Source organism: Pseudomonas sp. FSL R10-1350 (genome assembly GCF_009600525.1).
GTDB classification, from domain to species: domain Bacteria; phylum Pseudomonadota; class Gammaproteobacteria; order Pseudomonadales; family Pseudomonadaceae; genus Aquipseudomonas; species Aquipseudomonas helleri.
In genome coordinates this window covers 1-57671 of sequence record NZ_WIVR01000019.1, presented here as the reverse complement: position 1 = coordinate 57671, position 57671 = coordinate 1, and the positions used below count along the sequence as shown (strand labels likewise).

Annotated in this window: 54 protein-coding genes and 1 pseudogene (1 of these 55 running past the window's edge); 45 read left to right on the top strand and 10 right to left on the bottom strand. The window is 58.1% G+C overall.

What is annotated here, in order from left to right; all coding sequences use genetic code 11:
- From yidC to glmS, 19 genes are all read left to right on the top strand, one after another.
- A protein-coding gene (yidC, locus tag GHO25_RS11315; protein ID WP_153390805.1) for a membrane protein insertase YidC crosses the window boundary here: on the top strand, positions 1-751 show its 3' end. 935 nt of this gene lie to the left of the window's left edge; the window shows 751 of its 1686 coding nt (coding positions 936-1686); the start codon falls outside the window, past its left edge; its stop codon occupies positions 749-751.
- 82 nt (positions 752-833) lie between these two features.
- Positions 834-2201 carry a tRNA uridine-5-carboxymethylaminomethyl(34) synthesis GTPase MnmE gene (gene mnmE / locus GHO25_RS11310; protein ID WP_048388197.1) on the top strand — a complete coding sequence of 456 codons (1368 nt, stop codon included), beginning with the start codon at positions 834-836 and terminating at the stop codon, positions 2199-2201.
- Positions 2202-2457: 256 nt separating this feature from the next.
- The gene (locus GHO25_RS11305; protein ID WP_153390804.1) at positions 2458-4074 is read left to right on the top strand and encodes an ABC-F family ATP-binding cassette domain-containing protein; all 1617 of its coding nucleotides are present in this window, start codon (positions 2458-2460) and stop codon (positions 4072-4074) included.
- A 505-nt stretch (positions 4075-4579) separates the two neighbouring features.
- Positions 4580-6472 carry a tRNA uridine-5-carboxymethylaminomethyl(34) synthesis enzyme MnmG gene (gene mnmG, locus GHO25_RS11300; protein ID WP_178110063.1) on the top strand — a complete coding sequence of 631 codons (1893 nt, stop codon included), beginning with the start codon at positions 4580-4582 and terminating at the stop codon, positions 6470-6472.
- Positions 6469-7113: a 16S rRNA (guanine(527)-N(7))-methyltransferase RsmG gene (rsmG, locus tag GHO25_RS11295; protein WP_153390803.1), complete on the top strand. Its 645-nt coding sequence runs from the start codon at positions 6469-6471 to the stop codon at positions 7111-7113. The genes mnmG and rsmG overlap by 4 nt, the downstream gene beginning before the upstream one ends.
- Positions 7114-7131: 18 nt before the next feature.
- Positions 7132-7923 (top strand): ParA family protein, encoded by a 792-nt coding sequence (locus tag GHO25_RS11290; protein ID WP_048373569.1) that lies wholly within the window; start codon positions 7132-7134, stop codon positions 7921-7923.
- Positions 7924-7932: 9 nt separating this feature from the next.
- Complete coding sequence (locus tag GHO25_RS11285; RefSeq protein ID WP_048373567.1) at positions 7933-8805, top strand: ParB/RepB/Spo0J family partition protein; 873 nt, start codon at positions 7933-7935, stop codon at positions 8803-8805.
- 146 nt (positions 8806-8951) lie between these two features.
- The gene (locus GHO25_RS11280; protein ID WP_048373565.1) at positions 8952-9359 is read left to right on the top strand and encodes a F0F1 ATP synthase subunit I; all 408 of its coding nucleotides are present in this window, start codon (positions 8952-8954) and stop codon (positions 9357-9359) included.
- 16 nt (positions 9360-9375) lie between these two features.
- The gene (gene atpB / locus GHO25_RS11275; protein ID WP_048373563.1) at positions 9376-10245 is read left to right on the top strand and encodes a F0F1 ATP synthase subunit A; all 870 of its coding nucleotides are present in this window, start codon (positions 9376-9378) and stop codon (positions 10243-10245) included.
- A 120-nt stretch (positions 10246-10365) separates the two neighbouring features.
- Positions 10366-10623, top strand: coding sequence for a F0F1 ATP synthase subunit C (gene atpE, locus GHO25_RS11270; RefSeq protein ID WP_002555987.1), 258 nt, complete (start codon positions 10366-10368; stop codon positions 10621-10623).
- Between the two features lie 57 nt (positions 10624-10680).
- Complete coding sequence (locus tag GHO25_RS11265) at positions 10681-11151, top strand: F0F1 ATP synthase subunit B (protein WP_048373561.1); 471 nt, start codon at positions 10681-10683, stop codon at positions 11149-11151.
- Between the two features lie 12 nt (positions 11152-11163).
- Positions 11164-11700, top strand: coding sequence for a F0F1 ATP synthase subunit delta (locus GHO25_RS11260; RefSeq protein ID WP_048373558.1), 537 nt, complete (start codon positions 11164-11166; stop codon positions 11698-11700).
- Between the two features lie 21 nt (positions 11701-11721).
- Positions 11722-13266: a F0F1 ATP synthase subunit alpha gene (gene atpA, locus GHO25_RS11255; RefSeq protein WP_048373556.1), complete on the top strand. Its 1545-nt coding sequence runs from the start codon at positions 11722-11724 to the stop codon at positions 13264-13266.
- A 50-nt stretch (positions 13267-13316) separates the two neighbouring features.
- Complete coding sequence (gene atpG, locus GHO25_RS11250; RefSeq protein ID WP_048373555.1) at positions 13317-14177, top strand: F0F1 ATP synthase subunit gamma; 861 nt, start codon at positions 13317-13319, stop codon at positions 14175-14177.
- Positions 14178-14204: 27 nt separating this feature from the next.
- On the top strand, positions 14205-15581 hold the full coding sequence (gene atpD / locus GHO25_RS11245) for a F0F1 ATP synthase subunit beta (protein WP_017135118.1): 1377 nt from the start codon (positions 14205-14207) through the stop codon (positions 15579-15581).
- Between the two features lie 53 nt (positions 15582-15634).
- Complete coding sequence (locus GHO25_RS11240; protein WP_371924508.1) at positions 15635-16054, top strand: F0F1 ATP synthase subunit epsilon; 420 nt, start codon at positions 15635-15637, stop codon at positions 16052-16054.
- Between the two features lie 112 nt (positions 16055-16166).
- Positions 16167-17534, top strand: a complete 1368-nt coding sequence (glmU, locus tag GHO25_RS11235; RefSeq protein ID WP_153390802.1) for a bifunctional UDP-N-acetylglucosamine diphosphorylase/glucosamine-1-phosphate N-acetyltransferase GlmU — start codon at positions 16167-16169, stop codon at positions 17532-17534.
- Between the two features lie 348 nt (positions 17535-17882).
- Positions 17883-18650: a DeoR/GlpR family DNA-binding transcription regulator gene (locus GHO25_RS11230; RefSeq protein WP_153328710.1), complete on the top strand. Its 768-nt coding sequence runs from the start codon at positions 17883-17885 to the stop codon at positions 18648-18650.
- 9 nt (positions 18651-18659) lie between these two features.
- Entirely contained in the window at positions 18660-20495 is a 1836-nt protein-coding gene (gene glmS / locus GHO25_RS11225) for a glutamine--fructose-6-phosphate transaminase (isomerizing) (protein WP_153328712.1), read from the top strand.
- 143 nt (positions 20496-20638) lie between these two features.
- On the opposite strand, the gene GHO25_RS11220 is transcribed toward glmS, so the two are convergent.
- The gene (locus tag GHO25_RS11220; protein ID WP_153328714.1) at positions 20639-21550 is read right to left on the bottom strand and encodes a bifunctional GNAT family N-acetyltransferase/nucleoside diphosphate kinase regulator; all 912 of its coding nucleotides are present in this window, start codon (positions 21548-21550) and stop codon (positions 20639-20641) included.
- Positions 21551-21771: 221 nt separating this feature from the next.
- Here GHO25_RS11220 and GHO25_RS11215 point away from each other — a divergent pair, with 221 nt between their 5' ends.
- The 14 genes from GHO25_RS11215 to GHO25_RS11150 all read left to right on the top strand — a co-directional run bounded on the left by GHO25_RS11215 (position 21772) and on the right by GHO25_RS11150 (position 36812).
- Positions 21772-22137, top strand: a complete 366-nt coding sequence (locus GHO25_RS11215) for a hypothetical protein (protein ID WP_153328716.1) — start codon at positions 21772-21774, stop codon at positions 22135-22137.
- A 225-nt stretch (positions 22138-22362) separates the two neighbouring features.
- Positions 22363-22806: an RNA polymerase sigma factor gene (locus GHO25_RS11210; RefSeq protein ID WP_178110062.1), complete on the top strand. Its 444-nt coding sequence runs from the start codon at positions 22363-22365 to the stop codon at positions 22804-22806.
- A gap of 68 nt (positions 22807-22874) precedes the next feature.
- On the top strand, positions 22875-23855 hold the full coding sequence (locus tag GHO25_RS11205; protein WP_178110061.1) for a FecR family protein: 981 nt from the start codon (positions 22875-22877) through the stop codon (positions 23853-23855).
- Positions 23856-24147: 292 nt separating this feature from the next.
- Complete coding sequence (locus GHO25_RS11200; protein WP_153390799.1) at positions 24148-24828, top strand: class II aldolase/adducin family protein; 681 nt, start codon at positions 24148-24150, stop codon at positions 24826-24828.
- Between the two features lie 120 nt (positions 24829-24948).
- Entirely contained in the window at positions 24949-27714 is a 2766-nt protein-coding gene (locus GHO25_RS11195) for a TonB-dependent receptor (protein ID WP_153390798.1), read from the top strand.
- A gap of 59 nt (positions 27715-27773) precedes the next feature.
- On the top strand, positions 27774-28652 hold the full coding sequence (locus GHO25_RS11190) for a hypothetical protein (protein WP_153390797.1): 879 nt from the start codon (positions 27774-27776) through the stop codon (positions 28650-28652).
- 46 nt (positions 28653-28698) lie between these two features.
- Complete coding sequence (locus tag GHO25_RS11185; RefSeq protein ID WP_048388217.1) at positions 28699-29574, top strand: transporter substrate-binding domain-containing protein; 876 nt, start codon at positions 28699-28701, stop codon at positions 29572-29574.
- Positions 29571-30314 (top strand): amino acid ABC transporter permease, encoded by a 744-nt coding sequence (locus GHO25_RS11180; RefSeq protein WP_048373535.1) that lies wholly within the window; start codon positions 29571-29573, stop codon positions 30312-30314. The genes GHO25_RS11185 and GHO25_RS11180 overlap by 4 nt, the downstream gene beginning before the upstream one ends.
- Positions 30311-31114 (top strand): amino acid ABC transporter permease, encoded by an 804-nt coding sequence (locus GHO25_RS11175; RefSeq protein ID WP_153390795.1) that lies wholly within the window; start codon positions 30311-30313, stop codon positions 31112-31114. Before GHO25_RS11180 ends, GHO25_RS11175 begins: the two co-directional genes overlap by 4 nt.
- A complete protein-coding gene (locus GHO25_RS11170) occupies positions 31111-31848 on the top strand; it encodes an amino acid ABC transporter ATP-binding protein (RefSeq protein WP_153328756.1) in 738 nt (245 codons plus the stop codon). The genes GHO25_RS11175 and GHO25_RS11170 overlap by 4 nt, the downstream gene beginning before the upstream one ends.
- A 2-nt stretch (positions 31849-31850) precedes the next feature.
- A complete protein-coding gene (metC, locus tag GHO25_RS11165; protein ID WP_048373530.1) occupies positions 31851-33065 on the top strand; it encodes a cystathionine beta-lyase in 1215 nt (404 codons plus the stop codon).
- A 3-nt stretch (positions 33066-33068) separates the two neighbouring features.
- A complete protein-coding gene (locus GHO25_RS11160; RefSeq protein WP_153390794.1) occupies positions 33069-34127 on the top strand; it encodes an amidohydrolase family protein in 1059 nt (352 codons plus the stop codon).
- A 30-nt stretch (positions 34128-34157) separates the two neighbouring features.
- Complete coding sequence (locus GHO25_RS11155) at positions 34158-35231, top strand: ABC transporter substrate-binding protein (protein ID WP_153328732.1); 1074 nt, start codon at positions 34158-34160, stop codon at positions 35229-35231.
- A 243-nt stretch (positions 35232-35474) separates the two neighbouring features.
- The gene (locus tag GHO25_RS11150) at positions 35475-36812 is read left to right on the top strand and encodes a serine hydrolase (RefSeq protein WP_153390793.1); all 1338 of its coding nucleotides are present in this window, start codon (positions 35475-35477) and stop codon (positions 36810-36812) included.
- Between the two features lie 9 nt (positions 36813-36821).
- On the opposite strand, the gene GHO25_RS11145 is transcribed toward GHO25_RS11150, so the two are convergent.
- A complete protein-coding gene (locus GHO25_RS11145) occupies positions 36822-37442 on the bottom strand; it encodes a LysE family translocator (RefSeq protein ID WP_178110066.1) in 621 nt (206 codons plus the stop codon).
- Positions 37443-37588: 146 nt separating this feature from the next.
- On the opposite strand from GHO25_RS11145, the gene GHO25_RS11140 reads away from it, so the two are divergent.
- The 6 genes from GHO25_RS11140 (at position 37589) to cfaB (ending at position 45438) form a co-directional block, all read left to right on the top strand.
- On the top strand, positions 37589-38062 hold the full coding sequence (locus GHO25_RS11140) for an Lrp/AsnC family transcriptional regulator (protein WP_048388257.1): 474 nt from the start codon (positions 37589-37591) through the stop codon (positions 38060-38062).
- A 134-nt stretch (positions 38063-38196) separates the two neighbouring features.
- Positions 38197-40134, top strand: coding sequence for a protease modulator HflK (gene hflK, locus GHO25_RS11135; protein ID WP_153390791.1), 1938 nt, complete (start codon positions 38197-38199; stop codon positions 40132-40134).
- An 11-nt stretch (positions 40135-40145) separates the two neighbouring features.
- The gene (gene hflC / locus GHO25_RS11130; RefSeq protein WP_153390790.1) at positions 40146-41174 is read left to right on the top strand and encodes a protease modulator HflC; all 1029 of its coding nucleotides are present in this window, start codon (positions 40146-40148) and stop codon (positions 41172-41174) included.
- Positions 41171-42229 (top strand): protease modulator HflK, encoded by a 1059-nt coding sequence (gene hflK / locus GHO25_RS11125; RefSeq protein WP_048373514.1) that lies wholly within the window; start codon positions 41171-41173, stop codon positions 42227-42229. The genes hflC and hflK (GHO25_RS11125) overlap by 4 nt, the downstream gene beginning before the upstream one ends.
- A complete protein-coding gene (locus GHO25_RS11120) occupies positions 42226-44139 on the top strand; it encodes a cation-translocating P-type ATPase (protein WP_048388234.1) in 1914 nt (637 codons plus the stop codon). Before hflK (GHO25_RS11125) ends, GHO25_RS11120 begins: the two co-directional genes overlap by 4 nt.
- Positions 44140-44256: 117 nt before the next feature.
- Positions 44257-45438, top strand: a complete 1182-nt coding sequence (gene cfaB, locus GHO25_RS11115) for a C17 cyclopropane fatty acid synthase CfaB (RefSeq protein ID WP_153390789.1) — start codon at positions 44257-44259, stop codon at positions 45436-45438.
- Here the strand turns inward: cfaB and GHO25_RS11110 are convergent.
- The 3 genes and pseudogenes from GHO25_RS11110 to GHO25_RS26905 form a co-directional block, all read right to left on the bottom strand.
- Positions 45429-45911: a hypothetical protein gene (locus GHO25_RS11110; protein WP_053225445.1), complete on the bottom strand. Its 483-nt coding sequence runs from the start codon at positions 45909-45911 to the stop codon at positions 45429-45431. The two genes, cfaB and GHO25_RS11110, sit on opposite strands and share 10 nt — an antisense overlap.
- A gap of 135 nt (positions 45912-46046) precedes the next feature.
- Positions 46047-47426 (bottom strand): cardiolipin synthase, encoded by a 1380-nt coding sequence (gene cls / locus GHO25_RS11105; protein WP_372240936.1) that lies wholly within the window; start codon positions 47424-47426, stop codon positions 46047-46049.
- Between the two features lies 1 nt (position 47427).
- A pseudogene (locus GHO25_RS26905) lies at positions 47428-47505 on the bottom strand (hypothetical protein); the annotation flags it as partial.
- A gap of 115 nt (positions 47506-47620) precedes the next feature.
- Between GHO25_RS26905 and GHO25_RS11100 the strand changes: the two are divergent.
- Positions 47621-48139: a DUF3617 domain-containing protein gene (locus tag GHO25_RS11100; RefSeq protein WP_153390787.1), complete on the top strand. Its 519-nt coding sequence runs from the start codon at positions 47621-47623 to the stop codon at positions 48137-48139.
- Positions 48140-48189: 50 nt separating this feature from the next.
- Here the strand turns inward: GHO25_RS11100 and folE2 are convergent, their stop codons facing one another.
- Entirely contained in the window at positions 48190-49086 is an 897-nt protein-coding gene (gene folE2 / locus GHO25_RS11095) for a GTP cyclohydrolase FolE2 (RefSeq protein ID WP_153390786.1), read from the bottom strand.
- A 149-nt stretch (positions 49087-49235) separates the two neighbouring features.
- Here folE2 and zigA point away from each other — a divergent pair, with 149 nt between their 5' ends.
- From zigA to GHO25_RS11080, 3 genes are read left to right on the top strand one after another with little or no spacing between them, the layout of a single operon-like run.
- Positions 49236-50444, top strand: a complete 1209-nt coding sequence (gene zigA / locus GHO25_RS11090) for a zinc metallochaperone GTPase ZigA (RefSeq protein WP_153328747.1) — start codon at positions 49236-49238, stop codon at positions 50442-50444.
- Positions 50441-51091, top strand: a complete 651-nt coding sequence (locus GHO25_RS11085; protein WP_048373498.1) for a DUF1826 domain-containing protein — start codon at positions 50441-50443, stop codon at positions 51089-51091. Before zigA ends, GHO25_RS11085 begins: the two co-directional genes overlap by 4 nt.
- Positions 51092-51131: 40 nt before the next feature.
- Complete coding sequence (locus GHO25_RS11080) at positions 51132-52106, top strand: GTP-binding protein (RefSeq protein ID WP_153390812.1); 975 nt, start codon at positions 51132-51134, stop codon at positions 52104-52106.
- Positions 52107-52329: 223 nt separating this feature from the next.
- Here the strand turns inward: GHO25_RS11080 and GHO25_RS11075 are convergent, their stop codons facing one another.
- Positions 52330-52737 carry a DUF3301 domain-containing protein gene (locus GHO25_RS11075; RefSeq protein WP_048373496.1) on the bottom strand — a complete coding sequence of 136 codons (408 nt, stop codon included), beginning with the start codon at positions 52735-52737 and terminating at the stop codon, positions 52330-52332.
- 113 nt (positions 52738-52850) lie between these two features.
- Here GHO25_RS11075 and pdxY point away from each other — a divergent pair, with 113 nt between their 5' ends.
- A complete protein-coding gene (gene pdxY, locus GHO25_RS11070; protein ID WP_048373495.1) occupies positions 52851-53723 on the top strand; it encodes a pyridoxal kinase PdxY in 873 nt (290 codons plus the stop codon).
- Positions 53724-53832: 109 nt separating this feature from the next.
- On the opposite strand, the gene GHO25_RS11065 is transcribed toward pdxY, so the two are convergent.
- Positions 53833-54318, bottom strand: coding sequence for an acyl-CoA thioesterase (locus GHO25_RS11065; RefSeq protein ID WP_048373808.1), 486 nt, complete (start codon positions 54316-54318; stop codon positions 53833-53835).
- Between the two features lie 287 nt (positions 54319-54605).
- On the opposite strand from GHO25_RS11065, the gene GHO25_RS11060 reads away from it, so the two are divergent.
- Entirely contained in the window at positions 54606-56366 is a 1761-nt protein-coding gene (locus tag GHO25_RS11060) for a cation:proton antiporter (protein WP_048388241.1), read from the top strand.
- 83 nt (positions 56367-56449) lie between these two features.
- Here GHO25_RS11060 and GHO25_RS11055 read toward each other — a convergent pair whose 3' ends face one another.
- Positions 56450-56857, bottom strand: a complete 408-nt coding sequence (locus tag GHO25_RS11055) for an SMI1/KNR4 family protein (protein WP_048373723.1) — start codon at positions 56855-56857, stop codon at positions 56450-56452.
- A 136-nt stretch (positions 56858-56993) separates the two neighbouring features.
- On the bottom strand, positions 56994-57671 hold a 678-nt coding region (locus GHO25_RS11050; protein WP_153332416.1), incomplete at its 5' end, for a Tim44 domain-containing protein.

The following is a 57671-nucleotide window of genomic DNA, read 5'->3' as shown; positions in this document are numbered from 1 at the left end:
GGTTGAGCCGGGCAAAACAGGTGAAACCAGCGCTACCTTGTACGCAGGTCCAAAGAGCCAGGGTGTACTCAAAGAGTTGTCCCCAGGCCTGGAGCTGACTGTCGACTACGGCATTCTGTGGTTCATTGCCCAGCCAATCTTCTGGTTGCTGCAACATATCCACAGCCTGGTGGGTAACTGGGGCTGGTCGATTATCTTCCTGACCATGCTGATCAAAGGGATCTTCTTCCCGCTGTCGGCCGCCAGCTACAAATCGATGGCTCGCATGCGCGCTGTGGCACCAAAACTGGCCGCTCTGAAAGAGCAGTTCGGTGATGATCGCCAGAAAATGTCGCAAGCGATGATGGAGCTGTACAAGAAAGAGAAGATCAATCCACTGGGCGGCTGCTTGCCGATCCTGGTGCAGATGCCGGTGTTCCTGTCCTTGTACTGGGTACTTCTGGAAAGTGTTGAAATGCGTCAAGCGCCTTTCATGCTCTGGATTACCGACTTGTCGATTAAAGACCCGTTCTTCATTCTGCCGATCATCATGGGCGCAACCATGTTCATCCAGCAGCGTCTGAACCCGACACCTCCGGATCCGATGCAGGCCAAGGTGATGAAGCTGATGCCAATCATCTTCACCTTCTTCTTCCTGTGGTTCCCGGCTGGTCTGGTGCTGTACTGGGTTGTGAACAACTGCCTGTCCATCGCTCAACAGTGGTACATCACACGTAAGATCGAAGCCGCTACCAAAAAAGCAGCTGCTTAACTTACTCTGTTGATCACCACTCAAAACGCCCCCTAGTGGGGCGTTTTGCTATCTGTCACTTTTGTTTTTGAGGCCTGTTTTTATGAGTGTTCCGGCACAAACCATTGCTGCTGTGGCAACCGCCCAAGGCCGAGGTGGTGTGGGGATCGTGCGTGTTTCCGGGCCACTCGCCCGTGCGGCGGCGCAAGCGTTCACTGAGCGCGAACTGAAACCGCGCTACGCCCATTACGGACCGTTTTATGGTGAAAACGGTGAAGTCCTGGATGAAGGCATTGCGCTGTATTTCCCGGGCCCGAACTCGTTCACCGGCGAAGATGTGCTGGAGTTGCAAGGTCACGGCGGGCCGATCGTGCTCGACATGCTGCTGCAACGCTGCATCGAGCTGGGTTGCCGTCTGGCACGACCAGGCGAATTCAGTGAGCGCGCGTTTTTAAACGACAAGCTCGATCTGGCACAGGCCGAGGCCATTGCCGACCTCATTGAAGCAAGTTCTGCACAGGCTGCGCGCAACGCATTACGGTCTTTGCAGGGGGCTTTCTCACACCGTGTGCATAACTTGACTGAGCAGCTCATCAGTTTGCGCATCTACGTCGAGGCAGCGATTGACTTCCCGGAGGAAGAAATCGACTTTCTGGCCGATGGCCACGTATTGCGCATGCTCGATAAAGTCCGCGAAGAGTTATCCACCGTTAAGCGCGAAGCCGGCCAGGGCGCCTTGCTGCGCGATGGCATGACGGTGGTGATTGCCGGTCGACCCAATGCGGGCAAGTCCAGTTTGCTCAACGCGCTGGCCGGCCGTGAAGCGGCCATTGTGACGGAGATCGCCGGTACGACCCGCGACGTGCTGCGTGAACATATCCACATCGACGGCATGCCCCTGCATGTGGTGGATACAGCAGGACTACGGGATACCGAAGATCAGGTCGAGAAAATCGGCGTGCAGCGAGCCCTCAAAGCCATTGGTGAGGCGGATCGCGTGTTGCTGGTGGTGGATGCGACGGCACCGGAAGCGGATGACCCCTTCGCGTTATGGCCCGAGTTTTTGGAGCAGCGCCCGGACCCGGCCAAAGTCACCTTGATTCGTAACAAGGCGGACCTAAGCGGTGAAGCGGTGAGCCTTGAAGTGAGCGCCGATGGCCATGTCACGATCAGCCTCAGCGCCCGATCGACGGACGGTCTGGATTTGCTGCGTGAGCACCTCAAGGCCTGCATGGGCTACGAGCAAACCTCTGAAAGCAGCTTCAGCGCACGTCGTCGTCACCTGGAGGCGTTGCAGCACGCCAGCGATGCCCTTGAGCATGGCCGGGCACAGCTGACGCTGGCGGGCGCCGGTGAGTTGCTGGCCGAAGATTTGCGCATGGCGCAGCAATCGCTGGGCGAGATTACCGGGGCATTCAGCTCGGATGATCTGCTGGGGCGGATCTTCTCCAGCTTCTGTATTGGGAAATAATTTAGCTCTGTAGCCGCTGAGGAGCGTAGCGAGGCTGCGAAAAGGACCGAAGGGCCTTTAGATTGCCGGGGCTGCTTCGCAACCCATCGCAGCCTCGTACCTCGTCAGCGGCTACACAGATCAATCATTTTGCTACAGTTAGTCGCATTCCCTCCGAGGTATTAGTCCAATGCGCCATTGATGCCGCCGCGAATAGTGCGGCCAGTTCTTGATTCCCCTGCAACAGGGGGTAGATCTGTGCATCTCTGGAGTGCGTATGACCCACGCGACCTGTGTAACGCTGGAAGGCGTTTCTTATCAGCTGCCCGATGGCAGCCCGCTGTTTTCTGATCTCAACCTGCATCTCGATCAACGCCACACCGGCCTGGTGGGGCGTAATGGTGTGGGTAAAAGTGTATTGGCCCGTCTGATTGCCGGGGATATTGCTCCTACCACTGGGCGCTGCCTGCGCACCGCAAAGGTGTATTACCTGGCGCAGCACATCACCCATGCCCCCGGGCAGACGGTCGCTGATCTGGCCGGTGTGCAACTCATCATCAACGCGCTGGAACGCATCGAGCAGGGCAGTACCGCACCAGCCGACTTTGACGCGGTGGGCGAGCAGTGGAACATTCGCCAGCAGTTACTCGACCAACTGGCCCACAACAACCTCGGGCACCTCACGCCTTTAACCCCGACCTCGCAGCTCAGTGGCGGCGAAGCCATGCGTGCCGCGCTGATGGGGGCGTTTATGTCAGAAGCCGAGCTGCTGATTCTGGATGAGCCGACCAATCATCTGGACCGTGAGCAACGTTGGGCACTGCAGGCGCAACTCAGCCATTGGCCCAAGGCGTTGCTGGTGATCAGCCATGACCGCGAGTTGCTGGAGACGATGACGCGCATCCTCGAACTCTCAGCCCTGGGGCTGGCCAGCTACGGCGGGGGTTATTCGTTTTATGCACAGGCCAAAGCCCAGCAGCAATCGGCCGCCGAACAGCAACTGGCCCACGCCAAACTGGAACGAAACAGACAAGAACAACGGTTGCGCGAGCAGGCTGAACAGCTTGAACGCAGGCAGGCGCGGGGTAACAAGTCTGCCAGCACCCGTAATCAGGCGAAGATTTTGCTGGGCCGCCAAAAGGAGCGCAGCCAAAACAGCAGCGGCAAATTCCAGCAACATCAGCAAACCGCGCGCGAGGCGTTGTCGGTGCGCGTCAGTCAAACTGCCAGCCAGGTTGAAAAGCAGCAGGCCGTGTTTGTCTATGCCCCCAAAACAAGCCAGCACAGCGCTGCCCACATCGCCGAGCTGGTCGATGCACGCTTGCCGTATGGCTTCGAACCGTTGCGCACACTCAGCCTTACGCTCAGTCGGGGCCAGCGGGTGGCCTTGCTTGGCCCCAATGGCTGCGGTAAATCAACGGTACTTAAGGTGTTGGCTGGCCAAGTGCAGACTCTGGCTGGGCAGGCGGATGTCCATGTGAAAACAGCTTATCTTGATCAACACCTGGCGTTGCTTAACCTTGAATGTTCGGTGCTGGAGCAATTGCAGGCACTCAATCGGCAACTCACAGAGAGTGAATTGCGTACCCGGCTGGCGCAATTAGGGCTCGGCGCCGAGCAGGTGAATCGCCCTTGTGGACAACTCAGTGGGGGTGAACGGCTGAAGGCGGCAATGGCCTGTGTGTTCTATGCCGAGCAACCTGCGCAGCTGTTGTTGCTCGATGAGCCCGCCAATCACCTCGATCTGGTGTCCTTGCTGGCGCTGGAAAGCATGCTCAATCAGTACACCGGCACGTTGGTTGTGACCTCACACGACCAAAGGTTTCTCGACGCTATTGGAATAACCCACAGGCTCATCGCGAGTGCCAACGGCTGGTTGAGCACCCCTGTTTGAATAGCCGATAAGCCGCCGTTCATCACCTTTATCCCTGTTGAATCTGCTGGCCGCTGGATGACGTGTTCATCCAGACGGCTTTCGGCCGCCTTTTTGTTGGCCTTGAAGGGGGAATTTCGTCGGATAAGCTCTGTGTATAACTGGCCCTTAGCTCAGTGGGTAAGTGGGCTCGAAAACTGAAGATAAACCCCCCTGTGGATAACGTTATCATTTACCCACAGGCTTAACGCACTTATTCACGCCCCTCATGGCCACATGACCACAGACTTTTGAATCTCTGTACAGTACGTAAAATAAGGCTATTAGCTATCTATCCACAGAAAGGTGCCGCTATAGAAATAAACATAAAAACAAAGCTTTAATAAATTTCTTCTTTATTTATTTTTCTATCTTGCCTTATCCACAAGCTGGTTAAATTTTGTGCAAAGGGTTCTTTAAGGAAGGCGAAGTCCCTATACTTCGCGGTCTATCCAAAAAACCCCTAGTAACAGGCACGAGGTGCGTGGTGAATTTCCCTTCCCGTTTTGCAGTGATCGTCATCGGTGGCGGTCACGCCGGAACCGAGGCTGCACTTGCTTCAGCACGCATGGGTGTAAAAACCCTGCTGTTGACCCACAACGTGGAAACCCTCGGGCATATGAGCTGCAACCCTGCGATCGGCGGGATTGGTAAAAGCCATCTGGTTAAAGAAATCGATGCCCTCGGCGGCGCGATGGCGACCGCAACGGATAAAAGCGGTATCCAGTTCCGCGTACTCAATGGCCGTAAAGGCCCGGCCGTGCGGGCAACCCGCGCACAGGCCGACCGCGCTATTTACAAGTCGGTGGTACGCGAAATTCTGGAAAACCAACCGAACCTGTGGATATTTCAACAAGCGGCGGATGACCTGATTGTTGAAAACGATCAAGTACGCGGTGTTGTGACCCAGATGGGCCTGCGTTTTCTGGCCGACTCGGTGGTTTTGACCACCGGTACGTTCCTGGGTGGACTTATCCACATCGGTTTGCAGAATTACTCGGGCGGACGCGCCGGTGATCCACCTTCGATTGCCCTGGCACACCGTCTGCGTGAACTGCCTTTGCGTGTCGGTCGCCTGAAAACCGGCACCCCGCCACGCATTGATGGCCGTTCGGTTGATTTCTCGGTGATGACGGAACAACCGGGTGATACGCCGATCCCGGTCATGTCGTTCATGGGCAACAAAGAACAGCACCCGACTCAAGTCAGCTGCTGGATCACCCATACCAATGCGCGCACCCACGAAATCATTGCGTCCAACCTTGATCGTTCGCCGATGTACTCAGGTGTGATTGAAGGGATTGGCCCGCGTTACTGCCCGTCGATTGAAGACAAGATTCATCGTTTTGCTGACAAGGAAAGCCATCAGGTGTTTATCGAACCGGAAGGTTTGAACACCCATGAGCTGTATCCGAACGGCATTTCGACCTCGTTGCCTTTTGATGTTCAGTTGCAACTCGTGCAGTCGATCCGCGGTATGGAAAATGCCCACATCGTGCGACCTGGCTATGCCATCGAATACGATTATTTCGACCCGCGCGACCTGAAATACAGCCTCGAAACCAAGGTGATCGGCGGTTTGTTCTTTGCCGGGCAAATCAACGGCACCACCGGTTACGAAGAAGCGGGGGCACAAGGTTTGCTCGCCGGAACCAACGCAGCCTTGCTCGCACAGGGCAAAGAGACCTGGTGCCCGCGTCGCGATGAAGCCTACATCGGTGTATTGGTTGATGACCTGATTACCCTGGGGACTCAAGAACCGTACCGAATGTTTACTTCCCGCGCCGAATACCGCCTCATCCTGCGTGAAGACAACGCCGATATGCGCCTGACCGAAAAAGGTCGCGAGCTCGGTTTGGTCGATGACGCCCGTTGGGCGGCGTTCTGCACCAAGCGCGAAAGCATTGCCCTGGAAGAACAACGCCTGAAAAGCACCTGGGTACGCCCGGGGACTGAGCAAGGTGAAGCGATTGCGGCCAAATTTGGCACACCGTTGACCCATGAATACAATTTGCTCAGTTTGCTGACACGTCCGGAAATCGATTACGCCGGTCTGGTCGAAGTGACCGGTGAAGGGGCTAGCGACCCGCTGGTCGCTGAACAGGTTGAGATCAAAACCAAATACGCGGGCTACATCGACCGTCAACAGGACGAGATTGCGCGTCTTCGCGCCAGTGAAAATATCAAACTGCCTGTGGATATCGATTACACGACCATTTCCGGGTTGTCCAAAGAGATCCAGAGCAAGCTCGGTGCAACACGCCCCGAGACGCTGGGCCAGGCATCGCGGATACCCGGTGTGACGCCGGCGGCGATTTCCCTGTTGATGATTCACCTGAAAAAACGCGGCGCTGGCCGCAAGTTGGAGCAAAACGCTTGAGTTCGCTGGTTAACGCACAACACGCTGAAGAGTTATCAACAGGTGCACGCCAACTGGGCGTCGCTTTGACCCAAACCCAGCACGAGCTGCTGCTGGGCTATTTGGCCCTGTTGATAAAATGGAACAAGGCCTACAACCTCACGGCTGTGCGTAACCCCGACGAGATGGTTTCGCGTCATTTGCTCGACAGCCTGAGCGTGATGCCGTTTATCGAAAACGGCCGTTGGCTGGACGTGGGCAGCGGCGGCGGCATGCCGGGTATCCCATTGGCGATCCTGTTTCCTGAGTCGCAAGTAACCTGCCTGGACAGCAACGGCAAGAAAACCCGCTTTCTGACCCAGGTCAAACTGGAGCTCAAGCTGGACAACCTGCAAGTTATCCACAGCCGTGTTGAAGAGTTCAAGCCTGAGCAGGCGTTCAATGGAATTGTTTCCAGGGCTTTCAGCAGCATGGAGAACTTCACCAACTGGACGCGGCACCTGGGCAACAGCGAAACACGCTGGTTGGCAATGAAGGGCGTTCATCCGGCCGATGAGCTGGTAGCATTGCCGTCTGATTTTCGTCTAGATAGCGAACACGCCTTGACCGTACCGGGTTGCCAAGGCCAACGCCATCTGCTGATACTGCGCCGAACGGCATGATTGGGAACGCAAGCAAGAATGGCTAAGGTATTCGCAATAGCGAACCAAAAAGGTGGTGTGGGTAAAACCACCACCTGTATCAACCTCGCAGCATCGCTGGTCGCGACCAAGCGGCGCGTCCTGTTGATCGATCTAGATCCACAAGGCAACGCCACCATGGGCAGCGGTGTGGATAAACATGGTCTTGAGAATTCGGTCTACGACCTGTTGATCGGTGAATGCGACCTGGCCCAGGCCATGCACATCTCCGAACACGGTGGTTACCAGCTGTTGCCGGCCAACCGTGACCTGACGGCTGCCGAAGTCGTGCTGCTCGAAATGCAGATGAAAGAAAGCCGTCTGCGTACAGCGCTGGCGCCGGTGCGTGAAAGCTACGATTACATCCTGATCGACTGCCCGCCGTCGTTGTCGATGCTGACCTTGAACGCCCTGGTGGCTGCCGACGGGGTAATTATCCCCATGCAGTGCGAGTACTTCGCCCTCGAAGGCTTGAGCGACCTTGTGGATAACATCAAGCGCATCGCCGAGTTGCTCAACCCGAACCTGAAAATCGAAGGCCTGCTGCGGACCATGTACGACCCGCGCCTGAGCCTGATGAACGATGTGTCGGCCCAGCTCAAGGAACACTTCGGCGAGCAGTTGTACGACACGGTGATTCCGCGAAACATTCGTCTGGCCGAGGCGCCGAGTTACGGCATGCCTGCATTGGCCTATGATAAAAACTCCCGTGGCGCGATTGCTTACCTTGCCTTGGCCGGCGAGCTGGTTCGTCGTCAACGTCGCACCTCCCGCACTGCTCAGCCAACTTAAGGATATTCCATGGCCGTCAAGAAACGAGGTCTAGGACGTGGACTGGATGCACTCCTGAGTGGTCCTACGGTCAGCTCGCTGGAAGAGCAGGCCGTCAAGGTCGATCAAAGCGAACTGCAGCATTTGCCCCTGGACCTGATCCAGCGCGGCAAATATCAGCCTCGTCGCGACATGGACCCGCAAGCGCTCGAAGAACTGGCGAACTCGATCAAGACCCAGGGCGTGATGCAGCCGATCGTGGTGCGTCCGATCGCCGGCGACCGTTTTGAGATCATTGCCGGTGAACGTCGCTGGCGCGCCAGCCAACAGGCCGGTAAAGACACCATTCCGGCGATGGTGCGTGATGTGCCGGATGAAACCGCTATCGCGATGGCGCTGATTGAAAACATTCAGCGTGAAGACCTGAATCCGATCGAAGAAGCGATTGCCTTGCAACGCTTGCAGCAAGAGTTTCAGCTGACTCAACAACAAGTGGCCGACGCTGTGGGTAAGTCCCGCGTGTCTGTGGCTAACTTGTTGCGGTTGATTTCATTGCCCGAAGTGATCAAAACCATGCTGTCCCACGGTGACCTCGAAATGGGTCATGCGCGGGCATTGCTCGGTTTGCCGGACAACAAGCAGGTTGAGGGGGCGCGACACGTTGTCGCACGTGGTCTGACCGTACGCCAGACCGAAGCCTTGGTTCGTCAGTGGTTGAGCGGTAAACAAGAGCCTGCTGAACCGGTTAAAGCCGATCCCGATATCACTCGTCTCGAGCAGCGTCTGGCCGAGCGCCTAGGCTCTGCGGTGCAGATCCGCCACGGAAAGAAGGGAAAAGGCCAATTAGTGATTGGTTACAACTCCCTTGATGAGCTTCAAGGAGTGCTTGCTCACATCCGCTGAAACATTTCCTTTGTAGCGCGCAGTCGGAAATCACTACCTGACAGTTGAATAGGGGCTTCAGCGCCCCTATACTCTGCGCGCATTTTGTCGGCACAAATTATGCCAAGTTTTAGCTTTTGGCAGCCGACCATTGAGGAGCAGTTGTGATGGAGACACGCACGCCAAACCGCTTGCCATTCCATCGCTTGGCGGTTTTTCCGGTTTTGCTGGCTCAATTTGTCGTTTTATTGCTGGCTGCTCTGGGGCTCTGGCAATGGCATGGAGTTGTAGCCGGATACTCAGGACTCTGCGGAGGCCTGATCGCTTTGCTACCCAATGTGTACTTTGCTCACAGAGCTTTCCGGTTTACCGGCGCTCGAGCAGCGCAAGCCATCGTCCGGTCGTTTTACGCTGGCGAGGCGGGCAAATTAATTTTGACGGCAGTGCTGTTCGCGCTGACGTTTGCAGGTGTGAAGCCATTGGCGCCGCTAGCTGTATTCGGCGTCTTCGTGTTGACCCAATTGGTCAGCTGGTTCGCTCCCCTGCTAATGAGAACAACACTTTCGAGACCTTAGGGCGTTTGAGGCAACCATGGCAGAAACAACCGCTTCGGGCTATATCCAGCACCACTTACAGAACCTGACCTTCGGGCAGCTACCTGATGGCGGCTGGGGCTTTGCTCACACCGTTGCAGAAGCTAAAGCAATGGGCTTTTGGTCATTCCACGTCGATACCCTCGGCTGGTCTGTATTCGTAGGCTTGCTGTTTATCTTCATTTTCCGCATGGCGGCCAAGAAGGCAACTTCCGGTCAACCAGGCGCACTGCAGAACTTCGTTGAAGTGCTGGTGGAATTCGTTGATGGCAGCGTAAAAGACAGCTTCCATGGCCGTAGCGCCGTGATTGCTCCGCTGGCGCTGACAATTTTCGTCTGGGTATTCCTGATGAACGTCATCGACCTGATCCCGGTTGACTGGATTCCACAGTTGGCCATCCTGATCACTGGCGATGAGCACTTCCCGTTCCGTGCCGTACCGACGACCGATCCTAACGCTACCCTGGGCATGGCCCTGTCGGTATTCGCGTTGATCATCTTCTACAGCATCAAAATCAAGGGCATCGGCGGTTTTATCGGCGAACTGACCCTGCACCCGTTCGGCAGCAAGAACATCCTGGTTCAAGCGCTGCTGATTCCGGTGAACTTCCTGCTCGAATTCGTGACGCTGGTTGCCAAGCCAATCTCGCTGGCACTGCGTCTGTTCGGCAACATGTACGCTGGCGAACTGGTATTTATCCTGATCGCCGTAATGTTCGGCAGCGGCCTGCTTTGGCTTAGCGGTCTGGGCGTGGTGCTGCAATGGGCGTGGGCTGTATTCCACATCCTGATCATCACCTTGCAAGCGTTCATCTTCATGATGTTGACCATCGTTTACTTGTCGATGGCGCACGAAGAGAACCACTAAGACCCGTTTCGGCGAGTCTGGTGCCCCTCCCGTTCCGGCGGGAGGGTGTAGCAAATTGATTTTGTTTTACCGCTTTAATCTAAAAACCTAAACCATACGACGTAAAAGTCGGGAGGAAAGATGGAAACTGTAGTTGGTCTAACCGCTATCGCTGTTGCACTGTTGATCGGCCTGGGTGCACTGGGTACCGCAATTGGTTTCGGCCTGTTGGGCGGCAAGTTCCTGGAAGGCGCTGCGCGTCAACCAGAAATGGTTCCAATGCTGCAAGTTAAAATGTTCATCGTTGCCGGTCTGCTCGACGCCGTAACCATGATCGGTGTTGGTATCGCACTGTTCTTCACTTTCGCGAACCCTTTCGTTGGTCAACTCGCTGGCTAATCACTCGAATTTTCGAGTTGATTAGAGTGATGGACAACGAACGAGCGAGGTGTTGGCGTGAACATTAATGCAACCCTGATTGGCCAGTCCGTTGCGTTCTTCATTTTTGTACTGTTTTGCATGAAGTTCGTGTGGCCTCCGGTCATCGCGGCATTGCAAGAACGTCAGAAGAAGATTGCGGCTGGACTGGACGCTGCTAACCGAGCAGCTCGTGACCTGGAGTTGGCCCAAGATAAAGCGGGTCAACAACTGCGCGAAGCTAAGGCTCAAGCAGCTGAAATCATTGAGCAAGCCAAGAAACGCGGTACTCAGATCGTAGACGAAGCCCGTGAACAGGCTCGCGTTGAAGCTGACCGTGTGAAGGCTCAGGCTCAGGCCGAGATCGAACAGGAACTGAACAGCGTTAAAGACGCCCTGCGCGCCCAATTGGGTGGCTTGGCTGTTGAAGGCGCAGAGAAGATCCTGGGTGCCACAATCGATCAAAACGCGCACGCGGAGCTGGTTAATAAACTGGCTGCTGAAATTTAAGCGAGGGCGATCATGGCAGAATTGACCACGTTGGCCCGACCTTACGCTAAGGCAGCCTTCGAGCACGCCCAGGCCCACCAGCAACTGGCCTCTTGGTCAGCCATGCTCGGCCTGGCTGCAGCGGTGTCGCAAGACGACACGATGCAGCGCGTGCTCAAGGCCCCGCGACTGACGAGCGCAGAAAAGGCCGCCACGTTTATTGACGTGTGCGGCGACAAGTTTGATGTGAAAGTGCAGAACTTCATCCATGTCGTTGCAGAAAACGACCGTCTCCTGCTTTTGCCGGAGATCGCCGCTCTGTTTGACCTGTACAAGGCCGAGCAAGAGAAGTCGGTAGATGTTGAAGTGACCAGTGCTTTCGCATTGAACCAAGAACAGCAAGACAAACTCGCCAAGGTTCTCAGTGCACGACTCGACCGGGAAGTGCGCCTGCAAGTTGCGGAAGACAAGTCCCTCATTGGGGGCATTGTCATTCGCGCCGGCGACCTGGTTATCGATGGCTCGATTCGCGGCAAACTCGCGAATCTTGCCGAAGCATTGAAATCTTGAGTTTGAAGGGGCAGCAGAGCAATGCAGCAACTCAATCCTTCCGAAATAAGTGAAATTATCAAGGGCCGCATCGACAAGCTCGATGTGACCTCCCAAGCCCGTAACGAAGGCACTGTCGTCAGCGTATCTGACGGTATCGTGCGGATTCACGGTCTGGCCGACGTAATGTCCGGCGAGATGATCGAGTTTCCGGGCGGCGTCTTCGGTATGGCCCTCAACCTGGAGCAAGACTCCGTAGGTGCCGTAATTTTGGGCGCTTACCAGTCTCTGGCTGAAGGCATGAGCGCCAAGTGCACCGGCCGCATCCTGGAAGTTCCTGTTGGTAAGGAACTGCTGGGTCGCGTAGTCGACGCACTGGGTAACCCAGTTGACGGCAAAGGTCCTCTGGGCAACACCGAGACCGACGCGGTCGAGAAAGTTGCTCCAGGCGTGATCTGGCGTAAGTCGGTAGACCAGCCTGTACAGACTGGCTACAAGGCTGTCGATGCCATGATCCCTGTCGGCCGTGGCCAGCGTGAGCTGATCATCGGTGACCGTCAGATCGGTAAAACCGCTCTGGCGATCGACGCGATCATCAACCAGAAAGACAGCGGCATTTTCTGTGTCTACGTAGCCATCGGTCAGAAGCAATCGACCATCGCTAACGTGGTTCGCAAGCTGGAAGAAAACGGCGCACTGAAAAACACGATCATCGTGGCTGCCAGTGCTTCTGAATCGCCTGCGCTGCAATACCTGGCTCCTTACGCCGGTTGCACCATGGGTGAGTTCTTCCGCGACCGCGGTGAAGACGCGCTGATCGTTTATGACGATCTGTCCAAGCAAGCAGTGGCTTACCGCCAGATTTCCCTGCTGCTGCGCCGTCCACCAGGCCGTGAAGCTTACCCAGGCGACGTGTTCTATCTCCACTCCCGTCTGCTGGAGCGCGCATCCCGCGTTTCGGAAGATTACGTAGAGAAGTTCACCAATGGCGCAGTGACCGGCAAAACCGGTTCCCTGACCGCATTGCCGATCATCGAAACTCAAGCTGGCGACGTTTCCGCGTTCGTTCCGACCAACGTGATTTCCATCACCGACGGTCAGATCTTCCTGGAATCGGCCATGTTCAACTCGGGCATCCGCCCTGCAGTGAACGCCGGTGTTTCGGTATCCCGTGTGGGTGGTGCCGCTCAGACCAAGATCATCAAGAAGCTCTCCGGTGGTATCCGTACCGCTCTGGCTCAGTACCGTGAACTGGCAGCATTCGCCCAGTTCGCTTCTGACCTGGACGAAGCGACCCGTAAGCAACTTGAGCATGGTCAGCGCGTTACCGAGCTGATGAAGCAGAAGCAATACGCCCCAATGTCGATCGCTGACATGGCGTTGTCGCTGTATGCCGCTGAGCGTGGGTTCCTGACTGACGTCGAAATCGCCAAGGTCGGCAGCTTTGAACAAGCGCTGATTGCTTACTTCAACCGCGATCATGCCGACTTGTTGGCCAAGATCAACGTGAAGGGTGACTTCAATGACGAAATCGACGCTGGCCTGAAAGCCGGTATCGAGAAGTTCAAGGCCACCCAAACCTGGTAAGCCGCAGCGGGAGCCGCAAGGCTCCCGCTTGCTAACCTGATAGGTGTTACATGGCAGGCGCAAAAGAGATTCGCAGTAAGATTGCGAGCATCAAAAGCACGCAAAAAATTACCAGCGCCATGGAAAAAGTGGCGGTCAGCAAAATGCGCAAGGCACAAATGCGCATGGCTGCTAGCCGTCCTTATGCGGAGCGCATCCGCCAGGTTATTGGGCATTTGGCCAACGCCAACCCGGAATACCGCCACCCATTCATGATCGACCGCGCAGTTAAGCGTGTGGGTTATGTGGTTGTGAGCAGTGACCGTGGTTTGTGCGGTGGTTTGAATACCAACCTGTTCAAGGCCCTGGTCAAGGACATGGCGGTAAACCGCGATAACGGCGTCGAGATTGATCTGTGTGTTGTTGGTAGCAAGGGTGCGGCCTTTTTCCGTAACTTCGGCGGTAACGTCGTTGCAGCTATCAGCCACCTGGGTGAAGAGCCGTCGATCAATGATCTGATCGGCAGTGTGAAGGTGATGCTGGATGCGTACCTGGAAGGCCGGATTGACCGCCTGTCCGTGGTATCCAACAAGTTCATCAACACCATGACCCAGCAGCCAACCGTGGAGCAATTGATTCCACTGGTGGCGACCCCGGATCAGGAACTCAAGCACCACTGGGACTACCTCTACGAACCAGACGCCAAAGAGCTGCTTGACGGCTTGATGGTGCGTTACGTGGAGTCGCAGGTGTACCAGGCGGTGGTCGAGAACAACGCAGCTGAACAAGCGGCGCGGATGATCGCGATGAAAAACGCTACCGATAACGCCGGTGATCTGATCAGCGATTTGCAGCTGGTCTACAACAAGGCGCGTCAGGCTGCGATCACCCAAGAGATCTCGGAAATCGTCGGCGGCGCTGCCGCGGTTTAACGGTTCAAATATTCAGAGGATCCAGCTATGAGTAGCGGACGTATCGTTCAAATCATCGGCGCCGTTATCGACGTGGAATTTCCACGCGACAGCGTACCGAGCATCTACAACGCGCTGAAAGTACAAGGCGCGGAAACTACTCTGGAAGTTCAGCAGCAGCTGGGCGACGGCGTAGTTCGTACCATTGCGATGGGTTCCACCGAAGGCTTGAAGCGCGGTCTGGACGTAGTCGACACTGGCGCAGCCATCTCCGTACCGGTCGGTAAAGCGACCCTGGGCCGGATCATGGACGTACTGGGTAACCCGATTGACGAAGCTGGCCCGATCGACACCGAAGAGCGTTGGGGCATTCACCGTCCAGCACCTTCGTTCGCCGAACAAGCTGGCGGCAACGATCTGCTGGAAACAGGCATCAAGGTTATCGACCTGGTTTGCCCGTTCGCCAAAGGCGGTAAAGTAGGTCTGTTCGGTGGTGCCGGTGTAGGCAAAACCGTAAACATGATGGAACTGATCCGTAACATCGCCATCGAGCACAGCGGTTATTCCGTGTTCGCCGGTGTGGGTGAGCGTACTCGTGAGGGTAACGACTTCTACCACGAGATGAAGGATTCCAACGTACTGGACAAAGTAGCGCTGGTTTACGGTCAGATGAACGAGCCGCCGGGTAACCGTCTGCGCGTAGCACTGACTGGCCTGACCATGGCTGAGAAGTTCCGTGACGAAGGTAACGACGTTCTGTTGTTCGTCGACAACATCTACCGTTACACACTGGCCGGTACTGAAGTATCCGCACTGCTGGGCCGTATGCCTTCGGCAGTAGGTTACCAGCCGACCCTGGCTGAAGAGATGGGCGTTCTGCAAGAACGTATCACTTCGACCAAGGAAGGTTCGATCACTTCGATCCAAGCGGTATACGTACCTGCGGATGACTTGACCGACCCGTCGCCAGCGACCACCTTCGCCCACTTGGACGCCACCGTCGTACTGTCCCGTGACATCGCTTCCCTGGGTATCTACCCAGCGGTCGATCCACTCGACTCGACTTCGCGCCAGCTGGACCCGAACGTGATCGGCCAGGAGCACTACGACACCGCTCGCGGCGTTCAGTACGTGCTGCAGCGTTACAAAGAACTGAAGGACATCATTGCGATCCTGGGTATGGACGAGCTGTCGGAAGCCGACAAGCAGTTGGTAAACCGTGCTCGTAAGATCCAGCGCTTCTTGTCGCAGCCGTTCTTCGTGGCTGAAGTCTTCACCGGTGCTTCGGGTAAATACGTTTCCCTGAAAGACACCATTGCTGGCTTCAAAGGCATCCTCAACGGTGACTACGACCACCTGCCAGAACAAGCGTTCTACATGGTTGGCGGCATCGAAGAAGCGATCGAGAAAGCCAAGAAACTGTAATTCGGGCGCCCGGAAACGGGCGCTAATCAGGTTGAGGCAATCAGATGGCTAATATGACAGTCCATTGCGATATCGTCAGCGCGGAAGGAGAAATCTTTTCCGGTCTGGTTGAGATGGTGATTGCGCACGGTGCACTGGGTGATCTTGGTATCGCTCTGGGTCACGCTCCGCTGATCACCAGTCTGAACCCAGGTCCGATCCGCCTGATCAAACAGGGTGGCGAAGCCGAGGTGTTTTACATCTCTGGTGGTTTCCTCGAGGTTCAGCCGAACATGGTCAAGGTGCTTGCCGACACCGTGCAACGTGCTGCCGACCTGGATGAAGCCTCTGCTCAGGAAGCCGTTAAGGCTGCCGAGAAGGCCCTGAACGAAAAAGGCGCAGATTTCGATTACGGATCTGCTGCCGCACGTCTGGCCGAGGCTGCAGCTCAGCTGCGCACCGTCCAGCAAATCCGCAAGAAGTTCGGCGGTTAAGCCGTTGCTGATTGTGTGATTGATTAAAAAGGGTAGCCTCGGCTACCCTTTTTTCATTTCCGCGAACTACTTTTGGTCGCATTCGCTGACCACCCAGGATTGGTAGCCAGTCATGTCTCTCGATATCGTTATTCTCGCCGCAGGCCAGGGCACCCGCATGCGTTCGTCCCTGCCCAAGGTCCTTCACCCGGTGGCCGGCAACTCCATGCTTGGGCATGTTATCCACAGCGCCCGCCAACTTAAGCCGACCGGTATTCACGTGGTTATCGGCCATGGTGCCGAATTGGTCCGCGAGCGTCTGGCTGCTGATGACCTGAACTTTGTGCTGCAAGACAAGCAACTGGGTACCGGCCACGCCGTGGCGCAAGCCTTGCCATTTTTGACCGCCGAAAATGTGCTGGTGCTGTACGGCGATGTACCGTTGATCGAAGTCGACACCTTGCAGCGCCTGCTCAAGCAAGTGAACCCGGAGCAATTGGGCCTGCTGACCGTGAACCTGGCGGACCCGACTGGCTATGGCCGTATCGTGCGTGATACCACCGGCAAGGTCTGCGCCATCGTTGAGCATAAAGATGCCACCGATGAGCAACGTGCCATCACCGAAGGCAACACCGGTATTCTGGCTTTGCCGACCGCACGCCTGGCTGACTGGATGAGCCGTTTGTCAAACAACAATGCCCAGGGCGAGTATTACCTGACTGACGTGATCGCCATGGCGGTTAACGATGGTTTGGTCGTGGCCACTGAACACGCCCATGACCCGATGGAAGTGCAGGGCGCCAATGACCGTAAACAGCTCAGCGAGCTGGAACGTCATTACCAGTTGCGTGAAGGCCGTCGACTGATGGCATTGGGCGTGACCCTGCGTGACCCGGCCCGTTTTGATGTGCGCGGTGAAGTGACCGTCGGTCGCGACGTGCTGATCGACATTAACGTGATTCTTGAAGGTCGCGTGGTGATCGAAGATGACGTGGTGATTGGTCCGAACTGCGTGATCAAAGACAGCACCTTGCGCAAAGGTGCGGTGGTCAAAGCCAACAGCCACCTTGATGGCGCGGTACTGGGCGAGGGCAGCGATGCCGGTCCTTTCGCACGCTTGCGTCCGGGCAGCGTGCTCGATGCCCGCGCCCATGTGGGTAACTTTGTTGAATTGAAAAACACCCACCTGGGTGAAGAAGCCAAGTGCGGTCACCTGACCTATTTGGGCGATGCCGAAGTGGGCCCGCGCACCAACATCGGTGCGGGCACCATCACCTGCAACTACGACGGTGCCAACAAGTGGAAAACCGTGTTGGGTGCGGATGTGTTCATCGGTTCCAATAACTCATTGGTAGCGCCTGTGGATATCTCTGATGGAGCCACCACTGCGGCCGGTTCGACCATCAATCAAAACGTTGAAGCCGAGCAATTGGCTGTGGGCCGTGCCCGCCAGCGCAATATCGATGGCTGGAAACGCCCGGTGAAACAACCGAAGCCGTAAGTTAACTTCCCACTGAAGGAACGAGCTTGCTTCGCGATCTTTTGAACAATCGAAAGATCGCAGCCTTCGGCCCCTCCTACAGAACAGTTATCCACAGCTCGAAATGGTTGTTTTGTTACACATTTAAGTTATCGTATAACTGTTTTAAATCAATAACTTACACAAAGCCTTATCCATCACCTGTGGATAAGGCTTTGTTTTATCTGCTCTTTATTGCCCGCCAAACCCCCGCCTGGTGGGGGCGAAAGTGAGTTATTCACAAAATAATCTGCAACAAATTCTTGACGTGAATTTCGAGATCGGGTTTCATTGCTTTCGTTATCTTTCGAATCGAAACTTAGAGCCCACATGTCCAAGCGCAACACGCCCCAACGCAGACACAACATCATGGCCTTGCTCACCGAGCAGGGCGAAGTCAGTGTGGATGAATTGGCCAAGCGCTTCGAAACCTCCGAGGTCACGATTCGCAAGGATCTGGCGGCGCTCGAAAGTAATGGCTTGTTACTGCGTCGTTATGGCGGCGCCATCACCATGCCGCAAGAACTGGTGAATGACGTCCCTCAGCCTGTCTCCCTCTATAAGCAAGCCATCGCCCGTGTGGCCGTCGGCCTGATTAAAGAACACGCGCGGATCATCATCGACAGCGGCAGCACCACGGCGTCGATGATTCCGCAGCTGGGCCTGCAACCGGGCCTGGTGGTGATGACCAACTCCTTGCACGTGGCCAACGCGCTCAGTGAACTTGAGCACGAACCTGTGCTGTTGATGACCGGCGGCACGTGGGATCCGCACTCCGAGTCCTTTCAGGGACAGGTGGCGGAGCAAGTGTTGCGCTCTTACGACTTCGACCAATTGTTTATCGGTGCTGACGGGATCGACCTGCAGCGTGGCACAACAACTTTTAACGAGTTGTTGGGTCTGAGCCGGGTCATGGCCGATGTCGCGCGTGAAGTGATTGTGATGGTCGAGTCCGACAAGATCGGCCGCAAAATACCCAACCTGGAACTGCCTTGGGGCAGCGTCCATACCCTTATTACAGATGATCGCCTGCCCAAAGAGGCGCGCGAACAGATTCAGGCCCGGGGCATAACACTGTTATGCGCCGCCCTCGATTAGGAGAAATTTATGTGTGGAATCGTTGGCGCAGTCGCCGAACGTAATATCACGGCCATTCTGCTCGAAGGCCTGAAGCGTCTTGAGTACCGTGGCTATGACAGCGCCGGTGTTGCCGTGTTTACCAACAACGGTACGCTGGAGCGCACGCGCCGTAACGGCAAGGTGTCTGAACTGGAACAAGCCCTGGCCGGTGAACCGCTGGTGGGCCGTCTGGGCATCGCCCACACCCGTTGGGCCACCCACGGCGCGCCGTGCGAGCGCAACGCGCACCCGCATTTTTCGGGCTCGGATCTGGCCGTTGTGCACAACGGCATTATCGAAAACCACGAAGCCCTGCGCGAACAGCTTAAAGGCCTGGGCTACGTGTTCACCTCGGACACCGACACCGAAGTCATTGCCCACCTGTTGCAACACAAACTCAAAGAACAAACCGACCTGACCGAAGCCCTGAAGTCCACCGTTAAAGAGCTGCACGGTGCATACGGCCTGGCCGTTATCAGCGCCAAACAACCCGATCGCCTGGTGGCTGCCCGCAGTGGTAGCCCGCTGGTGATTGGTCTGGGCCTGGGCGAAAACTTCCTCGCGTCCGACCAATTGGCCCTGCGCCAAGTGACTGACCGTTTTATGTACCTGGAAGAAGGCGACATCGCTGAAATCCGTCGTGACAGCGTGCAAATCTGGGATGTGGACGGCCAGACCGTTCAGCGCGAAACCGTGCAATACCGCGACGGTGCCGAAGCGGCCGATAAGGGCGAGTTCCGTCACTACATGCTCAAAGAAATTCACGAGCAGCCAAGCGTTGTCCAGCGCACCCTGGAAAACCGTCTGGGTCAGGACCACGTTCTGGTTCAGGCCTTTGGCCAAAACGCCAAAGAACTGTTCGCCAAAGTGCGCAACGTCCAGATCGTGGCCTGCGGTACCAGCTACCACGCCGGTATGGTTGCCCGTTACTGGCTGGAAAGCCTGGCGGGCATCCCGTGCCAGGTCGAAGTGGCCAGCGAGTTCCGCTACCGCAAAGTGGTGGTACAGCCAGACACCCTGTTCGTGTCGATCTCACAATCGGGCGAAACCGCTGACACCCTGGCAGCGCTGCGCAACGCCAAAGAACTGGGCTTCCTCGGCAGCCTGGCGATTTGCAACGTCGGCATCAGCTCGCTGGTTCGTGAGTCTGACCTGACCCTGCTGACCCAAGCCGGTCGTGAAATTGGCGTGGCCTCGACCAAAGCCTTTACCACTCAATTGGTCGGCCTGCTGCTGCTCACCTTGTCCCTGGGCCAAGTGCGCGGCACCCTCGAAGCCGGTGTTGAAGCGCAACTGGTTGAAGAACTGCGCCGCCTGCCGACCCGTCTGGGTGAAGCCCTGGCGATGGACGCTACCGTTGAGAAAGTCGCTGAACTGTTCGCCGACAAACACCACACCCTGTTCCTGGGCCGTGGGGCGCAGTACCCGGTGGCGATGGAAGGCGCGCTCAAGCTCAAAGAAATTTCGTACATCCACGCTGAAGCGTACCCGGCGGGCGAACTGAAACATGGCCCGTTGGCACTGGTGGACAACGACATGCCGGTGGTCACCGTTGCGCCGAACAACGAACTGTTGGAAAAATTGAAATCCAACCTGCAAGAAGTTCGCGCCCGTGGTGGTGAGTTGGTGGTGTTTGCTGACGAACAAGCCGGCATGAGCAACGGCGAAGGCACCCATGTGATCAACATGCCGCACATCCACGACGTGCTGGCGCCGATCCTCTACACCATCCCGCTGCAACTGCTGTCTTACTACGTGGCCGTGCTTAAAGGCACCGACGTAGACCAGCCGCGCAACTTGGCTAAATCGGTGACGGTGGAATAAGTTTTTCCACGGCATTGGGTGAACACATTCAACCCGCACCCAGCGGGTTGAATGTTGAGCATTGAAACTTCCACGAGCCAGCCAGGCCCGAAACGTGTGTAAACCTTTGCGCCTGATGGATCAACACGCAGTAAAAGCCCCACTTAAAGGTGGAAGTGGCCCGCAGCCTCCGGCTGGTAAAGCACTTTCCTGATCTCTATTCGGCGGGTCCTGTCAGATATTCGCCAGTCAATGGCGTCCCCTTCCTGATAACCCAGGATGGCGGCACCGATGTCGGAATAAACGGAATGTTTTCCGCTGTTGCTGTCGGCGTCTTCGGGGTAGACCAAGGCCACTTCGATCTCTTCGTCGTCCAACTGCAGCAAGGCTCTGGAGTTCATCGTGACGACATTGGATGCCACCTGCTGCGGCTTGACGACAATGGCACGCTCAAGCTCATGTTCGAGCTCAACGACGGCGGGGCCTGTTTCGAGCGCGATCAATTGTTCGAGCCTTGCCTTGTCGATTTCAGTAATGAAGATTTTGGTGGCGTTACTCACGGCACCTTCGCGCAAGAGCTGGAGATAGCGTCCCGCCGCCATGGAAAATGACTTCAATGTCGGCGTTTCGCTCTCAAGCACAAAACCGCTGCGCACAAAGGCTTTGAGCGAGCGCGTGTTGTCCGGATGGATCTTGGCGATGAGCTTCTTGGCCCGCATGTCGAGGAAGGCCAGTTTCATGCCTTCCTGGATCGTGCGGGCGCCAAGGTTGCGGCCCCATTTGTCGCTGTCTCCGATGACCAGGACTATCTCGCAATCCGGGCCGGTTTTGATCAGACGGACAAAGCCGACCGGGGCGTCATGCCTGTCAAAGGCCATGAAGAACCGGCCGCCCTGGTTGAATAGATGAGTCAGGATCGGCAGTTGTGTCCGATCAATGGCGTGCCCAATGGAGCGCGAAACATGACGAGAATCGCTCAGGTAGCAGGTGACACGTTCATCCTCCAACCAATCCATCAACGTCAGCGCGTGCGCCCGAGTAATTTCAGGGCACAGCGAAATGAAAGGCTTGTTCATCTTGACCACACTTATTTGTTAAGGATGGAAGCCCTTCATGGCCAGAGTCATGACGGTTCTTCGGCAACCGGCCATTTTATGGCATGACGCCTGTAAAGCCGAATCCAAAGCCGCTTTTGGAGGGATGGCTACGTTTTTTTGGTTGTTTTACCCAACTCTCTACGTTCAAACCCTTCGACCCACTTTATGCACATTGCAGGCAATCAGGAGCTCGAAAATTGATGGACAGTACCTTTAAAAACATCTGCCAACGCATGAACAATCGCCGGTTTGCCGTGGCGAGTAACGCCAGCGGGTTGTCCGACGCCAGCACGGTGTTCCACTACCACGTCGATGGCAATGCGATCACCGGGACTTACCAGGGCGGGCATATTCGCACGGGGCATTTGGTCGGTCGCGCCACCGGCCCCGACACTATCGAGTTGCTGTACCAATGCCTCACCGCAGAGGGCGAGTTGCTGGCCGGTTGGTCGCGGGGCACGGTCGGTGTCGATCACGCCGGGCGCACCACACTGGAGTTTGTCTGGGGCTGGTTATCGGGTGCGACCGGGGGTGGGGAGTCGAGCTACGTTGAGCTGGATGCGTGAGGCGTTATGAGCTAAATCAACACGCCTAGGCCAAACAGTTATTTCATATCTAAAAAAATGCTCGTTAGGCTATAAAAACCGGGCCGCCGGATATGCACATTTCATTTTCCGATGGCCGGTTCTGCCTGCTCCAGCAGGAGCCGCATCGCACTGACGATGCCGTGATTAATGAGCAATAAACTCTTAAAAAATATAAATCCAATTTACACCGACTTTTATAAATCCATGGAACGTGACAGCAGCTCTCGCCAGGATGCCGGGGATATTGCGCAGGCCAGTGTTGAGCGGTTGCTTAAGCTGCCCGCTGAGCAAGAGGTTCGATCACCTGCGGGGTTGCTTCGGCAAATCGCCCGTAATTTGAAAATCGACCTTGCGCGGCATCGTCGGCGCTTGCCTATGGAATCTTTGGAGTCGCGGGTGGATGCCGAGTCGTTGCCGGCGCTGTCCCACGACATCGACCCGGAGCGCATTGCCTTGGGGCAGGAGCGGGTGGAGCTATTGTCCAAAGCCATCGATAGTATGCCGGCGCGCTGCCGCGAGGCGTTTATCCTCTCGCGCATCCACGGTCTGGCGCATAACGAGGTTGGCGCCAGCATGGGCATTTCGCCCAGCATGGTGGAGAAGCATGTGGCACTGGGTTTAAAAATTTGCCGGGAGTTTATGGATTAATGCGCGTGCCGAGGTGGGTTACTTGTCTTTCATTGCTGCTTTGCTAGCACTCTAATCAGGCGATGAACTTGCCTTTAAATGACTCGGATTACGTTAATCGCTTACTGGCGCGCAGCCGTTGCGGCGACCCACAACGCGAGGCGGATGCTCGCCTGGAATTAGAGCAGTGGGTGGCCGTGAGTGACGACAATCGGCGCTGCTATGAAGCCCAGCGACAAACCGTCATCGCGCTGGATGCCTCACTCGACAGTTTGCGCCAGCGCTACCCGCGCCACCTGGCTCCGGCGTCTGTTGCGCAGGCACCGGCCGTTCGCAACCCCCGCCGTGGCTGGGCCTGGCCCACATGGAGCAGTGCGCTGGTGCTGCTGCTCGGGGTTGGCCTGACCTTGTGGTGGGTCAACCCGGTGTTGTCCCAGGGCGAATACGTGACCGGTTTGGGCGAGCACCGTGAGGTATCTCTCAGCGACGGCAGCCGGGTGCAGCTCAATACCAATACGCATCTGGATTTCGTGCGCAGGCTGCGCTCGCGAGAGGTGCAACTGGTCCAGGGTGAGGCGCTGTTCGAAGTCACTCACCAGGCCAATATCCCCTTCGAAGTTACGTCTTTGGACACGCGGGTGCGGGTGCTTGGCACGGTGTTCAACGTGCGTCAGTGGCAGGAGGGCAACCAGGTCACCGTGCTTGAAGGCCGGGTTCAGGTGACGCCGGACCACGAAGCCGATTCGTTGCAAATCACCCGTGGTGAGCAGTTGCGCACGCGACATGGGCTGTTTGTTGATGGCATTCGCGATGTGGATGCCACCCAGGCGGTGAGCTGGCGTGACGGGCGTCTGGTGTTTTCTGGCGAGACCCTGGCCGAAGCGGTGGCCGAACTGCAACGCTACCGCAACGGGCGTATTCGTATTCATGACAGCAAGCTGGGGGCGTTGCGCATCAGTGGGTCTTTCTCACTGGCCAAGCCCGATGAGCTGCTGCATTTGCTGCCGGAGTTGTTTGCGCTGAATCTGGTTATCAATCCTGACCAGAGTGTGGATATCCGCGCCCGTTAACAGCAGCCGGCCCGTCTTAGCCGCCGCGCTGTCGCGCAGCAAACAGGCCAGCGAGTATCTTCAGCATTCCCCAATCGGTTCCCTCTCCTTCGGGAGAGGCGTGGTGAGGGGCTCTTGGGTCAAAAGCCAGATCAAAAGATCGCGAGACAAGCTCGCTCCTACAGTGTTTAGGAATCAATCGCTTATTTTGTGTTTGATTAGAGTTTGCGAAGCCGACCTGAGGCAATCCGCTGATTAAACGTCCCTGAATCAAGGGGGGTAATTTCACCCCCCTGAACCTTCAGGAACCGTTATGACCCTTCAAGAATCCCGGCCTGTCTCTGACCCTTTGCTGGCGTTGCAACAATTTGAGCAAGCCTTCGCCCAAGCGCGCCAATTGCTGATCGATACGCAAACCCTCTCGCCGACCCATGCGGGCAATATTAGCCTGCGTGTAGGGGATCAAGAGAAGCTGTTGATTGCTTCTCTGGCTGGCCCAGACGCGGGTACGGCGGTCCTGCTGGATTTCGATTTGCGCACGCACCAAGGCACGTTGTCCGCCAATCTGCAGGAAGTCGCAGCGCTGCACGTGGCCATTTTGCGCGAGCGTCCACAGGCCACGTCAGTTATCCACACCCACTCGCTGTACCTCACCGCCCATGCGATTGCCCGCCGCCCGTTGCGCCCGTACAGCTCCGGTCTGTTGGGCCTGCTGCGTGAAGACCAGCAGATCCCGGTGAGCGAGTGGGGCCCGCGTTATGCCTCTCAGCCGGTGATCGATTTGCTGCGCGACGACACCTCCGCGCCAGCGGTATTGCTCGCCAACCACGGCCCGTTCGCCTGGAGTGAAAAGGGCGTGTTGGGAGCTGCGCGTTTGCTGGTCGCTCTGGAAGATGCCGCCCACCTGGCACTGCTCGCCGAACAACTGGGTGGCGCCCAGGCATTGCCCGCAGGCGCTGCCGAGTTGGCCCGTCGCGGTTGGCAAGCGCCCTGAGCACGGGCATATCTTAAGATCAAAATGATCTTATTGATTGTTGTTTTATAACCTGAGGCTGTTCGCGACCTGGACGTCATTTGTTTCGAGGACCACAAATGATGGCCAGGGAGCTCATAAATGTTTCAACCTCAATTAACGCTGTTAAGTACTGCGATTCTGTCTGGTGGTCTTCTGTTCGGGAGTGTCGCCTACGCCGCGCCGCAAGCCGGTGACGCTGTCACCGTGGCGCAGAGCATCGACCTGCCCGCACAACCTCTGCAACAAGCACTCAACCAACTGGCGGAACAAACCGGCACCAACGTGCTGGCGCCCCAGGCATTGGTGGCGGGTAAGCAGGGCCGTTCGGTGCGCGGCAGCCTGTCTGTGGAACAAGCCCTTAACAAGCTGCTCGAAGGCTCGGGGCTGGCCGCACGCCAGACCGCCCAGGGCAGCTTTGTGATTTATGCCCTGGCGCCTTCGGCAGCGCAGGTGCCACCGCAACTGGATCAGGTCGTGGTGGTGGGGACCCGACGCACTGACCTGACCGCGCTGCAAAGTTCTTCGCCAGTCGACACCATCAGCGCCAACGCTATTCAGGAAACCGGCTTCACCAACTTGAGCCAGGCCCTGCAAGCGCTGGTGCCGTCGTTCAACTACCCGCTGGTTAACGGCGTGGATGGCTTGTCGAGCTTCCGGGCTGCCGCCTTGCGTGGGTTGTCGCCTGACCAGACGCTGGTGCTGATTAACGGCAAGCGCCGGCACGTTTCGGCCTTCGTGAACAACAAACCGTTTTTTGGTCGCGGCTCGAACGCCGCCGACCTCAACACCATCCCGATCAGCGCCATCGAGCGCGTCGAAGTACTGCGTGACGGTGCGTCGGCGCAATACGGTTCGGACGCGATTGCCGGGGTGATCAACGTGGTGCTCAAGGAGCGCGACAGCGGCGGCGAAGTCAACACGACGATGGGCAAGTTCACCAAAGGCGATGGCTTCAGCAAAAACGTTGAGACCTGGAAAGGCTTCACCTTGCCGGGGGATGGTTTCCTCACTCTGAGCGGCGACTGGAGCAACAAGAAGCGCACCTACCCCAGCGGCAAGACCGATGACAGCGTGTACTTCTGGAATGCCAACGACCCGCGCGAAGCCACAGCCAATCGTGAATACGCCACCGGCTCCCCCGCGCTGGATGATTACAACCTGGCGCTCAACGCCGAAAGCAGCGTGACCGACCAGGTGCAGCTCTATGGCTTCGCCACCTACGGGCACCGCATCAGCCATTCGCAAAACGCCTATCGCTACCCGTATGACCAGCAAGGCCGTAACTGGCTGTCGGTGTACCCGGAAGGCTTCCAGCCGTGGCTGGACCTCAAAAGCGAAGACTACGAGGCCACCTTCGGTTCGCGCTTCGGCGACGACGATATCGGCAAGTTCGATTTGGCCGCCAGCTACGGGCGCAGTGACATCGAATACATCCTCAACAACTCCATCAACCCTTCATTTGGCCCCGACAGCCAGCGCCGTTTTCACGCCGGCGGGTATACCTCCGACCAGACCAGCCTGACCCTCGATTACGTCAAGGATCTGCAATGGTCACTCACGGACTTCCCCGTGACCCTCGCTGCGGGGGCGGCCTGGCGCAAGGAAAACTATGACGTTAACGCCGGTGAGTATCAGTCTTGGGCCCGTGGGCCTTACGAGTTCACCGACGTGCCGCGCCGTGGTCCTGGTGTAGACCCGGGCCCTAATCCCAACGCAGGCTTTGGCCCTGCGGCGCCGGGTTATGACGTGCGTGCGGGCGTCGGCTCGCAGAGCTTCCCCGGTTACCAGCCCGGAGATGCCGGCAGCTACGACCGCAACGTCAAGGCGCTGTATGTCAGCCTGGAAAACAACCTGACCGAAAAGCTGCAAATGGGCGTAGCGGCACGCTACGAAAAATATTCCGACTTCGGTTCGACCCGCACCGGCAAGGTGTCGGCGCGCTATGAGTTCAACCCGATGTTTGCGTTGCGCGCCACTGCCAACACGGGTTTTCGCGCCCCCAGTCTTGGGCAGATCGGCCACTCGTACACCCAGAGCACCTGGAACGGCAGCGTGATGTACGACAGCCGTACCTTCCCGGTCGACCACCCGGTTGCGCGTCTGCTTGGCGCGCAAGACCTCAAGCCCGAGAAGTCGACCAACTTCTCGTTGGGCGCGGTGTTCACCCCGTTGCCCAATGCATCGCTGACTGTGGATGTTTATCAGATCAAGTTGCGTGACCGCGTCACCCTGTCCGAGAACCAGACCAACCTCGGCGGTTTCCTCAACCCTCTGGGCTATGACGTGAGCGCGGCGAGCTTTTGCACCAACGGCCTGGACACCAAAACCAAAGGCGTCGACGTGGTGGGCAACTACGTGTTCGACCTCAAGCAATACGGTCGGTTGGCCTTCAGCGGCGGTTACAACTGGAACGACACCGAAATTCTCAAGCTGCCGCAAACGCCTTCGCAGTTGCTGGCCATCAACCCCAAGGCGGTGTTGGTCAACCGCGAGACGGAGTACCTGATCACCGACGCCGCGCCCAGCTCCAAACTCAACCTGACCGCGCATTACAGCTACGGCGACTGGGGCCTGCGCATCTCAGAAACACGTTTTGGTGAGTTCAAATCGGCCGATGCACAGAAGCCGCCACGCCCCGGATACGACCAGACGTTCGGCGCCCAATGGGTGACCGACGCCAGCGTCAGCTACCAGGTGACCAAGAACGTACGGGTGGATGTGGGTGGCAACAACATCTTTGACAGCTTCCCGGACAAGGTCAACAAACAGCGGCTGAACACCAACAGCCGGACCGTTTACTCGCTGCTGTCACCCGGCGGATACGAAGGCGCTTATTACTACGCCAACCTCAACGTGAAGTTCTGACGCCCCCTTTTCAATGCGCCGTCCGAGCCGATCGGACGGTGATGCATGGAGCCTGAGTTATGTCTTTGATTCATCAACGTGCCACCGCCGTTCGCCACACCCTCGACGCTGTACGGGCCGCAGGCCTGGGCGCCGAGCACAACACTGCCGAGCAGATCGACGCCGCCCGCGAGGCGTTACGCAATCTCGCCGCACAGCCCGAATTGTTCCCGACTGAGCAGTATCCGTTTCGCAGCGAGCTGGCCAGCGGCTTCTACCGCTTGGGCGAAGACGCCGACCGGCGCAACGCTTTGTACGTGCTGGTGGGTAAAGCACGCGCCAGCAATGCACCGCATCGGCACCCGTCGTGGGCGCTGATTGCCGGGGTCTCCGGCAACGAACACAACGTGCTGTTTGAGCGTATCGACGATGGCTCGGAGCCGGGCAAAGGCAAGCTGCGCAAGCGCGGCGAGCACTCGATCGTGGCGGGGGATGTGCTGTACATGCCCGCAGGCGATTACCACACCATTCAGGTCGACGGCGATGAGCTGGCCGTTCACCTGCACATCTACGGCATCGGCGTCGATGGCCCAGAAAACCGTGGCGCGCCGGTGTTTCGTGGCCCGGACAGCGAAGCGTACGACGTGAACAACCGTGGCCCGCTGAGCCTGGGGGTACAGCAGGTGTCACTGGCGCAAGTCGTCGAGGCTCAACAGGCCAAACCGCTGGCCTTTTTCGCGGTGGACCACGCCGTGCAATTGCCCGGCGAATGGCCCGCAGCAGTGTCTGTGAGCAGCGCCGAGGGCGCGGTTTTGCCTGCCGGGCTGCCTGCGGACACGCATCAAGTGCTGGTGCTGATCGGCGACGCCGAGCCTGTGGAAGTGGTCGCCGAGCGCCTCGCCCGCGCCGGGTATGCCACGGTCGTGCGCCTGGACCCCGCCGAGCTTGCGGCGGGCTAACCCTCGGCAACTCACCTTCACCCACTTCTTTAGCGAGGGCCTCAACATGCACCAGGTGTGCGCTGTACTCGAGTTTTTATCCGTTCGCCGCACGCTGCTGCGCCTGAGTCTTGGCCTGTTGGCACTGCTCGGCTGGAGCGTGGCACAGGCCGAGGTGCTGCTGGAGCGGGCGGTGTCCCGTGGCAGCCTGAGTGTTTGCACCGGCGAGGAATTCCCGCCTTTCAAGTTCATCGATGCCGAGGGCAACCACAGCGGCCTGATCTACGACCTGGTGCTGGATCTGCAACACCAGCTTCAGCAGGCCACCGGCAAGGACCTGGGCCTGCAACTGGTGTTGGTCACCCCGGTCAACCGCTTGGCGTTCCTCAATCAGGGGCGCTGTGAACTGCTGGTGACCTCGCTGCTGGACACCCCGAGCCGTCGCCGGGAAGTGGACTTTGTCGAGCCGGGTTATTACAGCTCGGCGGCCACGGTTTTCGCCCCCAAAACCACTCGCCTCGAACACTGGGAAGATCTGCGCGGCAAGGTGCTGTGCTCCAACCCTGCCAGCGTCTGGGTGCGCCCTTACGAGGAACGCTACGGCGTACGTTTTGCCTCTTACACCGGCAACGCCGAAGTGCGCAAAGCCGTGGCCGACGGGCGTTGCCTGGGCACCCTTGCCGATGACGTGTTCTACCGCGAGCTGGCCAAAGACCCGAACTGGCAAGACTACGAAATCAAGTTGCCCAGCCAGGATGCCGCCCCTTGGGGCATCGCCCTGCGCAAGGGCCAACCTGAGCTGCAAGCCTTGCTCGGCAAAGTGGTTGAAGGCTGGCATCGCTCGGGGCTGATCATCGAGCTTGAGAAAAAATACGGCATCGAAGCCAACCCTTGGGTGGCCGAGCAGCACGCCCGTTATGCGCAGGGGAGTGCAGGCCAGTGATTGAACGCTATGTGCGACCGTGGCTTGAAGGCCAGGGCTTTCACCTGAGTATTCTCTGGGACCCGACAGACGCCCAGCGTTTTCTGTTGGGGCTGGGTTTCACCCTGGGCCTGGCGATTGCCAGCGTGCTGCTGTCGCTGGTGATCGGCGTGCTGGGCGTGGCGTTGAAGTCTTCACCGTGGCGGCCAGTGCGTCAGGCGGTCACCGCCTATGTCGAGCTGTTTCGTAATACGCCCTTGCTGGCTCAGTTGTACTTCTTCTATTTCGGCCTGGGTTCGCTGTTGCCGATGGTCGAGGACGCCGACGGCCATGCGGTGCGCATGATCGGTAACTTCCAGTGGGCAGTCATTGTGCTCGGGCTGCACTCGGGCGCCTTCCAGATCGAGGCGCTGCGCGGCAGCATCGACGCCGTGCCGCGCTCGACCATCGAGGCCGCGCAAGCCTTGGGCTTGCACGGGCGCAAACTGTTTCGCCACCTGATCTTGCCGCTGGCGCTGCGCAACAGTTTGCCCGCGTTGGGCAACAGCCTGGCGCAGGCGGTCAAGTCCACCTCGGTGGCCTACGCCATCGCAGTGCCGGAGTTGCTCTACGCCTGCAACCGCATCTGGACTGACAACTTCAACGTCGCCGAGATGATGCAGGTGTTGCTGCTCATGTACTTCATCCTGCTCGGTGGCTGTGCCTTGCTGATGTCGCGGATCGAAGCACGTTTTCGTCTGCCGGGGTATCACAGCCGATGAGCCCTTTGACTCTGTTGTCTCAACGCATCCGCCCACCGCTCAACGCCTCGCGCTTTATCGCGCTGGGCGTGTTGTGGCTGGCGGCGGGTGTTGGCGTGGGGGCGGTGGCTTGGGCCTATCGCGACATCATTGCGCTGTTGCTGAACTGGACGCCCGCGCTGGCCCGCGGTTTTGCCCTGAACATTCTGATGGGCGTGGTGGCGATGCTGGCAGCGACGGTGTTCGGCACGCTGCTGGGGTGCTTGCAGGTTTCGCTGCATCGCGGGTTGCGTCAGGTGGCGGTGCTGCTGACTCAATTGCTGCGCAATGCGCCGTGGCTGGTGGTGGTGTTTTTGGTGATGAACCTGCTGCCGTTTGAGTTCCAGGCGCTGGACCGCTGGTGGCAGATTCCTGATTGGCTCAAGGCCGCCCTCGGGCTCGGTTTGGCGGGCAGCGGTTACGTGTCGGAGATCGTGCGTGGCGGCATTCGTTCGATCCCCGTGGCCCAGTGGGAAGCCGCCGCCTCGCTGGCGCTGCCCCGGCGCAAAAGCCTGCGCCTGGTGATTCTGCCCCAGGCCCTGCGCAGCATGGTGCCGCCGTGGATGAGCCTGTACTGCGCCGTGACCATGGCCACCTCGCTGGCCAATTTGATGGGCGTAGAAGAACTGATGACCAGCCTGCAACTGCGCCTCACCGGCCAGACCCGCCCGGACCTGCTGCTGCCCGCCTACCTCTACGTGTTCGTCGCCTTCTTTATCTACATCTACCCGATCTCCCGTTACTCACGGTACCTGGAGCGCAAATGGAGCCTGTACTCATGAGCCAGCCGCTGCAAATCCAGTTGGAGGACGTGTACAAATCCTACGGTGACCAGCCCATTTTGCAGGGCATTTCACTGTCGGTTCGGCGCTCGGAAATCGCCTGCCTGATTGGCCCGTCCGGCTCGGGCAAGTCCACCCTGTTGCGCACCCTCAATGCCTTGACCCCGGTGGACAGCGGGCGCATCGAGGTCTGCGGGATCCGCGTAGACGACCCGCAACTCGACGTGCCCGGCCTGCGCCGCCACGTCGGCATGATCTTTCAAAGCTACAACCTGTTCCCGCACCTCAGCGTGCTGGACAACATCACCCTGGCGCCGATTCAAGTGCTCGGCCAGTCCCGACAAGAGGCTGAGGCGTACGCCATTGAGCTGCTGGCCAAGGTGCGTCTGGAAAACAAACAGGGTGCCTTCCCCGGGCAGTTGTCCGGCGGCCAGCAGCAGCGCGTGGCGATTGCCCGCAGCCTGGCGATGCGCCCCGACGTGATGATGTTTGACGAAGTGACCGCGGCCCTCGACCCGGAGACGGTCAAGGAAGTGCTCAACACCATCCGCGATGTTGCCGCCAGCGGCATGACCTGCCTGATCGTCACCCACGAGATGCGCTTCGCTCGCGAAATCGCCGACACGGTGTATTTCACCGATGGCGGGCGAATCGTCGAAAAGGGCGACCCCGAGTTGATTTTCAGCCGCCCCGCCGACCCCCGAACCCAACGTTTCCTCGAACGAGTACTGTGAAGATGTCCACAAGAGAATCGCGTAGTCATTGGCTGGCCGACACCCAGCTGACCCATTTGGGGCGTAATCCGGCGAGCCACGAGGGCACGGTCAACACCCCGGTTTATCGCGTGTCGACTTACGTCTGGGAAAACACCCAGGCGCTCGCCGAATTCCGGCGCAAGTCGGCCGATCCGGAGTTTCGTGGCAATGCCTACGGGCGCAACGGCAACCCCACCACCGCAGCGTTTGAAGATGCGGTGGCCGAGCTGGAAGGCGGCTATCGCGGGCTGATCATGCCGTCGGGGCTGGCAGCAATCACCGGCGCAGTGCTGGCCGTGGCCAAGGCCGGTGACCACGTGCTGGTCACCGACAATTGTTATTGGCATGCGCGCAAAGTCTTCGACGACGTGCTGTCGCGCTATGGCATTGAAACCACCTATTTCGACCCTGAGCTGGGCGCCGACATCGCCGGCCAACTGCGCCCCAACACCAAGGTAGTGTTTGTCGAGGCGCCGGGTTCCACCACCTTTGAAGTCCAGGACATCCCGGCTATCGCCAGGGCCGCCCATGCCCACGGCGCGCTGGTGTTGATGGACAACACCTGGGCCACGCCGCTGTTCTTCCGGGCTTTTGAGCATGGTGTGGATATCTCCATTCACGCGGCCACCAAGTACCTGGTGGGCCATTCCGACGCGATGCTCGGCGTCATCGTGACCACCCAGCCGCTCTATGCCCAGGTGCGTTCAGTGGTGCGCGACCTCGGTTATATCGCCAGCGCCGACGATGCGTATCTGGGCCTGCGCGGCCTGCGCACTCTGGGCGTGCGCCTGCGTCAGCATCAACAGTCGGCGCTGCGCGTGGCGCACTGGCTGCAGCAACGCAGCGAGGTGCTTGAAGTGCGCCACCCGGCGCTGCCCGGCAGCCCCGGGCATGAGATCTGGAAGCGTGACTTTTTGGGCTCGTCAGGCCTGTTTGCGTTCGTGCTCAAGCCGCTGCCCGATGAAGCAGTCAATGCCTTCCTCGACAGCCTCCAACTGTTTGCCATGGGCGCCAGCTGGGGCGGCTTCGAGAGCTTGATTGGCCGCCAGACACCGCAGCGGGCGGTCACGCCGTGGCAGGTGCCGGGCGTGCTGTTTCGCATTCATGTCGGCCTTGAAGCGGTGGACGATTTGATCGCCGATCTCGATCAGGGGCTGGCCGGTATTGCCCATCACTTTTCACCTGAAGAGGCCTGAACCATGAGCCAGACCCAAGCTCCCGTGCAGGGCGTGATCGACCTGCACAGCCATTGGTTTTCACCCAGCTCGCTGCGCTTTTTGAGTGAGCGCCAGAGCAGCCCGCGCCTTTTACCGGGCGCCGATGGCGCACCCCATTTGCATCGCGCCGGCGCTGGCGCCACGGCCCAACCGTTTGCGCTGGGCAACCACTGGTTTGATCTGGACGCGCGCATCGAGCATTTCGATCAGGTCGGGGTGGCGCATCAATTGCTGTCCTGGCCGACCACTCTGGGCATCGACGCAGCGCTGTCTGCCAGCGAATCGTTGGGCTTGTGGCGCGACTACAACAATGAACTGGCGGGCGTGGTGCGCCAGTACCCGACGCGGCTCAGCGCAGTGGCGGCGTTGTCGACCTCGGACATTCAGTGGTCGGTGGGCGAGTTGCAGCGCGCCCATGAAGAGCTGGGGCTGATCGGTGCAGTGTTGCCGGTGAATGCCTTCGCCAGCCTGGCCGCCGCCAGCCGCTTTGAGCCGTTGCTGGCCAAAGCCCAGGAGCTGGGCAGCCATATTTATTTGCACACCGGTTACGCCCACCCGCAGGTGCCGGGCCAGCCGCCGGTGTTGTTGCACAGTGACGCCATCGAAGCACGGCGGGTGCTGGACATCGCCTGGCAGTTTGCCTCGGCCACCATCACCTTGGCCCACAGCGACCTGCTGGACCGCTACCCCGACGTCACGGTGCAAATCGCCATGCTCGGCGGCGCCGGCATCATCGCCAACCTGGTGGAACTCAGCCAGGTGCCAGGCCACTTCGATGCGGTCGGCCACAGCCCGCGTTATCAGCGCTTGTTATTCGACACCGGCGCCGCTGGCCGAGGTGCCCAGGCCATCGCCCTGGCCACCCGCGTGCTGGGCGCCGAGCAACTGGTGTTTGGTTCTGACTATGCCCCGGTGCCTGACATCGCGCCGGGTATCGCCCAAGTGCTGGCCGCGCCGATTTCGGCGGCCGAGCGCGAGTTGATCCTGCGAGGCAACGGGCAGCGCCTGTTGGCCAGCAAAGGTATTTCCCTGGGTAGCTAAGGCTACCTCTCTGCCCCAAGGAGTGTCGCAATGAGTACCGTACTGCATGAAAAACCGCGTCTGGTCGCTGACCCGGTAGAGGCCTACTACACCATCTGCCCGGTGTTGGTCGCGTCCAATATTGCCGTGGAGCTGGGTTGGCTGGATGAAGAGTTCAAGCGCGCCGGTGGCAAGGCCACCTTCCTGCGTTCGTTGCCTGAAAATGGCGGCTGGTTGCCGCATTACCGTCACTCGTTCAACCCGCTGTTTCGCGATGGCGGAGCGATTCCGACCCTGTGGGCCAAGGCTGATCTGACCGACACCACGCTGATCGCCACCACCGCCAGCCAGCGCGCCGGCCAAGTGGTGGTGCGTGCGGGTTCCGGGATCCGCCGGGTACAGGATCTGGCCGGACGGCGCATCGGCCTGTTCAAAAGCCAGAACGACGACAAGATCGACTTCGCCCGCGCCACGGCCCAGCACGGTTTGCTGCTGGTGCTGGAACTGGCCGGTTTGAGCGCCGAGCAGGTGCAGTGGGTGGATCTGGCCGACGACGATGACCCAAGTTTCCTGCAACCGTCGCAGCGCCCGGTTGAACTCTGGACGCAAATCAAAGCTCATCGTGGTCAGCCGCCGGTGGACATTCAGGCCCTGGCCGATGACCGCGTCGACGCGATTCTGGTACAGGCCAGCACCGCCGCATCACTGGTGGCGACAGGCAAATACACAGTGATCGAAGACCTGGAGCGCTACACCGACTGGACCCTGAAAATCTCCAACGGGCCGTACACCACTGCGGTCAATACTGACTTCGCCCGCCAGCATCCTGAACTGGTGGTGGCCTTCTTGCGCGCCGCGATTCGGGCCGGTCGCTGGATCAACGCCAACCCGGACGCTGCCGCTGAACTGTTCACCCGAGTGACCTTCAACAGTGACCCGGCGCTGGTACGTGCGGCCCTGCACGGGCGTGATTTTGTGCCACAACTGTCGGCACAAAACCTCGCTGCACTGGAGTTGAAAAAGACATTCTTGCGCGAGCACGGCTACATCAAAGGCGACTTCCGCGTGACCGATTGGGCTGATGCTAGCTTCCTGGAACAGGCGCACGCGTCGTTGCAGGACTAATCTGCAACGCGTGGGAGCGGGCTTGCTCGCGATGGTCTTCAGGGTGCCTCATGGGCTCAGCGGATACGCGCCATCGTTAACGACCATCGCGAGCAAGCCCGCTCCCACAGAGGCAGGTTCACTGCCACATGAAGCTATACAAGCTAACCTCTCATACCGCAGGGTAGTGCGCGGCTATGGGTTGGTAATGGAACAATCAACTCAGCGCTTGGCCGGGTCTCGTTCCTTTATTGAGGCGTTTGTATGCTTAAGCATTTGTTCAAACCCGCACGCACAAGCGTGGTGTTCGTGCTGTCTTGCCTGGCAGCGTCCATTGCCTGTGCGGGCGATAAAACAATTTACCCCGATGCCGCCGCCAGTGACCCCAAGACCCTGGGCTGGATGGTCGGTGCGCCTCCGCCGCCTGACCGGATTGTACGGTTTGCCGATGGCAGTTATTTCAAGTTTCCGGCCATGCGCTGGAGCGTTTCCAACTTCCGCCAACTGATGCCTACCACCAATGTGTCCCGTGGCTTGGGCGCGCCCGTGCCGTTGGCGCAGGCGTTGCGCAGCGATATCGATGCCCTGACGTTTACGCCCCTCGGTGGGCAAAAACCGATGACCTGGGAACAGTCGCTGGCGGCCAATTACACCGACGGCATTGTGGTGCTGCACCGCGGCAAAATTGTCTATGAGCGGTATTTCGGCGTGTTGAGCCCCCAAGGCCAGCATGCCGCCATGTCCATGACCAAATCGGTGGTGGGCACGATGGGCGCCATGCTGGTGGCCGATGGCACCCTGGATCCCAATAAAAAAGTAGCGGATTACGTGCCCGAGTTGGCCAAGTCCGCCTTTGGCAGCGCGACGTTGCGCCAGGTGCTGGACATGACCACCGGGCTTAAATTCAGCGAAGACTATGCCGACCCTAACGCCGAAGTCTGGAAGCACGCACAGGCGGGTAACCCGCTGCCCAAGCCCAAGGATTACACCGGCCCGCAAACGTACATGGAGTACTTGCAGACCGTGCAACCCGAGGGTGAACACGGTAAAGCCTTCGCCTATAAAACGGTGAACACCGATGTGCTGGGCTGGGTGATTGCCCGGGTCACCGGGAAAAACGTGGCACAACTGTTGTCAGAAAAAATCTGGCAGCGCCTGGGCGCCGAACAGGATGCGTACTTCTCTGTGGACTCCATCGGTACACCGTTCGCAGGCGGCGGGTTGAACACCGGGCTGCGGGACATGGCGCGGTTTGGCGAGATGATCCGCAATAACGGCCAGTACCTGGGCGAGCAAATCGTGCCCAAGGCCGTGGTGGATGATATTCGCGCAGGTGGCGATAAAGCTGCGTTTGCCAAAGCCGGTTATGACTTGCTCAAAGGTGGCAGTTATCGCGACATGTGGTGGGTGACGCACAACGCCGATGGCGCCTTTATGGCACGCGGTGTGTATGGGCAGCGCACCTACATCGACCCTAAAGCCGAGATGGTGATCGTGCGCTATGCGTCCAATCCGATTGCCGGCAACGCGGCAAACGACCCGGTGACCATCCCGGCATTCGAGGCGCTGGCCAAGCACTTGATTGCCCACCCGCAGCCGTAGACCTGCGGCTCAGGCCTGTTGAACGAACGCCAGGCGCAAGGCGAAACCGATCAGCAGGCTGCCAAATAACCACTGTTGAACACGCTGTGCCCGGGGGCTGTTGTTGAGCCATTGACCCAACGAGGCCCCGGCCATGGCGTAAAGGCTGTCAAACATCAGGCCGACGATCACCAGTACCACGCCCAAGCCAAAAAACTGTGCACCCACGGTGCCTGCCTGGTTGTCGATAAATTGCGGCAGCAGCACCGAGCAAAACAGCAAGGCCTTGGGGTTGAGCAGGTTGGTCAACACGCCACGTCGCAGCGCGCCAGACCAGGTCAATTCAGGTTCTTTGACCACGCCCGTGGCGAGGGTCAAGTGGGTGAGCATTCCGGGTTTGAACATGCGCACACCCAGCCACACTAAATAGGCTGCGCCGATCAAACGCACGCCATCAAAGGTCCAGGGCGCTGTTTTAAACAGTGCAGCCAAGCCCACGGCGGCCAGAAAAACATGGCAGGCCCGGGCAATGCCCAAGCCCAACGCGGTGCTGAGGGCCAATGCACGCCCATGTCGGGCACCGGTTTGCAGCAGCAATATCATGTCCGGCCCGGGCATCAGGTAAATCACAACCAGCGCAATCAGAAACATCCCCATGGCGACCCATCTCGATAGCAGGTGAGCCAAGATTTTAGGGGGGAAGGCATGCGCAGGTGGTTGCGTATTCAGCCTCAAGAAGGTCTAGTCTTGGCAGAAAACACCTTTTTGATAATCAAAAGAATTTGAATATGCCAAAAATAAAATTGGATGCTTTTGACCGGCGCATTCTCGACGCCTTGCAGCGTGACGGGCGCTTGAGCAATGTGGACTTGGCCGACGAAATTGGCCTGTCTGCGTCGCCGTGTTTGCGTCGGGTTCGGTTGCTGGAAGAGGCGGGGGTGATTCGCGGATATCAGGCCAATCTGGATCGCGATGAGGTCGGTTTGGGGTTAACGGTGTTTATCGGGATCAAGGTTGAGCGCCATCACGAAGATGAGGCGGAGGCGTTCCGTGTCGCTGTAACGGCATTGCCTGAAGTGATTTCGGCTTTTTTAGTGTCAGGAGAATCTGATTTTTTACTGCAGGTTGTGGTGCCAGACTTACGCGGGTATGAGCGATTTTTAACCGGCGTGCTGCTCAAGTTACCGGGTGTCAGTGATATTCGCAGTAACTTTGCAATCCAGACGGTCAAGGCGCCGGCTGTCCTGCCGCTCAATCATTTACCGGTTTAACCGCTTTCAAAAACGGCCCACGTTTCGGACTGTTTATCGCCGACTCCGCGCCAAGATGAAGATCGCTGGTCGCCCGCAGAAGTTTCACATTGTTTGTTATATCGTAACTATATTCATCAAACAGTGGAGCTTCCATGCGTGTCGATTTAGATGCCGAGGAGGGTGGCCTTGAGTCTTTGTCTCGTTTTCAAAGTGCCACCGTTCAGGCGCGTCAACTTTTTCAGTTAGGCGTTGGACTGGCCGCCCTGGCAATCATGCTCTGGACGGTCGGTTTTTTTATTGGTCTGTTTGCCCCGAGTTCGTTGTGGCCTGCACTGCTCAATAACAACGTCGCCGCGTTGTTAGTGGTAGCGGCAGGGGCGCAATCGGCGTTTTGGGTGGCGGACTGGCGCAAGGCAGCGCTCAATCCTGCACCTGAATTGATCGAAGAACAGCCCGCCGAGCCGCTCAGTGCCTACGAGCGTTTTTGCCAACGGTTGAGTCGCGGGTCGCATCGGTTTTTGGCCTCGATCGGTGCGCCGGTCTTTTGGCTGGCGGGAGTCGGCGGCCTGGCCGTGTGGTGTGTACAGCACAGTTGGGACGTGTCGCTGGCCGGTGCCGATTTAGGCACGGGCGGGCGAGTGGCCGCCGGAGTGGCGGTGTTGCTGGCATTTGTATTGCTGGTGTTCGAACGCTACCTGGCGCAGCAACCCGAAGCGCGCTGGCCGGAAGCCCGCTTACTGGCGCCGCTGGTGCGTGTGCCGATCCTCACTTTTTTGCTCAGTGCGTTATGCCTGCTGTTCAGCAGCGCAGAGGCCGAATGGCCCGCTCGCCTTGCGGTATTGCTGAGCGTGCTGCCCGCTGCGGTGGCGATTGAGTTAATCCTTCGGGCCGTGGCGGCGATTTTCAGCCCACGCCGCGACCGGCTTGAACCGCGCATGATTGCGCAGAGTTTTATTGCCGGGATGCTGCGCTGGCCACCGCAACCGCTGCTGGCGCTGCAGCACGAATTGCATAACCGGTTTGGCATCGACCTGCGGCAAATCTGGGCGTTCAGCTACATGCGCAAAGCGTTCCTGCCGGTGCTGGCGGTGATCGTCGCGGTGGGCTGGATACTCAGCGGTGTGAATGAAGTCCCGTTGCAAGGGCGCGGCATTTACGAACGTTTTGGCAAGCCGGTTGAAGTGTTCGGGCCGGGTTTGCACGCGGGGCTGCCTTGGCCATTGGGTCGCGTGCTGATGGTCGAAAACGGGGTGGTGCATGAGCTGGCGACCAGCACCGAGTCGGCGGCGGACCCTGTGCTGGCGTCGGCTGACGGCCTGCCACCGTTGACTGCCAACCGCTTGTGGGACGCGACGCATGTGAACGACAAATCCCAGGTCATTGCCAGCGGTGGCGGTGACAAGCAGGGCTTTCAGATCGTGAACATGGACGTGCGTTTTGTGTACCGCATCGGCTTGAGCGATCAAGCCGCGATTGCCGCGACGTACCACAGTGCCGATGTGCCGACGCTGATTCGCAGTACCGCGAGCCGCATTCTGGTGCACGACTTTGCCTCGCGCACCCTCGATGATTTGCTCGGCGAACAACGTACCGAGTTGGCCAGTGACATTGGCCGTGCCGTGCAGGCCGATCTGGATTCGTTGGGCAGCGGCGTCGAGATTCTGGCCACGGTGGTTGAGGCGATCCATCCGCCTGCCGGGGCGGCCAACGCGTATCACGCCGTTCAGGCGGCACAAATCAGCGCCCAGGCCTTGATTGCCCGCGAGCGTGGCGCGGCCAGCGAGCAAGCCAACGTCGCGCAATTGCAGGCCAGCATGGCGCTGGACCAAGCCAATGCCTCGGCGCGTGAAGTGAACGCGACGGCGCAGACCTCGGACCTGCGTTTTGGCGCCGAACAAAAAGCCTACCGCGAGGCCGGTCACGCCTTTGTTCTTGAGCAGTATTTGAGCCAGCTCAGCCAAGGCATGAACAACGCCAAACTTTTGATTCTCGACCACCGCCTTGGGGGCAACGGCAATGCGCCGACCCTCGATCTGCGTTCTTTCACGCTGCCGGCCGATCCTGTCGCGCCGCGTAAAGCTGTTCAGTAAGGAGCTTTGTTTTGAGCCACTCACACGATCATCACGCGCACGGCGGCCACCACCACGGCCACGCGCATCACGGCCATCATCACCACCATCATGGTGACGAACATGAGCCGAGCCCGTTCCCATGGCGGCGCATGGGCTGGGCCGCTTTGCTGGTTTTATTTGCCGTGGCAGCCGCCAGCCTGGTGCAGGTGCGTTCCGGCGAAGCCACTGTTATCACCCGTTTCGGTAACCCGGCGCGGGTGCTGCTGGAGCCTGGGTTGAGCTGGCGCTGGCCCGCACCGTTTGAAGTCAGCGTGCCGGTAGACCTGCGTTTGCGCACCACCTCAAGCGGTCTGCAAGACGTCGGCACCCGCGACGGCCTGCGCATTATCGTGCAGGCCTACGTGGCCTGGCAGGTGCAGGGCGATGCCGAGAACGTACAGCGTTTTATGCGCGCGGTACAAAACCAGCCCGATGAAGCCGCCCGGCAAATTCGGACCTTTGTCGGCTCGGCGCTGGAAACCACAGCCGCCAGTTATGATCTGTCCAGTTTGGTCAACACCGATGCCAGCCAAGTCAAAATTGCCGACTTCGAAGCGCAACTGCGCCAGCAAATCGAACAGCAATTGCTCAGCACCTATGGCGTGCGTGTGTTGCAAGTAGGGGTTGAGCGGCTGACGTTGCCGTCGGTCACGCTCACCGCCACGGTCGATCGCATGCGCGCCGAGCGTGAAACCATCGCCACTGAACGCACTGCGGTGGGCAAGCGCGAAGCGGCGCAAATCCGTTCGGCGGCCGAGCGCGATGCGCGCATTCTGCAGGCCGATGCCAGTGTGAAAGCAGCGGACATCGAAGCGCAGTCGCGGGTCGAGGCGGCGAAAATTTATGGTCAGGCGTACGCCAGTTCGCCAGAGCTGTACAACATGCTGCGCTCGCTCGACACGTTGGGGACCATGGTTAACCCCGGCACCAAAGTGATTTTGCGCACCGATGCGGCGCCGTTCCGGGTGTTGGTCGATGGCCCGCCGTCCATGGATAACAAGGCTGGGTCGCATCCATGAGTGGCTCATCTGAAGACACGCCACGTGTCAGCAGCCCGTGGCAACAAGCGGGGCGTTTAGCGTTTTTGGGCTTGTATGCCGTGACGGTGTTCGCCGCCGTGGCGTGGGGTGTGTCGAATGTGCGGCAGATCGATCCGCAGAACCGCGCAGTGGTGTTGCGCTTTGGTGCGCTGGACCGCATCCAGAATGCCGGCTTGCTGTTGGCCTGGCCGCGGCCTTTTGAACAAGTGGTGATTGTGCCCGCCGCCGACCGCGTGAGTGAGCGCCGGATCGAAAACCTGCTGCGTTCGGACAGCGCCCTGCAGGCGGATCGCGTGGCCACTTTTGCCACGCCCATCAACGATGCCCTGGCCGGCTCAGGGTATTTGCTGACCGGTGATGCGGGCGTTGTGCAACTGGATGTGCGGGTGTTTTACAACGTCACCGACCCTTATGCCTACGTGCTGCAAGCAGAGCATGTGTTGCCTGCGCTGGATCGTGTGGTCACCCGCAGCGCGGTGGCGCTGACTGCCGCGCGGGATCTGGACACTATTTTGGTGGCGCGCCCGGAGCTGCTCGGCAGCGATAAACAGTCGGCGGAACGCCGTGAGCGTTTGCGCGGTGATTTGGTGCAAGGCATCAATCAGCAACTGGCGGCGCTGACGGCAACGGGGCAGGGCATTGGTCTGGAGGTAGTGCGGGTCGATGTGCAATCGAGTTTGCCGGGCCCGGCCGTCAACGCGTTTAACGCGGTGCTGACGGCCAGCCAGCAAGCCGACAAAGCCGTGGCCAACGCGCGCAACGATGCCGCTAAAACGACCCAGAACGCCACCCAGGAAGCCGACCGTACGGTTGAGCAAGCCCACGCCCAAGCCAGCGAACGATTGGCCTTGGCGCAATCGGACACGGCGGCCATCGTCAATTTGGCCAAGGTACAACAGGCCGGTAATGACCCTGGTTTGCTGCTGCGTTTATACCGCGAGCGGGTGCCAAAAATTCTCGGGCAGGCGGGCTCTGTGACCACCGTTGATCCTAAAGATGATTCCCGTCTGATTATTCAGGGAGCCGAACAATGAGTACGTCTGCAACGCAACCCGTGGTCAGCATGCTGAGCAGCGCCGAGCAACGCAGCGCTGCGCGGCAACTGACGCTGGCGATGCTGGCGCTGGGGTTGCTGGCCTTGGGGCTGGTGTGGCGCTGGTTCATGCCCCTGCAAGTGGGCACCAGCCAATTGTTATTGGGGTTTGCCTCGTTGTTGGTGGCGGTGCCGGTGATGCGTTCGGCGTGGTACAGCCTGCGTTATCCGAGCCTGCACGGCATCACCGATCAACTGATCGCCCTGGCGATGCTGGGCGCGTGGGCCACCGGCGATTTGCTGACCGCAGCACTGTTGCCGATCATCATGATTTTTGGCCACGTGCTGGAAGAGCGCAGCGTGATCGGTTCGCAAGAAGCCATTCATGCACTGGGCAAACTGACCCGCAGCCAGGCGCGGTTATTTCAGGCCGACGGCCGTTTGCTGGAGGTCGACAACAGCACGCTCAAGACCGGGGACCAGGTTGAAGTGCGCGCCGGGGATCGTGTGCCGGCCGATGGTGTGGTGTTGTCGGGTCAGGCCAGCCTCGACACGGCGTCGATCACCGGGGAATCGGTACCGCTGGAGGTCAGCGTGGGCATGCCCATTTACGGTGGCGCGATCAACCTGGACGGCCTGCTGCGTGTTGAAGTGACACGCACCGGTGAAGAGTCGACGTTGGGCAAAGTCATTGCCCTGATGCAAAACGCTGAGCGCGCCAAGCCACCGATCACCCGATTGCTCGAACGCTATGCGGGCGGCTACATGGTGCTGGTGTTGATGATCGCCGCCGTGACCTGGTTTATCACCAACGATGCCCAAGCCATGCTCGCGGTGTTGGTGGCGGCGTGCCCATGCGCGTTGGTGCTGTCTGCACCGGCCACCGCCATTGCCGGGATCGCCGTGGCGGCGCGTCACGGGATCTTGATTCGCAGCTCGGCGTTCCTTGAAGAGCTGGCGGACTTGACCTCCTTGGTGGTGGATAAAACCGGCACCCTGACCTACGGCACGTTGCGCCTGCAAGCCATCGAAACACCGCTCACGGAGCATCAGCCGTTGCTGCAACTGGCCGCCAGTTTGGGCGCTGCCAGCAGCCACCCGGTGAGCCGGGCGTTGGCCGGGCTGGTCAGCCATGACCAATTGCTGACGCTGGAGGATGTGCGCGAGCGCCAGGGTTTGGGCGTCGTGGCCAGAACCGCACAGGGCGAAGCGGCGTTGGGGCGGCCGGAGTTATTCGACCAATTGACTATTACCACAACCCCGGTGCCGGACCATGATGGCCCTATTGCAGGTCTTTCATTGGACACACAGTTTCTTGGCTGGTTATTGTTGGCGGACAGCGTTAAGCCCGAAGCCCAACAGGCGTTGCGCGAATTGCGCGAGCTGGGGCTGGGGCGTCAGGTCTTGCTGACGGGTGACCGGCAAAGTGTGGCGGACCATTTGGCGCAGGCGGTGGGCATCAGTGAAGTACAAGCCCAAGCCTTGCCCGAAGATAAATTGAAGCGTGTGCTGGGCGAAATCGACAGTGGCTTCAGGCCCATGGTGGTCGGTGACGGGATCAACGATTCGCTGGCACTTAAAGCCGGCGTGGTGGGTGTTGCGATGGGGGCGGGCGGTGCGGACATTGCCCTGGCGTCATCCGACATCGTGTTGATCGGCAGTGACTTGCGGCGTTTGGGGACGTGTGTGCGACTGAGCCGTGAATGCCGCCACACCCTGCAGGTCAATGTGGTCATCGGGCTGGGCTGGACACTGGCGATTGTTGCCGCCGCTGCATTTGGTTGGTTAGGGGCGGCTGGCGCCATGATTGCCGCGCTGCTGCACAACTTGAGTACGTTATTGGTGTTGGGGAATGCTGGACGTTTGCTTCGTTTTCATGAGCCGTTGGTGGCGTCAGAAACGCCGCAGTAAGGGTCTGAAAACGCATCACGCACGCTCTGGCTTCTGGCTGTCAGCTCACTGAGCTGACAGTTTCGGTTAATCGACTACCCTATAGTTTCGATGTCTGAATTGAAGGAGGACTTACTGATGCTCGCGCAACTGCCACCGGCTTTACAGAAACTTCATCTTCCATTACGCCTTAAACTTTGGGATGGAAACCAATTCGATCTAGGGCCAAAGCCTAGTGTCACGATTGTGGTCAAAGACCCGCAATTGGTTGCCGAGTTTACCCACCCCAGCCTTGATCTGTTGGGCACCGCTTTTGTTGAGGGGAAGCTTGAGCTGGAAGGCTCCGTCAAAGAAGTGATTCGTGTGTGTGATGAGTTGAGCCAGGCGCTGGTGGAGGAAGAGGACACTCGACCTACGCGTATTCACCACGACAAAGAAATCGACGCCGCTTCCATCTCTTACCACTACGATCTGTCCAATGAGTTTTATCAGCTGTGGCTTGATAAGGACATGGCCTATTCGTGTGGCTATTTTGAGACCGGCGAAGAGACCCTTGATGAAGCTCAGATAGCCAAGTTTCGCCTGCTGTGCCGCAAGTTGCGCCTGAAGCCGGGTGAGTATTTGCTCGACGTTGGTTGTGGCTGGGGCGGGTTGGCGCGTTTTGCCGCACGCGAGTACGGCGTCAAAGTTTTCGGCATTACCCTGAGCAAAGAGCAACTGGCGTTGGGCCGTGAACGCGTCAAGGCCGAGGGCCTGCAAGACAAGGTCGACCTGCAATTGCTCGACTACCGCGATCTGCCGCAAGACGGCCGCTTCGACAAAATCGTCAGCGTGGGCATGTTTGAGCACGTGGGGCACGCCAACCTGAATGAGTACTGCAACATCCTTTCGAATGCAGTGCGTGAAGGCGGCCTGGTGATGAACCACGGCATTACCGCCAAGCACACTGACGGCCGCCCGGTAGGTCGTGGGGCCGGTGATTTTATCGACCGCTATGTGTTCCCGAACGGTGAGTTGCCGCACCTGTCGATGATCACCGCCGAGATCAGCGAAGCCGGGCTGGAAGTAGTCGACGTCGAAAGCTTGCGTCTGCATTACGCGCGCACGCTGGATCACTGGAGTCAGCGTCTGGAAAGCAATCTGGAGACTGCGGCGAAAATGGTCCCGGAGAAAACCCTGCGTATCTGGCGCCTGTACCTGGCCGGTTGTGCCTACGCGTTTGCCCATGGCTGGATCAACATCGATCAGATCCTGGCGACCAAACCGCATGCCGATGGCTCCATTGAATTGCCACCGACACGCGCGGATATTTATCGCTGACCGTGTGAATCCCACGTAATTGCAACAGGGCTTACTTCAGGGTTTATTTCCTGGAGGTAAAGCCCATGTTGCAGTGGGATGTTTTGATCCACCTGTGCCACGGCCTTCTGTTCGAAGGTCAGCCCCTTCTTTTTAAACACAAGATCATGACGCGCTACGTTTCCTCCCCAGTCAGCTGAGGGCAAGGAGATGTAGCTGATCTTGTATTCCTCATCGGTAAACGCCCCTTCAACCACATAGGCGCCGTAGTGGTTTTCGCCTGGGGAAATGATCTTGTACAAGCCATTGTCGTAGTAGTACAGGATGGCTTCTTCAAACGGTTTTTCGCTGTACATCTTCTTGTAGTGCAATCGATGAATGTACGTTGGCTTGCCGAACTCGACGGTAATGGCGGGGACGACGGGCGGCGGGGTGGTTTCAGCCTGAGCCAGGGAAGTGATGCTGAACAGCAAACCCATCAGCGAAAATTTCATGAGTGTTGATCCTTATAGTGAGTAGCTCGGCATTGCACCGAGCTACGCAGCTTAAGGAGAGGCTAAGAGACTGTCTCAACGCGGGAGGCTTTTCGGACATGGCCGATCGCAGGTTCAGACATGTCTTACGTGTACTTATAAAACCGGTGAAACCAGACGCGCCACTCGCATGCCCAGTTGCTGCAGGCGGTGAGTCGACTTGATGTCTTCACTGGTGATTTCGCGGCTCAAAGCGAAGTCGTCCATCAGCATGAGTTCCACATCGGCGGCGAACGCCTGGTCTACCGTCAGCAGCATCACTTCGAAGTTAAGACGGAACGAGCGGTTGTCCATGTTGGCGCTGCCAATTGCGCTGATCTCGTTGTCGACCAATACGGCCTTCTGATGGATAAAACCGGGCTGGTAACGGAACACCCGCACCCCTGCGCGAACCGCTTCGAAGGCATACAGACTGGACGCGGCGAAGACGATTTTATGGTCGGGGCGCGACGGTATCAGGATGCGCACATCCACGCCGCGTAACACCGCCAGGCGCAAGGCTGAGAACACCGCTTCGTCGGGCACAAAGTAGGGGCTGGTAATCCACACCCGCTCATTGGCGGCATGGATGGCTTCGACGAAAAACAGCGAGCAGGTTTCGTAAGGATCGGCCGGGCCGCTGGCCATGAATTGGCAGAGCACGCCCGTCTCGGGATAGCTCTTGGGCAGGATCAACGGCGGTAATTGTCGCGATGCCCAGAACCAGTCTTCAGCAAACGACTCCTGCAAGCAGGCCACCACCGGGCCGCTGACTTCGACGTGGGTGTCTCGCCATGGCGAGAGCGGAGGCTTGGCGCCGAGGTATTCATCGCCCACGTTATGCCCGCCAACAAAACCCAGCAGGCCGTCTACGACCACCACTTTGCGGTGGTTGCGGAAGTTGATCTGGAAGCGGCTGATCCAGCTGCCGCGTGTGGCAAAGGCGTAGGTTTGCACGCCACCGGCACGCAGTGTTTCGCCGTAGCTTTTGGGCAAGGCGTGGCTGCCGATGCTGTCGTATAGCACATACACCGCGACGCCTTCGGCGGCTTTTTCCAGTAACAGAGCCTGGAGCTTCTTGCCGAGGTCGTCGTCGTGAATGATGAAAAACTGCACCAGCACGACTTTTTCAGCAGCGCGAATGGCTTTGAAGATCGCGTCAAAGGTGGCGGTACCGTTGATCAACAAACGCACGCTGTTATTCGCCAGGCACGGCATTCGCCCCAATCGAGGCATGGCGCGCAACGAACCGTATGCTTTGGAGTTCCGAGCGGTGAGGGCTTCTTCCACCCAGGGGCGCCAGTTCAAGTCACTGATGGCTTCACGCATTTCCTGGTTGGCTTCGCGGCGCGCCTTGATGTAATCGTCAAAGGTGCTGCGGCCAAAGATCAGATACGGGATGAGCGTCACGTAGGGAATAAAGAACAATGACATGGCCCAGGCAATGGCGCCTTGTGCTGTTCTGACGGTTAACACTGCGTGCACGGCGGCAATCAAGCCTAAACTGTGGAGCAGTAAAATCAGGTATCCAATGACGTGCGGGCCTAAAAAATCCATGCGTATCCTTACTCCTCAATGTCCAACGCTGAGTACAACAGACCGTGTTCTGATGCGAATGTGCTATTTGGGTTTGAGTGCAACACTCGCGATCATTCGGCGTCTAACGCTGACAATTCCATAGGAGTGACTTAATGAATGTTCGTCTGCTAGGGGTGTTTCTAGCGTGTGGTTTTTCGATCCCTGTGGCCCAAGCGCAAATGCTGCAACCGGGTCTATGGGAAGTGACCTCGAGCAATATGCAGGTAGACGGCCAACAGTTGCCAGACCTGCAGGTAATGTTAGGACAGTTTCAGAACATGATGACCCCAGAGATGAAAGCTCAGATGGAAAGCCAAGGCGTCACCCTGGGCGGTAAAGGTATCCGTGTATGCCTGACACCCGAACAGGTGCAGTCGGATGATATTCCGCTGGCTGATCCCAAGTCCGGGTGCAATCAGCAGATCACTGAGCGTAGTGGAAATCAGTGGAAGTTTCGCTTTAGTTGCCCAAATGCTCAGGGGGCAGGAGTCGCCACATTTGCCAGTGACCGTGAGTTCACCACGGCGGTGATCGGCTCATTCAATGCAACGGGCGTTGCGCAAAAAGGCAGCATGGACACGCGTGCTGTGTGGCTGGGGCAAAACTGCGGCGCCGTTAAACCCCGCACGTAATTCAGAGGGGCCGCGCAACGTGTTCCACGCGGCGCGACCCCTCCATTGGTTTAATGCGCTTTCCAGTTCCAGCGACTCTCTGCCACAGCGTCATGGCTGTGCAGACTCTCAGCGTGAACCACTTTCAGATTAAAACCCTGCACCCCTGGCACTGCCTTAAGCGCCACATTCAATCGCCGCGCCGCGTCCTCACAAAACATCAAGTTCTGCCCATTGGCCAAGGCGAAGGCTTGTTCGTCAGCACGTTTCACAGCGGTCTGTACGGCGGTGCCCAGCGCCGCTTCGGCCTCATCAATGATCACTTCGATCGGCAGGGCTCGCTGATCGCTGCTGAGCAGTGTTTGCAAAATCGCCGTACTTCTTTGGCTGTGAGGCGTCGCCACAATGCCTTGCGAACTGCCTAGCCAGGCTAAAACATCGGCGTGTTCTAACGGCTTGTTGGCGAAGTCATTCACGAATTGCTGCTGGATAAGTTGGCGAGCCAAGGCCGCCGAGCAGGGGCAAGTCGATGAGTAGTTCACTTCAATTTTTAGTTCCACGTGGAACATTCCGTTTTTCAGAGACGCATCGATGCTCACCGGATAGGTCTTCCAACCACTCAGTGGGCTGACCAATGCCGGACGTTTTAACAGCATCTGGGTGTGGATTCGCAGGTAAGCACAGATCGATAAATCATCGTGACTGTCGAGAAATTGCTGCAAAATTTTTTTCAAAAGTAGCGGGTTCAGGTCCTGCGACTCGAGCATTTCGAGCGCTAAATAAAGTCGTGACATATGAATGCCACGCGCTTCGCCGTCGTCCAGACTCACGCCGGCGTCGGCTGTTGCCGTGAGCCGCTGACCTTCAATAACAATCGGCAAGGCAATGCCACACATCCCGACCCAATCCAGTGGAACAATTTGTCGGGCGTTTTGTGAAGCAATGTCGGGAAGGGTTAAAGCATTCATAAAGGTCTTCCATCGGGAGGTTGGGCTGAGTGTTACAAGATAACAATTCTGATGCTTTGTATTGTTATAATGTATCATTATCGGCAGGCCCGAATAGGGTCAGTCTTCAAGCGGGCGCTTTGACCTGCCAACCCTGATGAGGAAGTCCCATGCGTAAACGTCTACCAGTGACCGTGTTGTCTGGTTTTCTCGGTGCAGGAAAAAGCACCCTGTTGAATTACATTTTGCGAAACCGCGAGGATTTGCGCGTGGCGGTCATCGTCAATGACATGAGTGAAATCAACATTGATGGTGGCGAGGTTCAGCGAGACGTCAGCCTGAACCGAGCCGAAGAAAAATTGGTTGAAATGAGCAACGGCTGCATCTGCTGCACCTTGCGTGAGGACCTGCTGGAAGAGGTCAGCAAGTTGGCCAATGACGGCCGCTTTGACTATTTATTGATCGAATCCACGGGCATTTCAGAGCCGTTGCCAGTGGCTGAAACCTTTACCTTCCGCGATGAGTCGGGCCAAAGCCTGGCCGATATCGCCCGCCTGGATACGATGGTGACGGTGGTCGATGGCCTGAATTTTCTGCATGACTATCAAGCCGCAGAAAGCCTGGCGTCCCGTGGCGAGACCTTGGGCGAAGATGATGAGCGCTCAATTACTGACCTGCTAATTGAGCAGATCGAATTCGCTGATGTGATTTTGATCAGCAAAATTGACCTGATCAGCAGTGTCGAGCGCCAGGAATTAATCGCCATTCTTGAGCGTTTGAATGCACACGCCGAAATCATCCCGATGGTGATGGGTGAAATCCCGCTGAAAAAGATCCTCGATACCGGCCGTTTTGACTTTGAACGTGCAGCTCAAGCACCGGGTTGGCTGCAAGAATTGCGCGGTGAGCACGTGCCGGAAACCGAGGAATACGGCATTGCTTCTACGGCTTATCGCGCGCGCCGTCCGTTTCATCCCGAGCGTTTTTTTAACTTTATTGATCGCCCCTGGACCAACGGCAAATTGCTGCGTTCCAAGGGCTTTTTCTGGCTGGCCAGCAAGTACCAGGAAGCGGGCAGCTGGTCACAGGCCGGTGGTCTGATGCGCTACGGATTTGCCGGGCGCTGGTGGCGTTTTGTGCCCCGTGAGCAATGGCCGCAAGACGCTGAAACCAAGGCCGAAATTCTTAAAAAATGGCTGCCGGAGACTGCCGATTGCCGTCAGGAACTGGTGTTTATCGGTCAGCACATCGACTTTGCCCTGCTTTCGGCCGAGCTGGATGCCTGCCTGCTCACGGACCAGGAAATGGCCCTCGGCGTAGAGGGCTGGCAGCAACTGAATGATCCGTTCGGCGACTGGTATGACGAGGTGGCGGCATGAGTAACGTTGTACGACTTATCCGGCCGTTGGTCGGACATGTTAGTGGGCAAACGCCCGAAACCATGACGCGGATCCTCGATGATGAGGTCAATCTGGCTATTTGGCAGCGCCAATTACCAGTGCACATCAGCCATTTTGCAGAGCTGTTGCTCTCGCTCGGTGAACCGCTGGCGGATGCCTTGGTGCTTGAGATGGGCGATGAAAATGCCCAGCCCAACCTCAAGGGCCTGGCCTCCCGATTTAACGATCTGGACGGCTATGAGGGCTTCATTGCTGATATTTCCTGGCTGGTCAGTGCCTACGCCTGTTTATTAGGCGCAAAACGCGTGGGCCTGCGTCTCAGGGCCTTGGATAAGGCCATGTGCCCGCGGTTTCACGTCGACCATGTGCCTGTCAGGCTTATTACCACGTACGCAGGGCTTGGGAGCCAGTGGTTGCAGGAAGGCGTGATGAACCGTCGTCATCTCGGTCAGGCTCAGGCAGAACCCGCCGAGCCATCGCGTATTGAGCAGGTGAACACCGGTGATGTGGCGTTGCTCAAAGGCGAGAAATGGCAAGGCAACGAGGGCGCGGGGTTGATTCATCGTTCTCCGGCCTTGGCAGACGGTGAACGGCGACTGATTTTGACCCTGGATTGGTTGGCCTGAGGCATATTGCTGCTTTCGATCAAAACAGAAGCTGGCGATGATGTTGCAGAACATTCCTACCCACGTAATTGCCGGACCGTTGGGTGCCGGCAAAACCAGCCTGATTCAGCACCTGATGACGCAAAAGCCCGCCGACGAACGCTGGGCTGTACTGGTCAATGAGTTCGGCCAAATTGGCCTGGATGCGGCCCTGATGGGCGCTGGAAGCGACGCCATAGCCATTGCCGAAGTGGCGGGTGGTTGTGTGTGTTGCGTCAACGGTGCGCCGTTTCAAATCGGTTTGAGCCGTCTCTTGCGCAAGGCCCGCCCTGATCGGTTGTTTATCGAGCCGTCGGGGTTGGGGCATCCCGCGCAAATTTTAAAACAGCTCAGTGAGGCGCCCTGGTTGGGTGTTTTGGCGTTGCAGCCATGCGTGATGGTGCTCGATGCGCAGGCGATGGCTCAGGGAAAAACGCTCCCGGAAACCCAGCAAACGGCCCTGAAAAGTGCCGGTTTATTGGTCATGAATAAATCTCATAGTGTGCAAAAAGAGCAACGTGAGCAGATTGCATACGGCCTGCCAAAGTGCCCGATTTTGTGGGTCGAGAATGGCCGAATCCCTTTAAAATCGCTGCCTGCAGCCGACATGAAAGATATTCATCCTGTGGATAAGTCATTGATTTATAAGGATATTATTCAGGTTGGCAGTGTTTTTACTGACCCTGGAATCCCTATTCAGCAGACTCAGCTTCAACCTGAAGGCTGGAGTGTGGGGTGGCGCTGGCATGCCTCGCGGCAATTTGATTTGAGTCGCTTGCATGAGTGGCTGAAAAGCCTCGATTGGCGGCGCGCCAAGCTGGTTGTCAGGGCTTCAGAGGGCTGGTTTTCGAGTAATTCTGTGGATAACTCGCTGCAATTCTGGAAACCCAGCGAGTGGCGCCAGGATTCACGCCTGGAACTGATCTTTGATCAGCCGCAAGACCTGGATGTGCTCCGCGCCGGGCTGGAAAGTTGCCTGATAAAGGCAAAGGGCTGAGCCAAGAAGGGCCTGAAAGCCAGTGTTTACGGGGATTTTGTGCTGGTAAAATTGTCTTACAATTTAAACTGTGTGCAGCCGATATATCGCCTAAAAATCTGCGCGAGGCGTCTAAATCAAGGGTTTCAGTGGAGTTATCCACAGGCGCTCTCAGCTCGCGTCTTTCTGGACAACCAGAAGATCGCGAGGCAGCGCAGACAGATGCGGGCGTTATGGAGGCGGCTCAGTGGCGGGTCTTGCTGTGTTCCTGGCGCCATTGGCTGAGTTCAATCACCTGAGCGCTGTGCACGACCGCTGGCTCAGGTTCTTCCTCGGCCCTGACCGGGTAGGGCGGCAGGTCAATTTTGGCGCTGTGGGCGCCGAACTGAGTGATGGTGCCGGTATGGCGCTGATCGCCAGTGACCGTAAATTCGAAGTTATACACACGGGCCAAGCGCTTTTGCCCATTGGCATCAGCGATAAAGCCAATTTTTTTCAGCGCCACGTTGTCATCGAGCAACTCAATATCGAGTTTTCGACAATGCTGTTTGACCCGTTCGAGCGCACGCTCACGCAGGCCGTGGTTGTGCCACAGCCAGGCAGCGCCCGTTGCCAGCAGCATCAGCACAAACATATTTCCCAGGGTCAGCATTCAATGCGCTCCAACAGATTGGGTTCAGCTTAACTGTGTCTTCAGCCTGTCGTACAGGTCATGTTTAGTCGCATACTGCGTGGCTTGAATCCACTAGCAGTCTGGAATCCGGCATGAAACGTACACCTCACTTACTCGCCATCCAATCCCACGTGGTTTTCGGCCATGCCGGCAACAGCGCAGCTGTGTTTCCTATGCAGCGTGTTGGCGTGAATGTCTGGCCTCTGAACACGGTGCAGTTCTCTAACCACACTCAGTATGGTCAGTGGGCGGGCGAAGTGTTGGCCCCAGAACAAATTCCTGCACTGGTTGATGGCATTGCCGCGATTGGCGAGCTGGGCAACTGCGATGCCGTCCTGTCGGGCTACTTGGGCAGCGCAGCACAAGGGCGGGCGATTCTGCGCGGTGTGGCCCGCATCAAGGCCACCAACCCGCATGCGCTGTATCTGTGTGACCCGGTGATGGGGCACCCGGAGAAGGGCTGCATCGTGCCGCAGGAGGTAAGTGATTTTCTGCTCGACGAAGCGGCCGCCGTCGCTGACTTCTTGTGCCCTAATCAGTTGGAGCTGGACAGCTTTTGTGGTCGTGCGCCGCAATCACTCTTCGATTGCCTGGCGATGGCGCGCAGCCTGTTGGCGCGTGGGCCAAAAGCGGTGCTGGTGAAGCATTTGTCGTATCCCGGCAAGCCTGCAGAAAGCTTTGAGATGCTGCTGGTGACTGCCGAGGGCAGTTGGCACCTGCGCCGCCCGCTGCTGGCCTTTCCGCGTCAGCCAGTGGGCGTGGGCGATCTGACGTCCGGGTTATTCCTGGCGCGCGTGCTGTTGGGTGACAGCTTGGTGGCGGCCTTTGAATTCGCGGCGGCAGCGGTGCATGAAGTGCTGCTCGAAACCCAGGCCTGCAGCAGCTATGAGTTGCAACTGGTGCGCGCGCAAGACCGCATTGCCCACCCGCGTGTGCGGTTTGAGGCGGTGCCGATCAGTTTGTAGGCTGCCACTTTCGCCAATGCCGTGCAGGAGCGAGCTTGTCTCGCGATCTTTTTAATCGTTTAAAAGATCGCGAGGCAAGCTCGCTCCTACAGAGGTTGGGTGGTGTGGCTTACAGCGTTTCGTCTTTCAATTCGCGATAGCGTTGTTCCAGTTCCTGACGGATCTGGCGACGTTGCTTGCCCTGGATAAAGCGGCGTTTATCTTCGCTGTTCAATGGCTGCAAAGGCGGTACTGCCGCCGGTTTGCGGTCGTCATCAACCGCCACCATGGTGAAGAAGCAGCTGTTGGTGTGGCGCACTGAACGTTCACGAATATTTTCGGTGACCACTTTGATCCCGACTTCCATCGAGGTGTTGCCGGTGTAGTTGACCGACGCCAGGAAGGTCACTAGTTCGCCGACATGAATCGGCTCACGGAAAATAACCTGGTCCACCGACAAGGTGACCACATAACGTCCTGCGTAGCGGCTCGCGCAGGCGTAAGCGACCTCGTCGAGGTACTTGAGCAGGGTTCCGCCGTGAACATTGCCAGAGAAGTTGGCCATGTCCGGGGTCATCAAGACCGTCATCGACAATTGGGAGTTTCCGGGTTCCATAGCAGCAGGCTCGCGGTTGTGTTGCAGCAGTGAAGTGGGCATCTCTGCGGACGCTTTGTGATTTTTTGAAACAGTTAATAACGGGACGCTGTCGCTTTGGCTGTCGTCACGCTCTGTTGTATCTGTTTCCATATATTGCACCGCCTTTCAGCCAGAAGTCGCGCTGTTAGCGTGCAAATGTCCTTCGTTCGGACAATTCCTACACTTAAAACAATCGAGATGCGCAGCGTGTCAAGCTGGGCCTGTCGTTTTGTTGCCGGGCAAAAATTATAAAGGAGCGTCACGCCATGCATGCCATCAGCTTTATCCAGGATTTGGCAGTCATCATGCTGGTCGCAGGCGTGGTGACTATTCTGTTCCACCGGTTCAAGCAGCCGGTGGTGCTGGGTTACATCGTGGCAGGTTTTATTATCGGCCCGCACACCCCGCCTTTTGGCCTGATTCACGATGAAGAAACCATCAAGACCCTGGCCGAACTCGGGGTGATCTTTTTGATGTTTTGCCTGGGGCTGGAATTTAGCCTGCGCAAACTGTTCAAGGTCGGGGCTACCGCGTTTATCGCAGCGTTTATGGAAATTACGCTGATGATCTGGATCGGCTACGAAATTGGCCGCTGGTTCGACTGGAACACCATGGACTCGCTGTTCCTGGGCGCGATCCTGGCGATTTCTTCGACCACCATCATCGTGAAAGCGCTTAACGACCTGAAGATGAAAAACGAGCGCTTTGCGCAGCTGATTTTTGGCGTGCTGATCGTGGAAGACATCTTGGGCATCGGGATCATTGCCTTGCTCTCGAGCATCGCCGTGAGCGGCAGTGTGAGTCCGGAAGAAGTCTTTTCGACGGTCGGCAAATTGTCGCTGTTCATGATCGTCGCACTGGTCATCGGCATCTTGCTGGTGCCGCGCGTGCTGGCCTATGTGGCCCGCTTTGAAAGCAACGAAATGCTCCTGATCACCGTGCTGGGCCTGTGTTTTGGCTTCTGCCTGCTAGTGGTCCGGCTGGAATACAGCATGGTGCTGGGTGCCTTCCTGATCGGCGCGATCATGGCTGAATCCCGTCAGTTGCTGAAAATCGAACGCTTGATCGAGCCAGTACGTGACCTGTTCAGCGCGATCTTTTTTGTCGCCATCGGGCTGATGCTCGACCCGGCCATTTTGATGGAGTACGCCCTGCCGATCGTGGTGATCACCGTCGCGGTGGTACTGGGCAAGATGCTTTCGTGCGGGCTGGGCGCCTTTATCGCCGGTAATGACGGACGCACCTCACTGCGTGTCGGGATGGGCCTTTCACAGATTGGCGAATTCTCTTTCATCATTGCGGCGCTGGGCATGACCTTGCAGGTCACCAGCAGCTTCCTGTACCCCGTAGCGGTCGCGGTATCGGTACTGACTACCTTGATGACGCCTTACCTGATTCGCGCCGCAGACCCGCTCTCGCTCAAGCTGTCGCACGTGGTGCCGGGGCGTGTGTCACGGGTGTTTGGGTTGTATGGGGAATGGCTGCGCAGCATTCAGCCGCAAGGCGAGGGGGCTTTGCTCGCGGCGATGATCCGCAAGATCTTGCTGCAGGTGGGCGTCAATTTGGCCCTGGTGATCGCTATTTTCTTTGCCGGCGGCTTTTTCGCCCCGCGAATCGCGCGTTACCTACAGGGCTGGATCCTGGAGCCGAGCTGGCAAAAAGGCATGATCTGGGGCCTTGCCTTGCTCCTGTCGCTGCCGTTTTTGATTGCGGCGTATCGTAAGCTCAAAGCGTTGTCGATGTTGCTGGCCGAGATGGGCGTTAAACCGGAAATGGCCGGGCGGCACACACAGCGTGTGCGTCGGGTGATCGCTGAAGTGATCCCGATTCTGTCGTTGCTGGTGATTTTTCTGCTGCTGTCAGCCTTGTCGGCGAGTATCTTGCCGACTAACGAACTGCTGATCGTGATTGCCGTGGTGGCAGCGGGCGTTGCGGCGGTGTTGTGGCGCTGGTTTGTGCGTATTCACACGCGTATGCAGGTGGCACTGCTGGAGACGCTGGATAACCACAAAGAAGGCAGCCACTGAAAACTGTGTAGGAACGAGCTAGTCTCGCAATCTTTTGATCATTTAAAAGATCGCGAGGCAAGCTCGCTCCTACAGGGCGTTTATCAGCTTTCCAGCCAGACGTCGCGGGCCCAGTGCCAAACCGACTCCCAGGTTTCTTCGGTGACCAGCTCTTCTTCAGCGGACCACAGCACCACGGTGCCGTCTTCTTCGACGCAGTAGAAGTCGTCACCGTCCTGGCAGATGGGGATCAGGCTGCGATCAACGCCGGCATCCCAGGCGTTCGCTGCCACATCCGGCAGGTAGGTGTGGGACTGAGGGTCGGTCACGGTGACCGGCTCCAGGCTGCCATAGACTACATCGCTGACGGTTAGCAAAAACTCCCGGAAGACAAAAGGAATATCGATGAACAATTGTTCTTCGATTTCGACCAGCAGGTCCTCGTCAGGCAGTTCCAGAGGAACTGGTACCGGTTCGTTGGCTTCACGTAATTGTTCGATAATTTCTTCCACGACCTCAATCCTCATGCTCTGTATGGCGCGGTTTATATGACGGGCTTTATACAGTAGCTCGTTATAAGTGCAATCGTGAAATGCAAAGCCCCGGACAAGTCCGGGGCTTTGGTTACAGCATGTAATGCCTGAGGGATCAGCCGTTCTGGCGGATACCGGCAACCAGCCAAGGCTGGTTCTCGCCTTGTGGGCGTTCCATGTTCCAGCTTTCGCTGAACGCTTCGCCTTGGTCGAAACGCGAGTTTTTCGAGATGCCGCTGAAGGTCAGGGTGGCAATCGTCTTGTCGGCGCGATCATCCACACCTTCAAGTTGAACTTGCAGATCGTCGATGTAGGTCGACTGGAAGCCGTCACCCAGCTCAGCACGCTCGCGCTTGAGGAACTCAAGCATTTGCGGGGTCACGAACTCGGCGATTTTGTCCATTTCGTTGGCATCCCAGTGCTGTTGCAGGGATTGGAAATGGTTACGCGCAGCTTCCAGGAAGCTCTGTTCGTTGAACCAGGCCGGTGCGTTGATCACCGGACGGGCTGCGGCAGGAGCAGCCGAACCGCCGAAGATCGAGTTCAAGGCTGGCTTTTGCTCGAACACTTCGCGTTGCATCGGCGCATGGCCAGCAGGGGCCATGTCAGCTTGTTGCTTGCGTCGACGCGCGGCAATGAAGCGGAAGATCACAAAGGCGATGACCGCCATGATCAGGATGTCGAAGAACTGCATGCCCTGGAAGCCGCCACCCATGAACATGGAGGCCAGCAGGCCGCCAGCCGCGAGGCCAGCCAGAGGGCCGAGCCAGCGCGAAGCACCGCCGGCTTTGGC

Coding starts and splice junctions, on each gene's coding strand:
- mnmE (WP_048388197.1), top strand. CDS start 834: ATGAGTGTTCCGGCACAAACCATTGCTGCTGTGGCAACCGCCCAAGGC.
- GHO25_RS11305 (WP_153390804.1), top strand. CDS start 2,458: ATGACCCACGCGACCTGTGTAACGCTGGAAGGCGTTTCTTATCAGCTG.
- GHO25_RS11290 (WP_048373569.1), top strand. CDS start 7,132: ATGGCTAAGGTATTCGCAATAGCGAACCAAAAAGGTGGTGTGGGTAAA.
- GHO25_RS11285 (WP_048373567.1), top strand. CDS start 7,933: ATGGCCGTCAAGAAACGAGGTCTAGGACGTGGACTGGATGCACTCCTG.
- GHO25_RS11280 (WP_048373565.1), top strand. CDS start 8,952: ATGGAGACACGCACGCCAAACCGCTTGCCATTCCATCGCTTGGCGGTT.
- atpB (WP_048373563.1), top strand. CDS start 9,376: ATGGCAGAAACAACCGCTTCGGGCTATATCCAGCACCACTTACAGAAC.
- atpE (WP_002555987.1), top strand. CDS start 10,366: ATGGAAACTGTAGTTGGTCTAACCGCTATCGCTGTTGCACTGTTGATC.
- GHO25_RS11260 (WP_048373558.1), top strand. CDS start 11,164: ATGGCAGAATTGACCACGTTGGCCCGACCTTACGCTAAGGCAGCCTTC.
- atpA (WP_048373556.1), top strand. CDS start 11,722: ATGCAGCAACTCAATCCTTCCGAAATAAGTGAAATTATCAAGGGCCGC.
- atpG (WP_048373555.1), top strand. CDS start 13,317: ATGGCAGGCGCAAAAGAGATTCGCAGTAAGATTGCGAGCATCAAAAGC.
- atpD (WP_017135118.1), top strand. CDS start 14,205: ATGAGTAGCGGACGTATCGTTCAAATCATCGGCGCCGTTATCGACGTG.
- GHO25_RS11240 (WP_371924508.1), top strand. CDS start 15,635: ATGACAGTCCATTGCGATATCGTCAGCGCGGAAGGAGAAATCTTTTCC.
- glmU (WP_153390802.1), top strand. CDS start 16,167: ATGTCTCTCGATATCGTTATTCTCGCCGCAGGCCAGGGCACCCGCATG.
- GHO25_RS11230 (WP_153328710.1), top strand. CDS start 17,883: ATGTCCAAGCGCAACACGCCCCAACGCAGACACAACATCATGGCCTTG.
- glmS (WP_153328712.1), top strand. CDS start 18,660: ATGTGTGGAATCGTTGGCGCAGTCGCCGAACGTAATATCACGGCCATT.
- GHO25_RS11220 (WP_153328714.1), bottom strand. CDS start 21,550: ATGAACAAGCCTTTCATTTCGCTGTGCCCTGAAATTACTCGGGCGCAC.
- GHO25_RS11215 (WP_153328716.1), top strand. CDS start 21,772: ATGGACAGTACCTTTAAAAACATCTGCCAACGCATGAACAATCGCCGG.
- GHO25_RS11210 (WP_178110062.1), top strand. CDS start 22,363: ATGGAACGTGACAGCAGCTCTCGCCAGGATGCCGGGGATATTGCGCAG.
- GHO25_RS11200 (WP_153390799.1), top strand. CDS start 24,148: ATGACCCTTCAAGAATCCCGGCCTGTCTCTGACCCTTTGCTGGCGTTG.
- GHO25_RS11195 (WP_153390798.1), top strand. CDS start 24,949: ATGTTTCAACCTCAATTAACGCTGTTAAGTACTGCGATTCTGTCTGGT.
- GHO25_RS11190 (WP_153390797.1), top strand. CDS start 27,774: ATGTCTTTGATTCATCAACGTGCCACCGCCGTTCGCCACACCCTCGAC.
- GHO25_RS11185 (WP_048388217.1), top strand. CDS start 28,699: ATGCACCAGGTGTGCGCTGTACTCGAGTTTTTATCCGTTCGCCGCACG.
- GHO25_RS11175 (WP_153390795.1), top strand. CDS start 30,311: ATGAGCCCTTTGACTCTGTTGTCTCAACGCATCCGCCCACCGCTCAAC.
- GHO25_RS11170 (WP_153328756.1), top strand. CDS start 31,111: ATGAGCCAGCCGCTGCAAATCCAGTTGGAGGACGTGTACAAATCCTAC.
- metC (WP_048373530.1), top strand. CDS start 31,851: ATGTCCACAAGAGAATCGCGTAGTCATTGGCTGGCCGACACCCAGCTG.
- GHO25_RS11160 (WP_153390794.1), top strand. CDS start 33,069: ATGAGCCAGACCCAAGCTCCCGTGCAGGGCGTGATCGACCTGCACAGC.
- GHO25_RS11155 (WP_153328732.1), top strand. CDS start 34,158: ATGAGTACCGTACTGCATGAAAAACCGCGTCTGGTCGCTGACCCGGTA.
- GHO25_RS11150 (WP_153390793.1), top strand. CDS start 35,475: ATGCTTAAGCATTTGTTCAAACCCGCACGCACAAGCGTGGTGTTCGTG.
- GHO25_RS11145 (WP_178110066.1), bottom strand. CDS start 37,442: ATGTTTCTGATTGCGCTGGTTGTGATTTACCTGATGCCCGGGCCGGAC.
- hflK (WP_153390791.1), top strand. CDS start 38,197: ATGCGTGTCGATTTAGATGCCGAGGAGGGTGGCCTTGAGTCTTTGTCT.
- hflK (WP_048373514.1), top strand. CDS start 41,171: ATGAGTGGCTCATCTGAAGACACGCCACGTGTCAGCAGCCCGTGGCAA.
- GHO25_RS11120 (WP_048388234.1), top strand. CDS start 42,226: ATGAGTACGTCTGCAACGCAACCCGTGGTCAGCATGCTGAGCAGCGCC.
- cfaB (WP_153390789.1), top strand. CDS start 44,257: ATGCTCGCGCAACTGCCACCGGCTTTACAGAAACTTCATCTTCCATTA.
- GHO25_RS11110 (WP_053225445.1), bottom strand. CDS start 45,911: ATGAAATTTTCGCTGATGGGTTTGCTGTTCAGCATCACTTCCCTGGCT.
- GHO25_RS11100 (WP_153390787.1), top strand. CDS start 47,621: ATGAATGTTCGTCTGCTAGGGGTGTTTCTAGCGTGTGGTTTTTCGATC.
- folE2 (WP_153390786.1), bottom strand. CDS start 49,086: ATGAATGCTTTAACCCTTCCCGACATTGCTTCACAAAACGCCCGACAA.
- zigA (WP_153328747.1), top strand. CDS start 49,236: ATGCGTAAACGTCTACCAGTGACCGTGTTGTCTGGTTTTCTCGGTGCA.
- GHO25_RS11085 (WP_048373498.1), top strand. CDS start 50,441: ATGAGTAACGTTGTACGACTTATCCGGCCGTTGGTCGGACATGTTAGT.
- GHO25_RS11080 (WP_153390812.1), top strand. CDS start 51,132: ATGTTGCAGAACATTCCTACCCACGTAATTGCCGGACCGTTGGGTGCC.
- GHO25_RS11075 (WP_048373496.1), bottom strand. CDS start 52,737: ATGCTGACCCTGGGAAATATGTTTGTGCTGATGCTGCTGGCAACGGGC.
- pdxY (WP_048373495.1), top strand. CDS start 52,851: ATGAAACGTACACCTCACTTACTCGCCATCCAATCCCACGTGGTTTTC.
- GHO25_RS11065 (WP_048373808.1), bottom strand. CDS start 54,318: ATGGAACCCGGAAACTCCCAATTGTCGATGACGGTCTTGATGACCCCG.
- GHO25_RS11060 (WP_048388241.1), top strand. CDS start 54,606: ATGCATGCCATCAGCTTTATCCAGGATTTGGCAGTCATCATGCTGGTC.